The sequence below is a fragment of the Actinomadura vinacea genome (assembly GCF_039532545.1).
GTDB classification, from domain to species: Bacteria; Actinomycetota; Actinomycetes; order Streptosporangiales; family Streptosporangiaceae; genus Spirillospora; species Spirillospora vinacea.
In genome coordinates, this window is sequence record NZ_BAAARW010000031.1 from 1 (window position 1) to 55,313 (window position 55,313).

58 protein-coding genes, 2 pseudogenes and 1 riboswitch are annotated in these 55,313 nt (G+C 70.3%); of the genes and pseudogenes, 31 read left to right on the forward strand and 29 right to left on the reverse strand.

Features of this window, described 5'->3' with window-relative positions; all coding sequences use genetic code 11:
- Positions 1-233 precede the first annotated feature (233 nt).
- The gene (locus ABD340_RS37245) at positions 234-440 is read right to left on the reverse strand and encodes a heavy-metal-associated domain-containing protein (RefSeq protein ID WP_344595577.1); all 207 of its coding nucleotides are present in this window, start codon (positions 438-440) and stop codon (positions 234-236) included.
- Positions 441-751: 311 nt separating this feature from the next.
- Between ABD340_RS37245 and ABD340_RS37250 the strand changes: the two genes are divergently transcribed.
- On the forward strand, positions 752-1,615 hold the full coding sequence (locus ABD340_RS37250) for an Fpg/Nei family DNA glycosylase (RefSeq protein ID WP_344595579.1): 864 nt from the start codon (positions 752-754) through the stop codon (positions 1,613-1,615).
- Between the two features lie 75 nt (positions 1,616-1,690).
- On the opposite strand, the pseudogene ABD340_RS48195 reads toward ABD340_RS37250, so the two are convergent.
- From ABD340_RS48195 to ABD340_RS37265, 3 genes and pseudogenes are all read right to left on the reverse strand, one after another.
- Positions 1,691-1,750: pseudogene (locus tag ABD340_RS48195) on the reverse strand (hypothetical protein); the annotation flags it as partial.
- Positions 1,751-1,792: 42 nt separating this feature from the next.
- The gene (locus ABD340_RS37260; RefSeq protein ID WP_344595659.1) at positions 1,793-2,212 is read right to left on the reverse strand and encodes a hypothetical protein; all 420 of its coding nucleotides are present in this window, start codon (positions 2,210-2,212) and stop codon (positions 1,793-1,795) included.
- Positions 2,213-2,221: 9 nt separating this feature from the next.
- Positions 2,222-2,536: an SSI family serine proteinase inhibitor gene (locus ABD340_RS37265; protein ID WP_344595581.1), complete on the reverse strand. Its 315-nt coding sequence runs from the start codon at positions 2,534-2,536 to the stop codon at positions 2,222-2,224.
- 202 nt (positions 2,537-2,738) lie between these two features.
- On the opposite strand from ABD340_RS37265, the gene ABD340_RS37270 reads away from it, so the two are divergent.
- The 4 genes from ABD340_RS37270 to ABD340_RS37285 all read left to right on the forward strand — a co-directional run bounded on the left by ABD340_RS37270 (position 2,739) and on the right by ABD340_RS37285 (position 7,685).
- Complete coding sequence (locus ABD340_RS37270; RefSeq protein WP_344595661.1) at positions 2,739-3,071, forward strand: rhodanese-like domain-containing protein; 333 nt, start codon at positions 2,739-2,741, stop codon at positions 3,069-3,071.
- A gap of 80 nt (positions 3,072-3,151) precedes the next feature.
- A riboswitch (TPP riboswitch) is annotated at positions 3,152-3,265 on the forward strand.
- Complete coding sequence (locus ABD340_RS37275) at positions 3,261-4,631, forward strand: purine-cytosine permease family protein (RefSeq protein WP_344595583.1); 1,371 nt, start codon at positions 3,261-3,263, stop codon at positions 4,629-4,631. It overlaps the preceding riboswitch by 5 nt.
- A 136-nt stretch (positions 4,632-4,767) precedes the next feature.
- A complete protein-coding gene (locus ABD340_RS37280; protein WP_344595584.1) occupies positions 4,768-6,726 on the forward strand; it encodes a PAS domain-containing protein in 1,959 nt (652 codons plus the stop codon).
- 425 nt (positions 6,727-7,151) lie between these two features.
- On the forward strand, positions 7,152-7,685 hold the full coding sequence (locus tag ABD340_RS37285) for an ATP-binding protein (protein WP_344595585.1): 534 nt from the start codon (positions 7,152-7,154) through the stop codon (positions 7,683-7,685).
- 150 nt (positions 7,686-7,835) lie between these two features.
- Here ABD340_RS37285 and ABD340_RS37290 read toward each other — a convergent pair whose 3' ends face one another.
- A complete protein-coding gene (locus tag ABD340_RS37290; RefSeq protein ID WP_344595586.1) occupies positions 7,836-9,050 on the reverse strand; it encodes an arginine deiminase in 1,215 nt (404 codons plus the stop codon).
- A gap of 52 nt (positions 9,051-9,102) precedes the next feature.
- Between ABD340_RS37290 and ABD340_RS37295 the strand changes: the two genes are divergently transcribed.
- Complete coding sequence (locus ABD340_RS37295) at positions 9,103-10,284, forward strand: MFS transporter (protein WP_344595588.1); 1,182 nt, start codon at positions 9,103-9,105, stop codon at positions 10,282-10,284.
- Here the strand turns inward: ABD340_RS37295 and ABD340_RS37300 are convergent.
- The 3 genes from ABD340_RS37300 to ABD340_RS37310 all read right to left on the reverse strand — a co-directional run bounded on the left by ABD340_RS37300 (position 10,217) and on the right by ABD340_RS37310 (position 11,765).
- Entirely contained in the window at positions 10,217-11,029 is an 813-nt protein-coding gene (locus tag ABD340_RS37300; protein WP_344595589.1) for a methyltransferase domain-containing protein, read from the reverse strand. The genes ABD340_RS37295 and ABD340_RS37300 overlap by 68 nt on opposite strands.
- Complete coding sequence (locus tag ABD340_RS37305) at positions 11,026-11,157, reverse strand: hypothetical protein (protein ID WP_344595591.1); 132 nt, start codon at positions 11,155-11,157, stop codon at positions 11,026-11,028. The genes ABD340_RS37300 and ABD340_RS37305 overlap by 4 nt, the downstream gene beginning before the upstream one ends.
- A 191-nt stretch (positions 11,158-11,348) precedes the next feature.
- Positions 11,349-11,765 (reverse strand): ATP-binding protein, encoded by a 417-nt coding sequence (locus ABD340_RS37310; RefSeq protein WP_344595593.1) that lies wholly within the window; start codon positions 11,763-11,765, stop codon positions 11,349-11,351.
- A 112-nt stretch (positions 11,766-11,877) separates the two neighbouring features.
- Between ABD340_RS37310 and ABD340_RS37315 the strand changes: the two genes are divergently transcribed.
- The 4 genes and pseudogenes from ABD340_RS37315 (at position 11,878) to ABD340_RS37330 (ending at position 14,484) form a co-directional block, all read left to right on the forward strand.
- Positions 11,878-12,681, forward strand: a complete 804-nt coding sequence (locus tag ABD340_RS37315) for a helix-turn-helix domain-containing protein (RefSeq protein WP_344595594.1) — start codon at positions 11,878-11,880, stop codon at positions 12,679-12,681.
- Positions 12,678-12,872, forward strand: a complete 195-nt coding sequence (locus tag ABD340_RS37320) for a DUF397 domain-containing protein (RefSeq protein WP_344595596.1) — start codon at positions 12,678-12,680, stop codon at positions 12,870-12,872. The genes ABD340_RS37315 and ABD340_RS37320 overlap by 4 nt, the downstream gene beginning before the upstream one ends.
- Positions 12,873-13,112: 240 nt before the next feature.
- Positions 13,113-13,279: pseudogene (locus ABD340_RS37325) on the forward strand (transposase); the annotation flags it as partial.
- 803 nt (positions 13,280-14,082) lie between these two features.
- Positions 14,083-14,484 (forward strand): VOC family protein, encoded by a 402-nt coding sequence (locus tag ABD340_RS37330; RefSeq protein WP_344595598.1) that lies wholly within the window; start codon positions 14,083-14,085, stop codon positions 14,482-14,484.
- A gap of 185 nt (positions 14,485-14,669) precedes the next feature.
- Here ABD340_RS37330 and ABD340_RS37335 read toward each other — a convergent pair whose 3' ends face one another.
- The 4 genes from ABD340_RS37335 to ABD340_RS37350 all read right to left on the reverse strand — a co-directional run bounded on the left by ABD340_RS37335 (position 14,670) and on the right by ABD340_RS37350 (position 17,994).
- Entirely contained in the window at positions 14,670-15,380 is a 711-nt protein-coding gene (locus ABD340_RS37335) for a VWA domain-containing protein (RefSeq protein ID WP_344595599.1), read from the reverse strand.
- Between the two features lie 138 nt (positions 15,381-15,518).
- Complete coding sequence (locus ABD340_RS37340) at positions 15,519-15,758, reverse strand: protein kinase family protein (RefSeq protein ID WP_344595601.1); 240 nt, start codon at positions 15,756-15,758, stop codon at positions 15,519-15,521.
- A 228-nt stretch (positions 15,759-15,986) separates the two neighbouring features.
- Complete coding sequence (locus ABD340_RS37345) at positions 15,987-17,726, reverse strand: alpha/beta fold hydrolase (RefSeq protein ID WP_344595602.1); 1,740 nt, start codon at positions 17,724-17,726, stop codon at positions 15,987-15,989.
- Between the two features lie 13 nt (positions 17,727-17,739).
- Positions 17,740-17,994: a hypothetical protein gene (locus tag ABD340_RS37350; RefSeq protein WP_344595604.1), complete on the reverse strand. Its 255-nt coding sequence runs from the start codon at positions 17,992-17,994 to the stop codon at positions 17,740-17,742.
- 147 nt (positions 17,995-18,141) lie between these two features.
- Here ABD340_RS37350 and ABD340_RS37355 point away from each other — a divergent pair, with 147 nt between their 5' ends.
- The 3 genes from ABD340_RS37355 to ABD340_RS37365 are packed head-to-tail and all read left to right on the forward strand — an operon-like array spanning position 18,142 to position 19,982.
- A complete protein-coding gene (locus tag ABD340_RS37355) occupies positions 18,142-18,735 on the forward strand; it encodes a TetR/AcrR family transcriptional regulator (protein WP_344595606.1) in 594 nt (197 codons plus the stop codon).
- A complete protein-coding gene (locus tag ABD340_RS37360; protein ID WP_344595607.1) occupies positions 18,732-19,250 on the forward strand; it encodes an SMI1/KNR4 family protein in 519 nt (172 codons plus the stop codon). The genes ABD340_RS37355 and ABD340_RS37360 overlap by 4 nt, the downstream gene beginning before the upstream one ends.
- Before the next feature lie 27 nt (positions 19,251-19,277).
- On the forward strand, positions 19,278-19,982 hold the full coding sequence (locus ABD340_RS37365; RefSeq protein WP_344595608.1) for a CPBP family intramembrane glutamic endopeptidase: 705 nt from the start codon (positions 19,278-19,280) through the stop codon (positions 19,980-19,982).
- Between the two features lie 368 nt (positions 19,983-20,350).
- Here the strand turns inward: ABD340_RS37365 and ABD340_RS37370 are convergent, their stop codons facing one another.
- The 7 genes from ABD340_RS37370 to ABD340_RS37400 all read right to left on the reverse strand — a co-directional run bounded on the left by ABD340_RS37370 (position 20,351) and on the right by ABD340_RS37400 (position 27,173).
- The gene (locus ABD340_RS37370) at positions 20,351-21,670 is read right to left on the reverse strand and encodes a YcaO-like family protein (RefSeq protein ID WP_344595610.1); all 1,320 of its coding nucleotides are present in this window, start codon (positions 21,668-21,670) and stop codon (positions 20,351-20,353) included.
- A complete protein-coding gene (locus ABD340_RS37375; protein WP_344595612.1) occupies positions 21,657-22,685 on the reverse strand; it encodes a TOMM precursor leader peptide-binding protein in 1,029 nt (342 codons plus the stop codon). Before ABD340_RS37375 ends, ABD340_RS37370 begins: the two co-directional genes overlap by 14 nt.
- Positions 22,686-22,700: 15 nt before the next feature.
- Entirely contained in the window at positions 22,701-23,636 is a 936-nt protein-coding gene (locus ABD340_RS37380) for a SagB/ThcOx family dehydrogenase (protein WP_344595614.1), read from the reverse strand.
- A gap of 143 nt (positions 23,637-23,779) precedes the next feature.
- Positions 23,780-23,947, reverse strand: coding sequence for a hypothetical protein (locus tag ABD340_RS37385; RefSeq protein ID WP_344595615.1), 168 nt, complete (start codon positions 23,945-23,947; stop codon positions 23,780-23,782).
- Between the two features lie 75 nt (positions 23,948-24,022).
- Positions 24,023-25,252, reverse strand: a complete 1,230-nt coding sequence (locus ABD340_RS37390; RefSeq protein ID WP_344595617.1) for a cytochrome P450 — start codon at positions 25,250-25,252, stop codon at positions 24,023-24,025.
- Positions 25,249-26,082 (reverse strand): methyltransferase domain-containing protein, encoded by an 834-nt coding sequence (locus tag ABD340_RS37395; RefSeq protein WP_344595618.1) that lies wholly within the window; start codon positions 26,080-26,082, stop codon positions 25,249-25,251. The genes ABD340_RS37390 and ABD340_RS37395 overlap by 4 nt, the downstream gene beginning before the upstream one ends.
- A gap of 407 nt (positions 26,083-26,489) precedes the next feature.
- Positions 26,490-27,173, reverse strand: a complete 684-nt coding sequence (locus ABD340_RS37400; RefSeq protein WP_344595619.1) for a TetR/AcrR family transcriptional regulator — start codon at positions 27,171-27,173, stop codon at positions 26,490-26,492.
- Between the two features lie 117 nt (positions 27,174-27,290).
- Here ABD340_RS37400 and ABD340_RS37405 point away from each other — a divergent pair, with 117 nt between their 5' ends.
- The 5 genes from ABD340_RS37405 (at position 27,291) to ABD340_RS37425 (ending at position 30,755) form a co-directional block, all read left to right on the forward strand.
- Positions 27,291-27,500 (forward strand): hypothetical protein, encoded by a 210-nt coding sequence (locus ABD340_RS37405; RefSeq protein WP_344595621.1) that lies wholly within the window; start codon positions 27,291-27,293, stop codon positions 27,498-27,500.
- Between the two features lie 66 nt (positions 27,501-27,566).
- A complete protein-coding gene (locus ABD340_RS37410) occupies positions 27,567-27,956 on the forward strand; it encodes a VOC family protein (RefSeq protein WP_344595622.1) in 390 nt (129 codons plus the stop codon).
- Positions 27,957-28,086: 130 nt separating this feature from the next.
- Positions 28,087-28,209, forward strand: a complete 123-nt coding sequence (locus ABD340_RS37415) for a hypothetical protein (protein ID WP_344595623.1) — start codon at positions 28,087-28,089, stop codon at positions 28,207-28,209.
- A 113-nt stretch (positions 28,210-28,322) separates the two neighbouring features.
- A complete protein-coding gene (tuf, locus tag ABD340_RS37420; protein WP_344595624.1) occupies positions 28,323-29,507 on the forward strand; it encodes an elongation factor Tu in 1,185 nt (394 codons plus the stop codon).
- A 342-nt stretch (positions 29,508-29,849) separates the two neighbouring features.
- Positions 29,850-30,755 (forward strand): endonuclease/exonuclease/phosphatase family protein, encoded by a 906-nt coding sequence (locus tag ABD340_RS37425; RefSeq protein WP_344595625.1) that lies wholly within the window; start codon positions 29,850-29,852, stop codon positions 30,753-30,755.
- A 50-nt stretch (positions 30,756-30,805) separates the two neighbouring features.
- Here ABD340_RS37425 and ABD340_RS37430 read toward each other — a convergent pair whose 3' ends face one another.
- From ABD340_RS37430 to ABD340_RS37445, 4 genes are all read right to left on the reverse strand, one after another.
- Positions 30,806-32,374, reverse strand: coding sequence for a long-chain-fatty-acid--CoA ligase (locus tag ABD340_RS37430; RefSeq protein WP_344595626.1), 1,569 nt, complete (start codon positions 32,372-32,374; stop codon positions 30,806-30,808).
- Positions 32,375-32,459: 85 nt separating this feature from the next.
- Positions 32,460-32,639, reverse strand: a complete 180-nt coding sequence (locus tag ABD340_RS37435) for a hypothetical protein (RefSeq protein WP_344595628.1) — start codon at positions 32,637-32,639, stop codon at positions 32,460-32,462.
- A 35-nt stretch (positions 32,640-32,674) separates the two neighbouring features.
- Complete coding sequence (locus ABD340_RS37440; protein WP_344595630.1) at positions 32,675-33,517, reverse strand: SLC41A family transporter; 843 nt, start codon at positions 33,515-33,517, stop codon at positions 32,675-32,677.
- 194 nt (positions 33,518-33,711) lie between these two features.
- The gene (locus ABD340_RS37445) at positions 33,712-34,176 is read right to left on the reverse strand and encodes a MarR family winged helix-turn-helix transcriptional regulator (RefSeq protein ID WP_344595631.1); all 465 of its coding nucleotides are present in this window, start codon (positions 34,174-34,176) and stop codon (positions 33,712-33,714) included.
- A gap of 70 nt (positions 34,177-34,246) precedes the next feature.
- Here ABD340_RS37445 and ABD340_RS37450 point away from each other — a divergent pair, with 70 nt between their 5' ends.
- Positions 34,247-34,858, forward strand: coding sequence for a TIGR03086 family metal-binding protein (locus ABD340_RS37450; RefSeq protein WP_344595633.1), 612 nt, complete (start codon positions 34,247-34,249; stop codon positions 34,856-34,858).
- An 18-nt stretch (positions 34,859-34,876) separates the two neighbouring features.
- Here the strand turns inward: ABD340_RS37450 and ABD340_RS37455 are convergent, their stop codons facing one another.
- Positions 34,877-35,233, reverse strand: a complete 357-nt coding sequence (locus ABD340_RS37455) for a hypothetical protein (protein WP_344595635.1) — start codon at positions 35,231-35,233, stop codon at positions 34,877-34,879.
- Positions 35,234-35,623: 390 nt separating this feature from the next.
- Here ABD340_RS37455 and ABD340_RS37460 point away from each other — a divergent pair, with 390 nt between their 5' ends.
- From ABD340_RS37460 to mptB, 3 genes are all read left to right on the forward strand, one after another.
- On the forward strand, positions 35,624-35,959 hold the full coding sequence (locus ABD340_RS37460) for an STAS domain-containing protein (RefSeq protein WP_344595637.1): 336 nt from the start codon (positions 35,624-35,626) through the stop codon (positions 35,957-35,959).
- 127 nt (positions 35,960-36,086) lie between these two features.
- Positions 36,087-36,818 (forward strand): glycosyltransferase family 2 protein, encoded by a 732-nt coding sequence (locus ABD340_RS37465; protein WP_344595639.1) that lies wholly within the window; start codon positions 36,087-36,089, stop codon positions 36,816-36,818.
- Complete coding sequence (gene mptB, locus ABD340_RS37470; protein ID WP_344595640.1) at positions 36,815-38,350, forward strand: polyprenol phosphomannose-dependent alpha 1,6 mannosyltransferase MptB; 1,536 nt, start codon at positions 36,815-36,817, stop codon at positions 38,348-38,350. Before ABD340_RS37465 ends, mptB begins: the two co-directional genes overlap by 4 nt.
- On the opposite strand, the gene ABD340_RS37475 is transcribed toward mptB, so the two are convergent.
- Positions 38,232-40,487: a hypothetical protein gene (locus ABD340_RS37475; RefSeq protein ID WP_344595642.1), complete on the reverse strand. Its 2,256-nt coding sequence runs from the start codon at positions 40,485-40,487 to the stop codon at positions 38,232-38,234. The two genes, mptB and ABD340_RS37475, sit on opposite strands and share 119 nt — an antisense overlap.
- Positions 40,488-40,696: 209 nt before the next feature.
- Here ABD340_RS37475 and ABD340_RS37480 point away from each other — a divergent pair, with 209 nt between their 5' ends.
- The 6 genes from ABD340_RS37480 to ABD340_RS37505 all read left to right on the forward strand — a co-directional run bounded on the left by ABD340_RS37480 (position 40,697) and on the right by ABD340_RS37505 (position 46,846).
- The gene (locus tag ABD340_RS37480; protein WP_344595643.1) at positions 40,697-42,115 is read left to right on the forward strand and encodes a glycosyltransferase 87 family protein; all 1,419 of its coding nucleotides are present in this window, start codon (positions 40,697-40,699) and stop codon (positions 42,113-42,115) included.
- The gene (locus ABD340_RS37485; protein ID WP_344595662.1) at positions 42,115-42,570 is read left to right on the forward strand and encodes a DUF4446 family protein; all 456 of its coding nucleotides are present in this window, start codon (positions 42,115-42,117) and stop codon (positions 42,568-42,570) included. Before ABD340_RS37480 ends, ABD340_RS37485 begins: the two co-directional genes overlap by 1 nt.
- A 116-nt stretch (positions 42,571-42,686) precedes the next feature.
- Positions 42,687-43,616 (forward strand): prephenate dehydratase, encoded by a 930-nt coding sequence (pheA, locus tag ABD340_RS37490; protein WP_344595644.1) that lies wholly within the window; start codon positions 42,687-42,689, stop codon positions 43,614-43,616.
- 28 nt (positions 43,617-43,644) lie between these two features.
- A complete protein-coding gene (locus ABD340_RS37495; RefSeq protein WP_344595646.1) occupies positions 43,645-44,448 on the forward strand; it encodes a class I SAM-dependent methyltransferase in 804 nt (267 codons plus the stop codon).
- Between the two features lie 70 nt (positions 44,449-44,518).
- Positions 44,519-45,778 (forward strand): serine--tRNA ligase, encoded by a 1,260-nt coding sequence (gene serS / locus ABD340_RS37500; RefSeq protein ID WP_344595647.1) that lies wholly within the window; start codon positions 44,519-44,521, stop codon positions 45,776-45,778.
- 180 nt (positions 45,779-45,958) lie between these two features.
- Positions 45,959-46,846, forward strand: a complete 888-nt coding sequence (locus ABD340_RS37505; protein WP_344595649.1) for an HAD family hydrolase — start codon at positions 45,959-45,961, stop codon at positions 46,844-46,846.
- Positions 46,847-46,849: 3 nt separating this feature from the next.
- Here the strand turns inward: ABD340_RS37505 and ABD340_RS37510 are convergent, their stop codons facing one another.
- On the reverse strand, positions 46,850-47,383 hold the full coding sequence (locus ABD340_RS37510) for a bacterial proteasome activator family protein (protein ID WP_425547509.1): 534 nt from the start codon (positions 47,381-47,383) through the stop codon (positions 46,850-46,852).
- Between the two features lie 13 nt (positions 47,384-47,396).
- Entirely contained in the window at positions 47,397-48,353 is a 957-nt protein-coding gene (locus ABD340_RS37515) for an NAD(P)H-quinone oxidoreductase (RefSeq protein WP_344595652.1), read from the reverse strand.
- A gap of 580 nt (positions 48,354-48,933) precedes the next feature.
- On the opposite strand from ABD340_RS37515, the gene ABD340_RS37520 reads away from it, so the two are divergent.
- Positions 48,934-50,544 (forward strand): nucleotide-binding protein, encoded by a 1,611-nt coding sequence (locus ABD340_RS37520; RefSeq protein ID WP_344595653.1) that lies wholly within the window; start codon positions 48,934-48,936, stop codon positions 50,542-50,544.
- Positions 50,545-50,596: 52 nt separating this feature from the next.
- Positions 50,597-50,809, forward strand: a complete 213-nt coding sequence (locus ABD340_RS37525; protein ID WP_344595654.1) for a hypothetical protein — start codon at positions 50,597-50,599, stop codon at positions 50,807-50,809.
- 490 nt (positions 50,810-51,299) lie between these two features.
- On the opposite strand, the gene ABD340_RS37530 is transcribed toward ABD340_RS37525, so the two are convergent.
- Positions 51,300-52,439, reverse strand: coding sequence for a cytochrome P450 (locus ABD340_RS37530; RefSeq protein ID WP_344595655.1), 1,140 nt, complete (start codon positions 52,437-52,439; stop codon positions 51,300-51,302).
- Between the two features lie 446 nt (positions 52,440-52,885).
- On the reverse strand, positions 52,886-53,854 hold the full coding sequence (locus tag ABD340_RS37535; RefSeq protein WP_344595657.1) for a LysR family transcriptional regulator: 969 nt from the start codon (positions 53,852-53,854) through the stop codon (positions 52,886-52,888).
- 122 nt (positions 53,855-53,976) lie between these two features.
- On the opposite strand from ABD340_RS37535, the gene ABD340_RS37540 reads away from it, so the two are divergent.
- Positions 53,977-55,203, forward strand: coding sequence for an MFS transporter (locus ABD340_RS37540; RefSeq protein ID WP_344595658.1), 1,227 nt, complete (start codon positions 53,977-53,979; stop codon positions 55,201-55,203).
- Positions 55,204-55,313 lie beyond the last annotated feature (110 nt).

Here is a 55,313-nt window from a genome sequence, read left to right on the forward strand (position 1 = left end):
ACCGCTTCTCGACACGAGCGGCGCACGAGGCACACGTCATCCCGCCGATCGCCAACTCGACCCGTTCGGATGTGTCGCCCGTGCTCATCTCATTCCTCGCTCGTCATCGTGGTGGGGAAGTACTGGCTGGGGGTCAGCCCCCACACCCCTGCGGCCACTGCTCGGGGAAGCGCCGATGCGAGACCGCGGCCAAGCCCAGGACGTGTGCGTCGAGCTTGGCCGCGGTGCTCATCTCATGCCTTCAGTTCGTATCCGGCCTCCTCGACGGCGGCCCGGACCTGGGCCTCGTCGAGGGGGGTCTCGCTGGTCACGGTCACCTGGCCGGTCGCGAGGTCGACGGCCACATCGCTCACACCCGCGACCTGACCCACCTCCTCCTTGACCGAGTTCACACAGTGGCCGCAGGTCATCCCAGAGACGGTGTAGGTGGCGGTGCTCATCGTCGCTACTCCCTCGCTTCTTTTACCCCTGGGGGGTATCTTTCTCTCCTCATGCTGACATAACGCTCAGGACATGACAACCCCTACCCCCTAGGGGTTATTCCGATCGCAGCCACAACCTGGGAGCGGGGAAAGTTATCCACACCCACACGGGGGCGGAGTGGACGATCTTGGTGGAATTTTGTTCTAGTTTGTAGGGCTCTATCCCATGAAAGTGTCGAACACCCGGGCTCGCGCCCGCCTGTCCACAGAGTTGTCCACAGGTTTCCACAGGGATGTGGACACCTCCCTCCGTCACGGATACTTGAGCCATGCCTGAGCTACCCGAGGTCGAGGCGCTCGCCGGCTTCCTGCGCGAACGCGCGGCCGGTCACGCCATCGCCCGTGTCGATGTTCTCGCCATCTCCGCGCTGAAGACCTACGACCCGCCGGTCACGGCGCTCGGCGGGCTGACCGTCACCGGGGTCGCCCGGCACGGCAAATTCCTCGACCTCGACGTGGACGGGCTGCACCTGGTCGTCCACCTGGCGCGGGCGGGGTGGCTGCGGTGGCGCGAGGAGATGCCCGCCAAGCCCGCGCGGCCGGGTGGCAAGAATCCGCTCGCCCTGCGGGTCCATCTGGATGACGGGTCCGGCTTCGACCTGACCGAGGCCGGCACCAAGAAGGGCCTGGCCGTGTACGTCGTTCGGGACGCGCAGGAGATCCCCGGTGTCGCCTCGCTCGGGCCCGACCCGCTGGGCGAGGGGTTCACGCCGGAGGCGCTGGCCGCGATCGTCAACGGCAAGCGCGCCCAGATCAAGGGGTTGCTGCGCGATCAACGGATCGTCGCGGGCATCGGGAACGCCTACTCCGACGAGGTGCTGCACGCCGCCCGGATGTCACCGTTCAAGATCGCCTCTTCGCTGACCGAGGACGACGTCCGCACCCTCCACGAGGCGATCGTCGGCACGCTCCGCGACGCGGTCGAGCGGTCCCGCGGCCTGGCGGCCCAGGATCTCAAGGGCGAGAAGAAGACCGGGCTGCGAGTGCATGCCCGTACCGGTGAGAAGTGCCCGGTCTGCGGCGACGTCATCCGCGAGGTGTCGTTCGCCGACTCCTCGTTGCAGTACTGCCCCACCTGCCAGACCGGCGGCAAGCCGCTGGCCGATCGCCGGATGTCGCGGCTGCTCAAGTGAGCGCGAACGGGCACCGGTAACGGTGTCGGTGGACTCCAGCAGATCCATCCGCACATGCGGCTCCGGCAGGTAGTGGCGCACCGGCAGGCCCGTTCCGAAGAGCAGCCGCGGACTGCCCGTCTCCGCCACCGTCACCCCCTCGTCCCACCCCGCGCTGCGCCTGTTGAGGCCCGCGGGTCAACCTGGTGAGCCCCAGCCGCCGCAGGGCGTTCGCCGCAAGCTCCGCAAGGTGCTAAGGGCAGTCCCAGCCCGCAACGTAGGGCGCGGGTTGTCCTCGCCGTCCTCCTTGAACCAGGCGTTCCCGATGCCCGCGACGATTCTTTGATCGCGCAGCAACCCCTTGATCTGGGCGCGCTTGCCGTTGACGATCGCGGCCAGCGCCTCCGGCGTGAACTCCTCGTCCAGCGGGTCGGGCCCGACCCACGGGTGGGCCGGGTGGTGGGGTCGCAGCGCGGCTGCGGAGTGGGAAGTTCCCCTCCGGCGACGTGTTGTCCTTGGACGAGCCGTGCGGGCCGGAAGGGGCGGTCGCGGTCGGAGCGGCCGCGGAGTAGGCCGCCGAACCCGGGTCGGCGGGCTCGGCGGTGCGGGGTTTGAGATGTTCTTGGCTCAGCGGACCTTCGGCACGTCGCCCAAGAGCGGGGCGACCTGGGTCCAGCGGTGCAGTTCGCAGCCGTCGGCGCGGGTGAACTTGGCGTCGACCGGCTTGTCATGCCAGGTGCCCTTGACCGTGGCGATCTCCGGACCACCATAGATCTTGGTGCACATCTGGTCGGTGGGTGTGGGCTTGAAGGGATCCTTGGCCTTGGCCAGCGTGGCGCACGCCTGCTGCGCCTTCGGGTGATCGCCGCCCGCGGGGTCGCAGGACAGCGTCCAGGTCTTGGCCGGCGCCTGGGCGGAGGCCTTGACTTGGACGGTCAGCATGTTCTTCGCCTCCGGGGATCCGGAGGGCTGGACGGACGTCGTGGCCGAGGGCTGGTCAGCGGGTTTGCTCGTGGCCTGTTCTGAGCCGCAGGCAGCCAGTGACAGGATCATGGCTAGCCCGGGCGTCGTGAAAAGGAGCGTCCGATACCGCATGCGTGATTCGACGCAGGTGGGGTCCGCGCGGTTCCATGGAGGTGTGATGATTTTCGGGGACGATGTCCCGGCGGTTGACGCGAAGGACGTTCCGCAGGACGCGTACCTGCTGGATGTGCGCGAGCAGGAGGAGTGGGACGCCGGTCACGCGCCCGGGGCGGTGCACATTTCGATGGGACGGTTGAGCGACCGCGCCGGCGAGGTGCCTCGCGACCAGGAGGTCTACGTGGTCTGCCGGTCCGGGCAGCGTTCGGCGCAGGTGACCGTCGCGCTGAACCAGGCGGGCTGGCTGGCCAAGAACGTCGACGGCGGCATGAAGCGCTGGGTGGAGGCCGGACGGCCGATCGAGACCGACTCCGGCGCACCGCCGTACATCGCCTGACCTGGTCTTACCGCCGGATGCCACCGGCCGCACCGGACCGGTGGTGGTTTCGCGTGGTTCGCCTCGGTACGATCTGTTCGACCGATATCCGCGGGAGCTCGGGCCGACCGGGCTGAGAGGGCGACTCATCGGCGTCGCCGACCGCATGAACCTGTCCGGGTAATGCCGGCGTAGGGAGAGTGCTCTCCGGTGCGCGAATCCAGCGTTGCGTCCAAGGCCGAGCGGCGTCCGCACGCCGAGGTCCCCTTCACCCTCGACGAACCGGCGCCCCGGGCGCTCGGCTTCTGGGACCAGGGTGCGTTCTGGGCCAATCTCGGCGTCAGCCTCTTCGCGTTCTCCGGCGCGTACACCGTGCTGGCCCCCGACGAGAACGGCCGTCCGACGCTGTCGATCGCGGCCGGGATCGTCGCGATGACCGTCGGGACGATCTTGGGCGGGCTGATGCTGGGCCTGGCGGCGGCGCCGGGCGCGCGTACGGGGCAGCCCGCGATGGTGCTGCTGCGCGGGCTGTTCGGCGCCCGGCTGTCGTATGTGCCGACCGTGCTGAACATCGCGCAGCTGGTCGGGTGGGGCACGTTCGAGCTGATCGTGATCGCGGACGCGGCGCGCCGGCTGTGGGACGGCCCGCCGCGCTGGGGGTACGTGATCGCGGCGGGGATCCTGACCACCGCGCTGACGATCTGGCCGCTGGGGTCGGTGCGGCTGCTGCGCCGCTACGTCACGGCCGCCGTGATGGTCGCGCTGGTGTACTTCTACGTCCAGCTGCTGCGCGAGCCGCTGCCCGACCTGACCGAGGGGTCCTGGGGCGGGTTCTGGATCGGGGCGGACGCGGCGCTGGCCGTGTCGATCTCCTGGGTGCCGGTGGCCGCCGACTACACCCGGCACGCGCGTTCCGCCCGCGGGGCCTTCGGCGCGGCCGCCGTCGGCTACTCCGCGACGCAGATCTTCGCCTACGTCCTGGGGCTGCTGGCGCTGGCGCTGGTGGCGGGGGACTCGGCGAAGGTGTTCGACCCGTTCCTGGGCGTGACGATGGGCGCGCTGTTCTTCGCGGTGTTCGTGCTGCGGGAGGCCGACCAGTCGTTCGCGAACGTCTACTCCACCGCCGTCTCCATCCAGAACCTGATCCCGCGCGCCGACCGCCGGGTGCTGACCGTGGCGCTGGGCGCCGGGATCACCGGGCTGGCGCTGCTGCTGGACATCGGGGACTACGCGGCGTTCCTCTCCCTGATCGGGTCGGTGTTCGTGCCGATGCTGGGCGTCCTGGCCGCCGACTTCTTCCTGGGCCGCGGGCGCCGCGGCTGGGACACCGCGCGGGACGCCCCGTCCCGCTGGGGCATGATCGCCGCCTGGGCGATCGGGTTCGTCGGCTACCAGCTGATCTACCCGGGCGGGGTGAGCTGGTGGGCGGCGTTCTGGCAGGACGTGCAGGGCGCGCTGGGCTTCACGCCGCAGACCTGGATGAGCGCGTCGCTGCTCTCCTTCCTCGCGGCCGGGCTCGCCGCCGTCCTGATCGGGCGGCCGGCCCGGCCGTCCCAGTCAACCCGGGTGGACGCCGGCTGAGCCCGCATGCCCGCCGCACCCGGCCGAATCCGCCTCTACCCAGGCTCTGACGTGGCGTTCTACCAGCAGTCCGGACGGCGAGGTGAGAACTTTTCACCGCCGGTTGCCCGGCGCCGCGCCGAAGGGCGATGGCACGATGACAGGCGTGCAGACCGTTCATGACCCGATCGCCCGCGCCGTCATCGAGTGCGCGGCGGACGCGATCGTCGCCGTGGACGACGGAGTCCACGTCACCGTGTGGAATCCGGCGGCCGAGCGGATGTTCGGCTGGAGCGCCGCGGAGGTGCTCGGGCGGCCGCTGCCGATCGTCCCGGACGAGCTCATGGCCGAGCACAACGCGGTGCAGGAGCGGCTCCTCACCCGGCGCGGCGGGGAGGGCGGGCAGATCTCCATCGCCACCCGCAGGTTCCGCCGGGACGGGCGGCTGATCGACGTCCGGATCGACACCAGCCTGCTGCTGGACGGCGACGGCGCCCCGCTCGGCCTGGTCGGGGTCTACCACCCGGTCGAGGAGGACGAGGTCGCCCAGTACCACACGGCCGAACGGGCCCGGCTGGTGCGCCGTCTCAACGACATCGTCGCCGACCTCAACGCCGAGCTGGACCTGGACGTCGTGCTCGACCGGATCACCGCCGCGCTGATCGAGCTGACCGGCGCGGACGCGGGCGGCTTCGTGCGGATCGAGGGCGAGCGGCTGCGGCTGGTCAGCCTGTCCGGGCTGCCCGACCACATGCGCGGCACCACCGCCGACCTGCGCACCAGCCTGGTCGGCGAGCTGCTGCGCTCGGGCCGGGCGGTGCGGCTGGCGACCGGGGAGCAGCGGCTGGGCGATCTCATCTGGTCCGAGCTGCCGGGCCTGCACACGGTCGCGCTGGGGTTGTCGTTCCTGCAGAACAGGCCGTACGGGGCGTTGTACGCGCTGTTCTCCGGCCGCAAGGTCGGCCACCGCGAGCTGGAGCTGCTGGAGCTGCTGGCCGGGCACGCCGGGGTGGCGGTGGGGAACGCGGTCGCCTACGCGGAGGTCGTCCGGCAGCGGGCGCACGAGCGCGCGGTGATCGATTCCAGTGCCGACGGCATCGCGGTGCTCGACCGCGACGGCCTGGTCCGGCAGTGGAACCCGGCGGCGCACGCCCTCACCGGCATCGCGCCGGAGCAGGCGCTGGGCCGGGAGCTGCCGTTCGAGATGCCGGCGCTCGGCGAGATGATCACGATCCCGCTGCCGGAGTCGGGCGTCTGGCTGAACGTGCTGGCCGCGGAGATCGAGGAGACCGACGAGCTGGTCGTGGACTTCCGCGACGTGACCGAGGCCAAGGCGCTGGAGGAGGCCAAGGACCTCTTCCTCGCCACCACCAGCCACGAGCTGCGCACGCCGGTCACCGTCGTGCAGGGGTTCGCCAGCACGCTGAGCAACCGGTGGGACGAGATGTCCGACGCCGACCGCCGGTCCGCGGTCGCCATCATCGCCGAGCGCGCCCAGTCCCTCGGCCGGCTGGTGGAGCACCTGCTGCGCGGCGCCCGGGCCGGGGCGGACGAGCTGGGCGTGACGATCGAGTCGTTCGACCTGGTGCGGGTGCTGGAGGGCGTGGTCGCGGGCTTCCGCTCGCTGTCGGACCTGCACCGGGTCGGGCTGGAGATCGCCGCCGACCTGCCGCAGGCCCGCGGCGACGCGCTGGCCACCGACATCGTGCTGGGCCAGCTGCTGGAGAACGCGTTCAAGTACTCCCCGGACGGCGGCAGGATCATGGTCCGCGCGCGGTGCGAGGGCGACGAGGTGGTGGTCACCGTCGACGACGAGGGCATCGGCATCGCCCCCGGCGACCATGACCGGATCTTCGAGCGGTTCGTCCAGGGCGAGGCGGGCGACCGGCGCCGGTTCGGCGGTATCGGCCTGGGGCTCTACATCGTCAAACGGCTGACGGAGGCGCAGGGCGGCGAGATCTCGGCGCATCAGGTGCCGCCGTCCGAGCCGGGCCGCACCGGGACCCGCATGTGCCTGAAGCTCAAGATCGCCGAAACGGTCCACCCCTTGGGGGTGACCGAAATCACCCAGGATCTGGAGGTTGCTGGGGGATCGTCCGTGGCGAGGGAGAGTTGATCTCCGCCGCGCGCGGAACGCGCGGCCCGCACGGCGTTCGCCGGTGCGGCCCGGTGCAGGCCGGAACGATCCAGAGGCGGCGCGGCCGCGGCGCGGGGCGGGGCATGCGGGTCTTCACCTGCGCCGATGGCGATGCCACCGGCACGAGGGGTGCCATACTTTGGGAACGTTCCCGGCAACGGCAGTGTGACGGACGAAACGCGCGCGTGAGGAGTAATCCGCCGTTGGGTGGATAGATCCATAGATGTTTTCCGCTGGGGAGGGACTCCCTTTCCGCACCGTAAACGGGGGTGATGGGCCGTGACTGATCGGTCACTCGCTCGTTGTGCGGTTGAGCAGGGTGTTTCCGTCAGGTTTCCGGCCCCAGACATCCGGGCATTTCGGACGTACCGGAACGAGCCGTCGGGCTCACAGGGTCACAGGAGGTGAGTGCGTCGAGCGTCGTACTGCTGCCATACGCGCCGTCCAGCGTCGCGGTCGCCCGTAAGCGCCTCCGCTCCGAACTGACCGCCTCCGGCGTCTTCGAGTCCGTGCTGGACGATGTCAGCGTCATCGTCAGCGAACTCCTCAGCAACGCCCTCCGCCACGCCCGCCCGCTGCCGTCCGGGCAGATCCGCCTCGCCTGGGCGCACGACGGCGAAACCCTGGAACTGTCGGTCACCGACGGCGGCGCGATGACCGAGCCGAGACGCGGCCCCGGGACGCTGTCGTCCCTGGGCGGCCGGGGCCTCGGCATCGTCGAGGCCCTTTCCGAAGGCTGGGGCGTACGGCACGAGAACGGCTCCACCATCGTCTGGGCCGTCCTGCACACCCCCAAGATCGCCGACAGTGACCTGTCCCGGCCATCGACCGGCCTCCCGGAGTTCGGCGCGTTCGAGGACATCACCAATGGGCCCCCCGGCGGCCGCCACAACGGCGACGCCAGAGAGACCGCTCCCACCAGGGCTTTTCCGCGCTGACGGCCGGAGTCGGACCCCGACTGGTTTTACCCCCGCTTGACCTTGTATGGTCCTCTTCAAGCTCGGGCGCTGTCGTGCCCCCGTCGACACCGCCCGAGCTATCCACGTCCAGGCCCCCGGGTGCCCGAAACGGCCCGGGGGCTCTGCGTTTCAGGCGGACGGGGGCGGGTCGCGCAGGATCGGGCACGACATGCAGCGCGGACCGCCCCGCCCCGTGCCCAGCTCGCTGCCGGTGATCCGGATCACCTCGATGCCCGCCGCCTCCAGCTGGGCGTTCGTCTCGATGTTGCGCTCGTACGCGACCGCGAGCCGGGGACTGATCGCCAGCGTGTTGTTGCCGTCGTCCCACTGCTCCCGCTCCGCGGTCACCGGATCCAGACCGGTGTCGATCACCTTGAGCCGGTCCAGGCCCATCGCCGCGGCCGCCGCCTCCAGGAACGGGCGCGGCTCGTCCACCCGCAGATCGCCGTCGTCGCCGGTGACGGCGTACGCGGTCAGGGAATGGGCCACCGGCGGGTACATCACCACCGTGTCGACGTCGACCATGGTGCACACCGTGTCGAGATGCATCGTCGCCCGCTCCTGCGCGATCGGCACCGCCAGCACCGTGTGCGCCAGCCCCGCCCGCAGGACCTGCCTGGCCAGCCGCTCCACCCCCGCCGGCGTCGTCCGCTCACCGGTGCCCACCGCCAGCACGCCCGGCGACAGCAGCATGACGTCGCCGCCCTCGACATGCTCCAGCGCCGGGTCGTACACCGGCTCCACCCCCGCGAACCGCGGATGGTGCGCGTAGATCAGGCCGATCATCAGCGACTCCGTGCGGCGGGCCCGCATCGCCAGGCTGGTCACCGCCACCCGGTCGCCGATCCACGCGCTGCTGTCACGGGTGAACAGCAGCCCCGGCAGCGGATCGATGATGAAGTCGAGCCGGTCCATCAACCGGTAGACCAGCCCGTGCGCGATCTTCAACTCCTCGTGCGCCAGGCCCGCGATCAGCACGTGGGCCAGCACCTCCGGGTCCAGATCGCGCAGGTAGTCCGCCACCACGCTGCGCAACTGGTCACCGAGACGGGGATCGTCGACCACGCTCGCGACCGCCGCCGTCCGGGCGTCCTCGTACTCCAGCGCGTCCTGGAGCAACTCGGTCACGTACAGAACCTCGACACCGCGGTCGCGCAGCGTCTGCGCGAACGCGTCGTGCTCCTCCTGCGCCCGCCCCACCCACGGGATCGCGTCGAAGAGCAACTTGTCGCTGTTGCGCGGGGTGAGCCGCTTGAGCTCCGCGCCCGGACGGTGCAGCAGCACCGTCCGCAGCCGCCCCACCTCGCTGGTAACCCGATGCTCGTACGCTCTCGTGTGCGTCACACTGCGAGTCTAGATCCCCGGTGATCAACGCCGGTATGACACCATTTCTGGGGTGCCCGGACGGCTCGTGCCCCATCTCACCGCCGCCACGCTGCTCCGGGTGTCCGCCGAGGGTGCCGCGACCGCGCTGGTCCTCACCGTACAGGCCCGCACCGGACGGGCGGCCGACGCCGGGTTCCTGCAGACCGCGCTGACCCTGCCGTACGTGCTCAGCGGGCCGGTGATCGGGCACGTCCTCGACCGGACGCCCCGTCCCCGCACGGTGGCCATGGCGCTGGCCGCCGGCTACGCGGCCGCGACGGCGCTGCTCCTGCTGACGGCCGGACGGTCCCCGCTGGTCCTGGCGCTGCTGGTGGCCGCCGTGGTCGGCTGCACCGAACCGATCGTGGTGGCGCTCACCAGCATGCTGCCGCGTTTCGTCCCGGCCGGACGGCTGCCTCGCGCGTACGGACTGGAAGCGTCGAGCTACAGCGTCGCCGCGATCGCCGGACCGGGCCTGGCCGCGGCGGTCGCCACGTTCGCGGACGGCTCCAGTTCCGGCCTGCCGATCGTGGTCGCCGCCGCCGTCGGCGCGGTGGCCCTGGCCTTCCTCCCCCTTCCCGGCCCTCGAGACGCACCGGAACGAGCCAGCCGCGTGGTGACCGGCGGCCTGCTCGTCCTGATCTCCAACCCGAAGCTGCGGTCGCTGACGGTCGCGACGACGTTCGCGTGGCTGGGATTCGGCGGAGTCGCCGTCACCGCCGTCCTGTTCGCCCAGCACATCGGCGAGGACGCCAGCGCGGGCGGCCAGTTCCTCGTGGCCTTCGCCGCCGGCTCCCTGCTCGGCTCCCTCGCGTCCGCACGCTGGTTAAAGGCCCGCCATGCCGGCAGGGTGGTCCTGGGCGGGCTCACGGCCTTCGGCGTCGCGCTCGCCTCGGTGACCCTGGCGCCGTCCCTCTCCTGGGCACTGCTGTGCTTCCTCATCGTGGGCCTCGTCGAGGGCCCCGTCTTCACCGCGACCCTGATGCTGCGCCAGCGCGAGTCACCACCGGACCGGCTCGGACAGGTCAACACGACGGGCGGCAGCCTCAAGATCGGAGCATCCGCCGTGGGCGCCGCCCTGACCGGCGCCTTCGCCGACACGATCGGCCCGGTCGGCCTCCTCCTGGCCATCGCAGCCTGCCAACTCATAGGCGCCACGGCCGGCTTGCTGCTCCTGCGAGCCAGATGGACTGCCCCTGAGCGGTCACCGTGATGCCGAAGCGGGCGATCTCGGGCTCACCGGCTTCGGTCCATCGTTCCCTGTAGGCGTTCCGGTCCGGCTGGGAGATCCGCTGGCCGCGCAGCGGCATGAACCAGGACGGTGCCACGAACCGGCCGGACGCCCGGCCATCACCCTCCACGGTGAGAAGGGCGAGCGGCCCGTGCGGATGGAAGGTCGGAGCCCACGGGACCAGAAGCCGACCGCCCGGCCTCGTCTGCTCCACCCACGCGAACGGCAACTCCGCCACCGCCGCCGTGACGATCACCCGGTCATACGGGCCGGAGCCCGGATACCCGGCCTCGCCGTCCCCGGTGACGACCCGGACCGGGCAGCCGACCCCGGCGAGGTTCCGCCGTGCCTGCTCGGCTATCCCCGGGTCGATCTCGATCGTGGTCACGTGCTCCGCACCGACGATCTCCGCCATCAGCGCGGCGTTCCAGCCGGTGCCCGTTCCGATCTCCAGCACCCGGTGCCCGCGCTCAAGATCCAGCAACTCGAGCATCTCCCGGACAACCTGCGGGGCCGAGCACGAACTCGTGGGCCAGATACCTTTCTCGGCCGCCCCGTCGTCGATCTGGGTGGTCACCGCGTCCTCGGACCGCACCAGCGCCCACCAGCGATCCGGGTCGTCCTGACGGCGCAGCGGAACGGCCCACCCGTCATCCCGCCTGATCCAGACCAGGTCAGGGACGAACGCCTCACGCGGCACGGCATCGAACGCCGCCTGAACACTCATGCCTTGCCAGAACCATTGCAGCTTGGACAGGTGACTTCCTGCTCCTTGTTGTCGTTGTTGACCACGACCTTCCCCTTGCCGCCACATATGCCGCAGTTTTCCGGATTTTTATGCTTTCCCACGATCACCTGCTCCTCTCTGGATGGACTCCCAGGTCACGGTGGTGGGTGCCCAGTGCCACCGACACCCACAGGCCCGATGCCAGCCCCGCCAGGAAAGTACCAGCGACACCGGCGATCAAATTGAACACTGTTGATTTCCTTTCGCTCACGGCAGTGATCCCGGCCGTACGGCTGACCTTCTGCCACTCGACGAGAATTCAGATGTTGAGCGAGGCGCACACCCACTTGCCCGGGTCGGCCGGCTCCGTCCAGGCCTCCCGCGCCAGCGCCTCCACCAGGCCCAAGCCCCATCCGCCGGGCTCGTCCGGAAGGCGGTCGACGGCCTCCGGCGTTAGCGGTGCGATGTCCCTGCGCACGGGCAGCGTCGTATTGCCGTCCCAGACCGCGAACACCAATCCCCTGGAATGCCATCCGAGGGATAGCCGAATGCTGGATTCCGGCGGACTCGCGTTCACCGCGTTGGTCACCAACTCAGTGGCGACCAGGATCGCGTCCTCGATAGCGGACGCCAGCCCCAGCCGGCAAAGCTCCGCCCGCACGTAGCTCCGAGCGAATCCCGCCGCGGCATTACTCGAACAAATTTCCAGACCGGCATCGAACACGGCCGCCCGCATATCGCCTCCCCGCCACATTTCGCTGAAGTGACTCCCAGCGTGACCCCAGCGGGGCTACTTTGACTACTGCTACAAGCAAATTGGTGACAAGATCGCAAAATGGAGGCCCTCGATGCTACTCAGAGAGCAGCTCGACGCGAAGGACAACCTGTGGCATCTTCTGGCCGTCTACCTGCACTTTCTCCGCACGAAGCACGACCTCTCGTGCGCCGCCGTAGGGGAGCTGACCAGCTGTGCCCGACAGACTGTCTCCCACTGGGAATCGGGCGTTCGCAAGCCCTCTGAAGCGCATCTCGAGATCTTGGACGAAAGGTACGGAACAGGAAATCTCCTGAGATGGATCTACTATCACGCAAAACGGAACCATGACCCAAACTGGTTCATGAGCCACGTGCAGTTCGAGCGGCTGGCCACCGAACTCCGCATCTGGGACCTGGCCTGGATTCCCGGCCTCTTCCAGACCGAAAATTACGCCCGTGCCGTTTTCGAAGCGTTCGGCGTGGACGACATCGAGGCCGCACTGGCCACCCGGATGAAGCGGCGGAAAGTCCTGGACGGCAAGCCACTCGTGTGGCTCTTCCTCGACCAGGGAGCCATAGAACAACCCGTCGGCACACCCGAGATCATGCGCGACCAACTCGCGTACCTGATCGAAGTGGCGCAACTCCCGCACATCACGGTCCGGATCGCCCCCCGGAGCGCGGGTCCGCACCCTGGCCGAGAAGGCTCATTCAAGATCATGTCCGTCGTGCGCGATGACCGCGTCTACGTCGAAGCCTGCGGGGGCGGGCGCTTGGTCCAGGACAATACGGAGGTACGCTCGTTCGGAGTCCGATTTGACCGCATCGGAGATTGGGCACTCCCCATGGACGCCTCAACGGCTCTGATCAAGGACGTCATGGAGGGATTCGCATGACTCGCTGGCGCAAGAGCAGCCACAGCGGCGGAAGCAACGGCGGGATGAGCGACTGCGTCGAAGTCGCCGCCTTCCCGGAAGGCATCGGCGTGCGCGACAGCAAAGCCCCCGACACCGGACACCTCATCCTCACCCCCGAAACCTTCGCCGCCCTCCTCACCTGTGTGAAGCACGACGACCTGCCCATCTGATCGCAACCGCCCACCTGCGCGCGTTTCGCAGGTGGGCGGTCGAGCGGACTTTGGTGTGGCTCGCGGCGGACCGCGCCCACCCCCGTCCAGACACACGCCGCCTCGGATACCTAGATCCCTCTCAAACTCGTGCTGAGGATCACTTCCGTGGAGGGCAGTCTTAGGTCAGAGCCGATGACACAGTTCTCGACATCAACAGGTGCTCTGACGTTCGTCCGCGGCATGCCGGCCGACTAGCCCCGCAAGAACTGTTGGACGATTGCTGAGTGGGCTGGTGAGGCCACCCCGACGGTATGCAGCACCTGCTGGAGCGGGCCAAGTGGGACGCGGACGCGGTCCGCGACGATCTGCGTGGGTACGTCGTGGACCATCTCGGCACCGACCAAGCGGTGCTGGTCGTGGACGAGCGCAGGAGGCGGGCCTCGGGGCCACGTCGCGGCTCTCCCGCCACCGCCATCGAGGCGTTCCGCCGCCAGGACCCCGATCCTCCCCAATGTTCCACGACCACGTCATGAACCACGCCCCCACAGAGCCCACTGACTCAGTGGCTCCGCCCGTGAATTCTTCGGGGGGTTCACGCTGCGACGGGTACGCAGCATGGTCGGCGGCCGCGCCGGTCGGGGGTGAGGTTGTTTTCAGCCTGGAGACCGGCTTGATGGACGATGCTCCGCCGGCCGCGTGAGTCGCGGCTGTGCGCGGCCGGGCGGTGCGTCCTGATGAGTCACGGATGAACACCGACGTCACGGGGTGCCCACGATCACCGGTTCTCGCCGTGGCGAACCTGCCTTTCGCCCGCGACCGCATCGCGGCCGATGGATGCGCGGTGAGACTGCGTGTGGTGCGAGCGTGGGGAGGCCCTGTCTGCCCGCTGAGCCCTCTGTTCGTATCGACGCCCTGCCCTCTCCTGAGGCGTGTGGCTGCACGGAGCCCTACATGCGGTGCTGACCGTGGGCATCCGGACGACGTTCACGAAGGGTTTCTCGGTGGATGGGACAGGGCCACGTAACGGAGGAAACAGGGAACGGCCGGCGGGGGCCGATCTGGATCGAAGGTGGACGCGCGGTGCGCGACGGTAGGGGTGCCACCTGGGCGGCGATACAGGCACCAAACCGATCACGAATCAAGAAGCGCCGGGCACGGAGCCGTTCGTAGTGTGCCTCTCATGTGCTTCATCCCCCAAGCAGAAACGAGACAAGGCATGAAAGCGCACGTGAGTTCAATCCTTCTTGGCACCCGGGACCTGGACCGGGCCAAGCAGTTCTACACGGAGGGGCTCGGCTGGAAGATCAAGGCCGACTACGGCGTCTCGGTGTTCTTCGAATCGGACGGAGCCTCGCCCGTCGGCTTCTACGGCCGCGAAGGCCTGGCCGACCAGGTGGGCACGAGCCCGGAAGGCAGCGGCTTCAGCGGGCTGGTCCTCACCTACGTCGTCCGGAGTGAGGCGCGAGTCGACGAGATCATCGCGGAGGCCGAGAAGGCCGGCGCCACGATACTCAAGCCCGGTGGCGCCCTGCCGTGGGGCGGGTACGGTGGCTCCTTCGCGGACCCGGACGGCTACATCTGGAGTCTCGGCTACAGCGCCCAGGGGACAGACCAACCGTACGCGGAGTAGCCACCGAGGAAAGCCGCTGGCAAGTGCGGGTGACACGGCCATCGCCGGGCACGCTGACCGGGCCTCTCTGGACGGATGGTGTCGACGCCAACCATCCGCGCGTGCCGGACGAGGCCTTGGCCATCTAAGTCATCCGCTCCAGGCGGGACGACGCCTGGGGCGTCCCCTGTCGTCGTGCTCGGCCGTCAGGGCCGGACGATCCCCGCGGCGCGGGCCTCGCCGAGCCAGCCGGGAAACTCCTCCGTCAGTTTCTGGAACAGGGCGTCGTCTCCGAGGGCCATCGGCTCGGAGCCGGCCTCGAAGAAACCGGCGTTGTCGATGGCGCGCTTCTGTGGAACGGGGAGTTCGTCGAGCTTGCGCAGGAACTTGAACTCATCGTCGCCGAACCCGATGAACTGCCAGAAGATGGGCAGTGTGGAGGACTCGCACAGGACGCTCTCCGCGGCCCTGCGGGAGTCTGGCGAACCGTCGGTCTGGAAGATGACGAGGGCCGGGTCAGCCGGGGACGTGCGGGAATAGTGGTCGACGACCGCCTGCATCGCCGCGGCGTAATTGGTCGTCCCCATATGACCGAGCCGCTCGTGCTCGGCGTCGATCCGCCCCCGATACTCCGTAAGGCCGACCTCGATCACGGGATGCGCGACCTTGTCGAAGAAGACGACGGGAACCACCCCGTCGTCGTCCAGGTTCGCGGACAGGGCCAGGACCTGCTCTCCCAGGTGCTGGACGGTGCCGTCCTTGTAATAGCGGCGCATCGATCCGGACCGGTCGAGCACCAGGTAGACCGCTGCCCGTTCACCGCCGAGCCCGCGTTTGTCGAGACTCACCCTGGCCGTCTTGTAAAGGTCGACCAGACCAGGGGCGACGGTTCGGACCTTGTCCAGGCTGACGGGCATCGTGCCTCTTTCGCGTGTCACGGGATATGGCACCCCACATTGCCGGTGTGCCCTTTCCGATGTCCGTGGCCCCAAACAACAGGCCATTTCCGGCCGTTCACGCCGGGACCCGGGCGTACGGGCCGTCGCAGGGGCTGATCAGAACAGCTCGTCCAGCAGCCGGTAGTACCGCTCCTCGGCGACCTGATCGATGAGCCCGTAAGCCGCGAGAAACGCCTCCCACGCCTCCGGGCCATGGTCCTCGGACAGGTCCCGGTGGGCGATGGCGAGATCGCGGTAGCGGTCGGCCGCGCCGAGCGCCGGAACATGCACGGCGCCGGACCGGCCGTGGGCCGCCGACGGATGGTCGGCGGGCGTTCTGAGCCCGGGCCTAGGCACCCGGGGCGGGCGAGGTGCTGCTCGTCGTCGCCCAAGGAGATCGCGCAGGCTGGACGAGGCGGTGGTTCTCGGACGGGCGCGATCTGCTGGAGGCCGATGCAGGCTGGCAAGATCTCGTGGAGGTCGAACCGGCACCGGCATCCGCCCGGTTTGATCACGCGGTCTTCGGGCGATGGGGCCGGCCTCGGCGGCGCAGGCGTGTCACCGAACCCGGCAGACGTTCGCGGCTCATTGGTCGGCGTCACCTGCCAGCAGCTGCCAGTCGACTGTCAGGTGGTCGCGACGGCCGAATCGTTCGAGGTCGCGGCTGATGAGTCGCTGGATCTGACGCAGGCTCTGCTCGCTGGCGGCTACGGCCTGCACGGCGAGTACGCCGGCTTCGTCGTCCGCACGCAGGGTGCATCGCCCCACGTTCAAGATCAGAGTGGCAGCGGTGTCCGTCCATTCCACGTGCTTCACGTGAGGACGGTCCTGCTCATCACGTCCGCGGTGCAGATCCGGCAGCTTGTGCTGGATTCCGTCGGCGTGCCGACCGAGTTGCGTGAGGTAGCGGCTGGGCTTGCCTGTGTGAATGTGCGCCCGTGCGATCCAGTCCCCGCCTTGCCTGGTGAGGGCGACCAGCCATCCTTTCCGGCCCTCGGGGGCGTCGGCGATGTCGAGCATCGTGGCGTCGATGGAGTCGATCTGCCAGCCATCGGCGAACGCGGCGGTGATCTCGTCCCGGGTGGACCGCCGCGGTCCGTGGTCGCCGGACTCCTGGTCCCCGAACCAGAGCACGAAGTAGCGCCCGCCTGGAGCCAGGACTGTGCGGACGCCGGCGATGTAGGCGGCACGGTCCTGGTCGCCGAAGGTGTGGAGCAGGCCGCAGTCGAGGACGGTGTCGAAGGTCTCCCCGAGTTCGCTCAAGGTGCGGGCGTCGTGCAGGAGGAACCGTGCGCTGAGGCTCCGTTCGGATGCTTTGGCTTCGGCGGTCTTGAGAGCCGTGGGGGCGACGTCGACGCCGGTCGCCTCCAGGCCGAGGGCCGCGCACATGAGGACGTGCTCCCCGGTTCCGCAGCCGGCATCAAGGACCCGGCCCTGGATGAGGCCCTCGTCGGCGAGCGTGCGGAACGCCGGTTGGGGGCGGCCCAGGTCCCGGTCGGGCATGGCTGCCAAGGGCGGCATTGTCTCGGATGTGGATGCTCGCTGGAGGCCGTGCATGAGGTCGCGCGCGGACTCGGCCGGGTGGGCCACGTAGCCGACATGGCCGCCGGGCAACTCGATGAGCTTCGTACCGAGCCGGACGGCCAGTTCGACTGTGGCGTCGTACGCCGGATAGCCGCGCCCCTCCCGGCCGACTGCGAAAACAATCCGGTCGGCGTGGGTGGTCAGCGTCTGGAGGTCGAGTTCGACGGCGGGATATTGGCGCAGCTCATGTTCGAACCAGTAGGCGGCGTTGGCGTCGTTGCGCGGCGCGCGGGCCATCACCTGCATGTCTGAGGCTGGAAAAGTCCGTTCGCGGAATCTGGTGATGGCCGGTTCGATGCCGGAGTCGCGGTACAGGCCGTACATATGGGTGAAGAAGTCCACCCATTCCTGCCCGCCGGGCAGATACCTCATGGCCGGGGGCTCGAAGGGAACGAGCGTGCCGACCACGGACGGGTGGCGGGCCAGTACCTCCAGGGCGACGATCGCACCGGAGCTGCCGCCGAAGACCACCGCGGGCTCCCTGCTCAGGTGCTCGATCAGGTGGCGCACGTCATCGGAGTCAGTGGCCGGCCGCTGGTCGTAGTCCTGTGGCCCGTCCAGCTCGCTGCGGGAGAAACCGCGCCGGTCGTACAGGACCACGGTGTAACGCGTCGCGAGGTGCTGGGCGACCCTCCGGAACACGTCCGCCGCCCCGCCGGCCCCTGGAATCATGATCAGGAGCGGTCCGGCGCCGTGCGTCTCGTAGTAGAGCCGGGCGCCGGGAACGTTGAGAAAGCTCATCTTTCGCTCCCACTCAGTGTTCGTGCGGTGGCCGGCGTGCCGGACCTTGTCGCCTGCTCAGGAACAGTGCCGCGATTCCTCCGCCGACGAGCAGGACGACGACCGCGTGGGCGGCCCCGACCGAGATCGCCGGCTGTGCGGGCAGAGCCAGGACAAGGGCGATCAGTGCCGCCTTGACCAGGATGATCAACGTCCAACGCCGGTGGAAACGTCGCGGCGATCCGTGGCGGTGCTGCGCCTCTGGCGTTCGGGGGTGCGGTTCCGGCATGGACGCGTCCTTCCTCGATGGCGCTGCCCGAGACCAACCGAGCGATGCGCACTTCGTGTGCTCATGCCGATGATGGCATTTTGCGATACAGGCTGTCTATATCAAGAATGGAGTGTATTGATAGAAGTCACGGTGTATGCTCGGCGGGTGCCGAAGCTGTGGAATCAGACCATCGAGGCGCACCGCCGCGAAGTACGCGAAGCGATTCTCGACACCACGGCCGCGCTGGTCGGCGAGCATGGGCTGCGCCAGGTGACGATGTCCCAGATCGCCGAGCGCACCGGGATCGGCCGCGCGACGCTGTACAAGTACTTCACCGACGTCGAGGCGATCCTGGTCGCCTGGCACACCCGTCACGTCACCGCGCACCTCGAGCATCTCGCCGAGGCCCGCGACCAGGCCAAGACCCCGGCAGAACGCCTCGAAGCCGTACTCACGGCCTGCGCGCACATCGCCTACGAGGTCGCCCACCAGCATCACGCCACAGAACTCACCGCGCTCCTGCATCGCGACGAGCACGTCGCCCACGCCCGGCAGCAGCTCCACGAACTGATCCGCGACGTGCTCGCCGACGCGGCCGAGGACGGCCAAATCCGCAACGACTACCCACCGGACGAACTAGCCACCTATTGCCGCAACGCCCTCAACGCAGCTGGAACCCTGGCCTCCGAAGCCGCGATCGGCCGACTCGTCACACTCACCCTGACCGCACTGCGACCAGGACAGATGGACCCGCGGTGACCGATGCCGACTTCACGATGCCCACCGCACTGATCGAGGCGCATCGGATGGGATTCGATTACAGGGACGGCGCCGGTGTGGACTTCGAGCCGTACCCGCGATTCCTGACCCCGGCCGAAACCGGCGACTGGTTGCGGGCCTGGACGGGGAACCCCTCCCTCGATGGAGCCGAGTTCCGGGTTTTCGGGCAGGACGGCGCCGGCGGTGTGGCGGCGTTCTGGCTCGTCCGCGATGGTCAACCGCTCGCGCGGCAGCCGGTGGTGTACCTCGGGTCCGAGGGCGAGACCGCGGTCGTGGCTCGCGACCTGGCCGACTATCTGTGGCTGCTCGCAGCGGGTTTCGGCCCGCTCGAAGCGAGAATGTACCCGCGACACGAGCACGAGCCCCGCGCCGATGCCCGGCTGACGCGGATCGCGGAAGGCCGGGCGGCCCGTCGGTCCGCGGACGAGGTGATCAGTGCCGCGCGGGAGGAGTTCCCGGACTTCGACGAGATTGTGGAGTCGCTATGCCGTTGAAGCGTGACTTCTAGGTCGAGGGCACTCATGTCTCCGACCCCGCAGACCGCGGTGGTGGCGGTCGTCGCCGTGCTGGCGCTGGCCAATGTGCTGAACAACCGGCTGGCGCCGTCCGCGTACGTAATGACGTCGCTGGTCACGGCTGGTGTGCTGCTGGTCCTGCTCAGGGCGGGCGGGGTCGGCTGGGGTGAGGCCGGGCTCGGTCGTGAGGCGGTACCGCGCGGGGTGGCTTGGGGGCTTGTCCTCGTTCTCGCGGTGGCGGCCTGCTACCTCGCGCTCGCGCTGCTCCCGGCGACGCGGGATCTCTTCCTCGACCGCCGGGTCGGTGAAGCGGGGACGGGCCGGATGGCATTCGAGGTGTTCGTGCGCATCCCGCTCGGCACCGTGCTGCTGGAGGAACTGGCCTTCCGTGGAGTGCTGTACGCGCTGGTCAAAGTGGAGCACGGGGTGGTCTGGGCGACCTTCGTGTCGTCGGTTCTCTTCGGGCTCTGGCACGTCCTGCCCTCCGCCGGCATCAGCACCGTTAACCCTTCCTTCACCCGGCTCTTTGGGACGGGGTCGCTCGGCGCGCTGGTTGCCGTGGCGGTGACCGTCCTGGTCATGACTCTCGCCGGGGCCTTCCTGTGCGAGTTGCAGCGTCGCAGCGGGAGCCTGATCGCACCCGCCGCGCTGCATTGGGCAACGAACGGCCTCGGCTTCGTCGCCGCCTATTGCGTCATCAACGCACGCTAACGTCACCGAGCCTGCTGGCACGGCCCCGGCGGATTGGTCTTTGCAGCGGTTCCGCACACCACCGCTTGGCCCTCCGTCCTGCTTTCAGAGAACCAAACACGTCCAGGGGCACGTGCCAAGGTGAGCCGGTCAGGATCAGAGCCTTGTGGGCAGTGCCCCCGCCGCACGGCTGACCTTCTGCCACTGGGCAAGTGGTCAGACGTTGAGCGAGGCGCTCCGTCTTCCGCGCCAGCGCCCCCACACAAAACACCCGACACCGCGTCCCCACACATACCGAACCACGCGGCACTGCCGCGTAGCGGCGCACACTGCGTTTCTGTGCACGCCACACGGCCTCCCGCATAAGTGGGCGTGGTGTGTGGGTGGGCTCAGGGGTAGGGGTGGGGGTGGTTGTAGGTGAGGTCGCCGTAGGCGGTGAAGCGTGGGTGGGCTGCGGGTGGTGCCGAGGGTAGGCACAGGCTGAGCGTGTCCGGTGACCATACGCGGGCGACGGTGAATCCCAGTTGGCGAGCGTCGCGGGTGCTGAGGTCCGCGTAGAGCAGTTGCTTGCCGGTGCCGGTGAACGCGTCGACGAGGCGCCGGGCCAAGACGCGTGGGCTTCCGGTGGTGTCGGGGGCCAGGTCGCTTGCGGCGACGGGGCGGGAGCGGGCGAAGCGTTCCCAGACGATGGGGGCGTGCTGGGGCAGGGCGTAGTGCAGGGCGTTGTTCTCGATGTCGTAGATCTGGTCGCCGGGAGGCGGCGGTGTGTTCCCGTTCGCTCGCTCGATCAGTTTCCAGCGGCAGAGGGTGGTCAGGGTGACGGCCTCCATGAGCGCCTTGTACATGGCGCGGGCAAGGGTGAAGTCGGCGCCCAGCCCGGTGCTCAGCACCGGGGCTTCCGTACCGGACAGCAGGCATACGACCGAGAAGCCGGGCAGGTCGGGATTGGCGAGCAGATGGAACTGCGGTCGTGGAGTGTGCGGTCCCCAGCGCGCTTCGATGGTGTCGTACAGGGCGCGGGTGCGGGCGTCGGGAAGGATCTTGAAGGCGGGGGCGTCGGTGTACCAGTGGCCCATCACGGCGTCGAGCTGCACCAGTTCCTGGAGCGCGCCAAGCAGCGCGCGACCCGGATCGGTGTGCGCCGCGGTGCCGGTGCTGACGGCCGGGCCCAGCAGCGGTTCGTCGGCGGCGCGGTTGAGGGCGTAGCCGGCGAGCGTGAACTGAGCCGGCACCCACCAGTCGGTGCCGTCGGTCAGCGAGCGCATGGGCGTCCAGCCGAGCCGGTCGTCGGGATCGTACGGCGTGAAGGGGAAACCGGGCCGCGCGTACTGGGGGGTGGTGAACAGCGCGGACGGCGACAGCGTCCGCATGTCCTGGTGGCGGGCGTGCAGGACGGTGCGGGTACGTGCGGCGGCCATGGTGCAGTACCGTTCGACGCCCTCGGCGAGCGTGCGCAGCACCACGTCCTCCAGTGAGGTTCCGCAGGCGCCGACGCTGTGGGTGCCGGGCATCTCGACGTTCAGCAGCCGGTGTGCCCTGGTGAGGTCACCGCTGGCCAGGAGGAAACGCGGGCCATGACGACGCTGGGCGGTGATGCCCATGGTGGTGACCAGCCCGCACAGCGGCGCGACCATCCGCCGCGCCAGGGCCTGGACGTGCGTGTCGGCCGGCGTCGTGTGCGTGGTCAGCACCGTGTCAGTCTTGGGCATCCAGCCACGCTCCCGCGTCGAAGTACAGCTCCTCTTCTTCGGCACTGCCGCAGGCAGTGCAGCCGGGCACGGCGAGGACCTCCTGCGCGGTGTGCTCCCAGGTGGGCAGGTAGATCGCGAACGCCTTGCCGGTGGTGTAGGCGGCGTCGGTGCTGTGCAGGTTGACGGCCTCCAGGGCAAGGTAGGCGGCCAGCAGGTGGCGCAACGGTGTCAGCACCGGCGGATCGCCGCCGGAGGCGGCCGCCCGCGCCAACGCGGTCTTGTAGTCCTGGTAAGAGGCCGAGTTCTTGAGATTCATCAGTACCCGGGTCTCCAGGCACTGGTAGCAGGCCGTGGCACCGGGCCGGAAGGACGGGCCGACGATCATGAACGGGCCGTCGATGGTGCCGTGCACCCAGCGAATGCCGCGGCGCAGCGCGATCCGGTTGAACACCTCGATGCGCAGCGGGTCGGGCCGGTACTGGGCCCAGACCACGATGGCGTCCTGGTAGTCGTCGAACTGCGCGGCGGTCTGGCTCAGCCACAACTCGTCGCGGGCCCAGCCGGGCTCGGGATCCAGCACTTTGAGCGCGAGGCCGGCGGTGTCCGGGGCGACATCGACACCCGGCAGCGCCTGGCGGACCATTCCGGCCACCGAATCTGCCAGGTCGGCATCGCCCAGAACCCGGACCGGGCGCGGCGGTGGCGGCTGCGGTGCTCGCAGCAGAGCGGCGTGCGTGTCCAGATAGTGGTCCAGCGCCGAGGACGGGTTGTCCTCGAGCACGCCGAGGTTCCGCAGGTGAGAGATCAGGACGTCGACCTCGTCCTGCTCGATGCGGTGCAGGGCGGCCAGTTCGGCCGGGGACGAGGTTCCGTCCAGAGCGGAGATGAGCGTGAGCAGCCGGCCGTTCCGGGAGTCGTCGCGCACGGTGTGCGCGACGGTGTTCCAGGTCCCGTGTCGCAACTCCACGACGTCGGGGCTGTGCCCGATGACGGCGAAGGACCGTTTGATGCGTGGTGCCGGCTCCACAGGCATGGGTACCTCCATGAGTCAGACAGTGGGGGGTGTGGCGGGGTGTCCCAGCAGGACCATGTGAAGCACGGCACGCCGCACGCCGTCGAAGCCGAGTGCCTGGTTGACCTCGCCGTCGTAGAAACTCGTCCAGTCGAGGCTGCCCAGGCCCAGCGCGACCGCGGCCAGATGCGACTGCTGGCCGATCGCCCCGACCTCGTGCATGGTCATTCGCATACCGCGGGGACCGTACTTGCGCATGGATCTCCACGGCCGTCCGACCAGGACGAGCAGGGCGGCGGCCCGGCTGATGCCGGGCAGGCTCTCCACCTCCATCAATCCGGCCCGGAAGGCGGCGACCGCTTCGGCGCCTCCGGTGCGCTCCAGAACGTCCGCCCTGGGCGCGTACCGGTACATGCCTTCGGCCAGGCCGTGTACCTTCACCGCCGCCGCATACAACTCCACGGGGTAGAGCCCGCCACCGCTGGAGACGCTGCGCTGGGCCAGATCGACCACGCCGCCCGAACGCAGCGGTGCCCGTTGCCCGTGCGTGATCCCGCCGACGGCACGCAGCACGGTTCCCAGCGCCGCCACGTCCATCGGCTCGCCGCTGAAGTCGCGTTCGCTGCGGCGGCCGGCGATCGCCGCGGCCAGGGGCATGGTCAGCGGCAGCGGCTCGGGCAGTTCCACCTGACGAGCGGCAGGCACGATCTCCTCGTCGGTGCGGGCCACGAACCGCACTCCGTCATCGGAGAGATAGCGGCGGGTGGACAGCGTCGACTCGCGGTCATGGCGGTGTATCCGGCTGGCTATCAGGAAGTCCAGTGCGGCGTTCGGGCCACCGGCGAACTCGGCATGCCGCCCCAGGGCGCTGCGCAGCACGGTCGAGACGCTTTGCGGGGTGAGGGAGCGAATGGCGTTGTCGCCGATCGGGCCCCCAGGAGCCGGGACGGAGTCGAGGTTATCGCCGGGCATGCGGGCTCTCTCATCGGAACTAGGGACGGACCAACTCGGCAACCGTGCCGTGATGGCCGGGAGCCGCCAGTCGTGGCAGCTCCCGGCCACCGACCGCTCCCGGTGGCCACCAGGCCACCGGGAGCAGCCTTCTTGCACCACTACTACTTGGCCGCGAAGCAGAACGCGGCCGCCGCGGTCTCGTGCTGGACCGCGAAGCAGAACGCGGCCGCCGCGGTCTCGTGCTGGGCCACGAAGCAGAACGCGGAAGCCGCGGTCTCGTGCTGGACCTGGCCCCGGTTCTCGACCGACGAGTTCACCGAAAGGGACATCGAGCTCACCTCCTTTCCTTGCTGAGGGGGCGGATGGACTGTGGCACCTGAGCGCGGGCACTCAGGTACCACGCTTCAGGGGAGGGTGGCGGTCAGGCCGACGACGCCATGCGCCGTTCCTCCAGTGATCCAGTCGGCATGGTCGGCGGGGGCACCCGCGTGACATGCCGCCAGTGGTTCCAGAACCTGCTCCAGCGCGATGGTCATCATCAGCTGCATCAGGTGCGTTCCCAGGCAGAAATGGGCGCCGTGCCCGAAGGTGAGCGGACGCTCGCCTTTCCGCCGCAGGTCGAGTCGGTGCGGGGTATCGAAGACGGCGGGGTCGTGATTGGCGGCGAACACGGCGGGGAACAGCGCTTCGCCGGCCTTGACCACGGTGCCGCCGAACTCGAGGTCACGCGCGGGGAAGCGGGGAAGCAGGTGGGCCGGCACCGGTGCGTACCGCAGCATTTCCTGCAGCGCCGTCGGGATCAGGCTCGGTTCGCGGCGCAGCCGTTCCAGATCGTTGGGGCGGTTCAGCAGGATGAGCAGCATGGCCGCCAGCTGCATCGCGCCCTTGACATGGCCGCTCACGGGCAGGGAGGCCACCATTGCCCGCAGTTCCGCCTCGGTGATGAGTCCATCGCGATCGCAGAAGCCGATCAGATCGGTCAGCACGTCCGAGCCCGGCGAACGGCGTTTGGCGGCGATGATGGCTTCGACCAGGTCGACCTGTTCGCGAGCCAGCCGCGCGAATTCGGGCGTGGAGAAGTCGCTCTGCACGAGCACCTTGTGAGCCCAGGCCGACGTGGCGGCATGGAACTCCGCGGGAAACCCGGTGATCGCGAACGTGGTCTCCGAGGCCAGCGGAAGGCAGAACCGCCGGTACAGGTCCACCGTCGTCCCGGACTCCAGGTCGACCGCCGCCAGATGGCGGGCCACCCGCCGCTCCAGCACCGGCCGCATGGTCTCCACCTTGCGTGCCGCGAACGCGCGCGCCACCAGCCCGCGCAGGCGGGTGTGCCGCGGCGGGTCGATCCCCGACAGCAACTCCCCGATCGGGCTCGCCGGCCCGGAGGTCTCCTGATGTTCGGACGGGCAACGGCGGAATACCGGGTCCGACAGCAGGGACACGCACTCCCGGTAGCCGGTGACCAGCCAAGCCGAGGTGTAGTTCGGCAAGGTCGCACGGACCAGCGGCCTGCACTCGGCCTCGGGACGCGCGTCGCCCTCGTCCAGGACCCGCATGGCGTGATCAGGCTCCTCGAACCCTGCCCACATCCCGCTGAAGTAGTGCCACAGTTGCTCGTCGGTCAGCAGTTTCATCGCCCGGCCTCCACCAGCACGTAGCCGAGACAGTCGCCGAAGGCGGCGTCCAGCCGGGGCAGAGCGGCGGCCATCTGCGCCAGCCTCTCCCGCACGGGCCCGGTCTCGACGTCGCCACCGGACCGCTCAGTCGGCAAGGGTGCGCTGAACCGCTGGAACGACTCGGCCAGAGCCTGCCAACTGTGGCGCGTCCGAGCGGTCAGGTCCTCGGTGCCGACCACTTCGAAACCGGCGGCCTCCAGCATGTCGGTGAAGGCGTGGGCGTCATGCGGCTCCGATACCAGCAACCGCCGCCACAGTTGGCGGAGCTCGTCGGGCATCGTCCGGTACTGCACCACATCGGCGATCACCAGCCGTCCGCCCGGGACGAGCACCCGGTGGATACCGGCGAGCACCGCCCCCAGGTCCGGCATGTGCAGAAGCGATTCGATCGCCCAGGCGGCATCGAAGCAGGCGTCGGGGTAGGGCAGCCGCGCGGCGTCACCGAAATCGAACCGCGACCGCGCGGCGACGTCGCTCGGCTGCTGCCGGGCGATCCGCTCGGCGATCTCCTGCTGCGCCGCACTGTTGGTGATCCCAGTGGCATGGATCCCGTGCTCGCGTGCCGCACGCAGGGCCGGCTGCCCGTATCCGCAGCCCACGTCGAGGAGCCGCTCGCCGGCCCGCAGCCCGGTGCGGGCCAAGACCAGGTCGGTGTGGCGATCCATCGCCTGCTCCAGCGTGCCCTGCCCGTCCTCGTCCCAGCAGCCCATGTGGATGGCACGGCCCGCGGCCGCCTGGTCGAGCTCGGCCAGCCGGTCGTAGTGCTGCCCGACGCTGTCGACGGTCAAGGAACTTTCTGTAGACACCCAACCCCTCCTCACTTGAGGTAGTCAATGAATAACAGTGGGTCATGAAGGGTGTCTAGGGCGAGTCCCTGGAAAGACGGTCAGCTTCACCTTTCCGCGACGCTACGCAATCAACCCCTGCCCCTCTGGCCCCAGGTGGCACTTACGCCTTGACCTGCAGTTCTTCCGATCGCCGAGCCGGCAAGGGCGCAGCAGGTTCCACGACGCGACCAACGGGCGCCTTCGGCCAAGGGGGCGCGCTTCGGCGTGGTCGTACCTAGACGATCACTTCGCCGAGTTCGGCGATCACCGATCCGAGCGCCGCGCGGTCCGGGGTGCGCGAGCGGTGCGGGCGAGTGGCGGGAGCGGGTCGCGCCTTGCGGACGACTTTTCCTGGGCTGAACACGCGCTCAGGCGGCGTAGTCACCGAGGGCGGGTTGGAGCAGGTCGAATGCCTGGGTGGCCTCGGCGGCGATGGTGTGGGCGATCTGGTCGTTGGAGCGTCCGGCCAGAGTGAGGTCCTGGATGCGCTGGAACAGCAGGCGGTGGACGGTGCCCAGCAGCCCGGCGGCGGTCTGGACGGTGATGCCGTCGGCGACGGTGCCGGTGGCGTCGGCGAGGGCTTGGGCAAGGCGGTGTTCCCGCTGGTCGTGCAGGCCACGCAGGCAGATGGTCAGGGTAGGACTGTCGGCGATCATGCGGGCGAAGGGCAGGCCGGAGAAGCCGGCCACCGGGTCCTGGGCGGCGGCGGCGTCCTGGAAGGCGCGGCGCAGTGCGGTGAGGGCGGATTCCCCGGGCTGCCGGGCGGCGACGGTGTGGGCCAGGGTGGCGGTGAACTCCTCCTGGTGGTCCAGAGCCATGTCTTCTTTGCGGGCGAAGTAGTTGGTGACGGTCTTCTTCGCGACGCGGGCGGCGGCGGCGATCTCGGTGATGGTGGTCTGTTCGAAGCCCTGGGCGATGAACAGCCGGGTGGCGTGGTCGGAGATGAGCTGCCGGGTCTCCTGCTTCTTGACCTCTCGCAGGCCGGTGGGCGACGCCGACGAGGCCGTCGGGGCGGTGCGGCCGGTGGTCTGGGCCGGATTCTGGGTAGCCATGGGGCAATCTTAGCCCCGTAGCATTTTTATGTTGACACCCTCGATCGTTCGGGGTAAGTTTACGTCCGTCGCAAATTTGCGACGATAGAACGTCGCCTCGAACGAAGGGGAGTGCCCATGCGCAACCTCGACTCCGCCCCCGAGCCCGCCATCCCCGCGATCGACCTCACCGACGTGCTGACCGGACACCTGAGCCACCGGCCGGAGCAGCCTTCGCGGCCGCCGCGGCGCGGCAGCGACCTTCGCCACCTGCCCTCGAACCGCGCCGTCCGCGGGCGGCGGGAGCCGCGCGTCGCCCGCAACATCCCCCGCCGCCGGGGCTACTGACCCGCGACCGCCCGGCCGCCCCGGTCGCGTCCCCACCGTCCCCGCCCCCACGACAGGGAGACCTTCTTGCAGATCACCGCGTCCACCGTCTCGCTCACCGTCGACGACGTCGCCGCCTCGCGGGCGTTCCTCACCACCCACCTGGGCTACACCGTCCAGGCCGCCGCCGACGGCTTCGCCTCCCTCACCCGCACCGACGCGGTGGACATCGTGCTGCTCGCCCGCGGCACCGAGGTGCTGCCACCCGAGCAGCGCGACCAGCACGCCACCGGGCTGATCCTGGCCTTCACCCTCGACGGCGGCCTGCAGGACCAGGAGAAGCGGCTGCGCGATGCCGGAGTCGAGATCACCATGCCGCTGCGCGAGGAGCCCTGGGGCGAACGCCTGTTCCAGATCACCGACCCCAACGGCGTGATCATCCAGTTCGTCGAATGGGTCACGCCCGACGACGTCTGAAGGCGCGGCCAGCCTCCCCGCGACGGATCAGGCCGCACGCGCCTGCGGACCGGCGGCGGCCGGTTCACGCCGCTGATCCGCAGGTGAAAAACCGGTCGACGGCGCTCGCGGCGGTTCGTACCCTCAAGGCATGTTCTTCGCAGCCGGCACCCGCACGCTCGCAGAGTCCGCTCTGCTGAGCGCGGTGCCGGCTGCCTTCCTCTCGGCAGCAGAGGCAGCGGAAGCAACCGTCGTCGACGGCCTGCGAAGCTGACCCCTCTCCGTCCCGCCTCCGGAGAACCAGCGGAGGGGGGTTGGCCCAGACACCCGCGGAATACCCGCGGGGGGTTCTCACGTTCCGCCGGAACCAAGTGAGGACACCGAATCATGGCCAAGCAGCTTTACGAACGCGGCAAGCCGCACCTCAACATCGGCACGATGGGGCACGTCGACCACGGCAAGACCACCCTGACCGCGGCGATCACCAGAGTGCTCGCCCAACGCGGGCTGGCCTCCGCCGTCCCGTTCGAGGGCATCGACCGAGCCCCCGAGGAGCGCGACCGCGGCATCACCATCAACATCGCACACGTCCACTACGAGACCGCGACCAGGCACTACGCCCACGTCGACATGCCCGGCCACGCCGACTACGTGAAAAACATGATCACGGGTGCGGCCCAGGTCGACGGGGCGGTGCTGGTGGTCTCCGCGCAGGACGGCGCGATGCCGCAGACCCGGGAGCACATCGTGCTCGCCCAGCAGGTGGGCGTCCGGCACATCGTCGTGGCGCTCAACAAGGCGGACATGGTGGAGGACACCGAACTGCTCGACCTGGTCGAGCTGGAGGTGCGCGAACTGCTCTCCGAGTACGGCTTCCCGGGGGACGACATCCCGGTCGTCCGGGTGTCCGGCCTCAAGGCGCTGGAGGGCGACCCGTACTGGACCGCCCGCATCGGCGACCTGCTCGACGCGATCGACGCGTACGTGCCGCTCCCGCCGCGGCTGCTCGACCGGCCGTTCCTGATGCCGGTGGAGAACGTGCTCACCATCACCGGCCGCGGCACCGTCGTCACCGGCGTGGTCGCGCAGGGCTCGGTACGGGTCGGTGACGCCGTCGAGGTCGTCGGGCTCGGCGACACCTTCGGCTCGGTCGCGACCGGGCTGGAGACCTTCGGGCAGACGATGGACCACGCCGAGGCCGGGGACAACACCGCGATGCTGCTGCGCGGCGTCAAGCGGGACCAGATCCGGCGCGGCCAGGTGATCAGCGCGCCCGGCACGATCCGGCCGCACTCGCGGTTCCGGGCGCGGGTGCGGGTGCTGACCGCGGAGGAGGGCGGCCGCAGCAGGCCGTTCTTCCACGGGTACCGGCCGCAGTTCCACTTCCGCACCACCGACGTGGTCGGCGGGGTTGACCTCGGCGGCGAGAACGCCATGGCGATGCCCGGCGACTCGGTCGAGATGACCGTCGAGCTGGGCAAGCCGGTCGCGATGGCCGAGGGCCTCGGCTTCGCCATCCGCGAGGGCGGCCGCACCGTCGGCGCCGGCACGGTCACGGGCCTGCTCGACTAGAGTTCGGCCTCAGGTGACGCGCGAGCGCGTCGGCTGGCCGGTGGGGGATGCCGGAGGCGAGCCCCACCGGCCAGATCGCGAAGCGATGCCGCGCTCGCCCCACGCACGGTCAGGGCACGAGCCGCCAGGCGAGTGCCCTGGGCCGGGCTTGCAAAAACACAGCCCGCCAGGCGAGCGCCCTGGGCCGGGGTTGCGAAAACACGGCCCGGCGGAGGAATCCGCCGGGCCGCTTCGCGTTTCCGGTGTGGAGTTCCGTGTTTCCCGAGCGCGAATGGATCTTGTTGTGGTGGGATTTCGCCATACCCCCGCTGTTTCCCCCGCTCACCCCCGCATGGAGAACGAGTGCGAACGCCGCGCGCCCTGATCCCCCTGCTCGCCGTCGCCGGAGCCGCCGCGGTCGTCGTGACCGCCGGCGCGGGCGCCGCCATCGAGCAGGTCTCGGTCCCTTCCGGCCCCGCCCTGGCCGACGCCGTCCAGGACGTCGCCCCGGCCACGGTCAACGCCATGACCTGGAACGTGTGCGGCGACACCGGCTGTCCCATGGGAACCCGCCCGGCCGAGCTCGCCGGAGAGGTCGCGCGGCAGATGAACGGCAGCGAGGTCGGCGGACGCCAGGTGCGGATGAACGCCGTCCTCCTCCAGGAGGTCTGCTCCGGACACGTCGACACGCTCAAGGCCAAACTGCGGTCCTGGAGCTGGGCGTTCGCCCCGGCCCGGACGACCGGCGGCGCCGAGCGCCAGTGCGCGAACGGCCAGGGCAGGCACGGTGTCGCGGTCGGCGCCGACTCGGGCTTGTCGGACGTCAAGGAGATGCGTCTACCGGCACCCGACCGGTACGGCCGGTCCGCGATCTGCGGCACCGTCTCAACGTCGCGCACACGGCTGTGCAGCGTGCAGCTCAGCTCGGCCCAGCCGGACGACGACCCGCGCGGCCAGTGGCGCGCCAAGCAGATCGGCAAGCTCACCGAGCTGGCCGGCGAGGACCGCGTCATCGTCGGCGGAGACTTCACCGAGCGTCCCGAGGCTCCGGCGCTCGGGACGCTCTACCGCGACTTCGCCGAATGCGACCAGGGGCCCGGCGAGTCCCGTACCGGCGCGATGACGCAGCAGGACTGGCGCGGCAACGCCGTCGCGAAGACCGACTACCTGTTCATCAGCAAGACCGCGGGCGCCTCCTGCGGCGTCTCGCCCGCCCCGGTGCGTACCTCGGACCACCGGCCGCTGGCCGCCACCGTCCGCTTCCACTGACCCGCCGTGGCGTGCCGCCCCGGAGGGAGCGGCACGCCACGGCGCACCGGTCAGTGGACGGCGCGGTCGTAGCCCTCCCAGTACGGTTCGCGCAGCACCCGCTTGAGGATCTTGCCGGTCGGGTTGCGCGGGATGGCGGGCCGCCGCTCGACCGTCTTGGGGCACTTGAAGTGCGCCAGCCGCTCCCGGCAGAAGTCGATCAGCTCCTTCTCCGGTACATCGGCGTCCAGGACCACGAGGCCCTTGGGCGCCTCGCCCCACTTGTCGTCCGGCACGCCGATCACGGCGCAGTCGGTGACATGCGGATGGCTCATCAGGACGTTCTCCACCTCGGCCGGGTAGATGTTCTCCCCACCCGAAATGATCATGTCCTTGACCCGGTCGTGGATGAAGAGGTAGCCGTCCCCGTCCAGGTAGCCGGCGTCGCCGGTACGGAAGAAGCCGTCGGGCAGCAGCGCCGCCGCGGTCGCCTCCGACATCTCCCAGTAGCCCTTCATGTTCTGCGGCGTCCGGCACAGGATCTCCCCGACCTGCCCGCGCGGCACCTCCTCCAGCGTCGCCGGATCGACGATCTTCAGCTCGCAGGACGGGTTGGGCACCCCCGCGCTGCGGATCCGGTCCGCGTGCGGGCCGTCCGGATCGTGGTCCTCGGCGGGCAGCGCGGTGATCGCCCCGGTCGTCTCCGTCAGCCCGTACACCTGCATGAACCGGGTGCCGGGCAGCATCCCCATCGCACCGCGCAGCACGTCCTCGCTGATCGGGGACGCCCCGTACAGCAGCAGCTCCAGGCTGGACAGGTCGGTCTCCGCCACCTCCGGCATCAGCTGCATGAACTGCAGCAGCACCGGGACGAGGAAGACGTGCGAGACGCGGTGCCGCTCGATCTGCCGGGCGATCGCCACCGGGTCCGGCTCGCGCGCGATGACCCCGGTGATCCCGTCGTGGACCACGCAGACGGTGAGGGCGCTGCCCGCCACGTGGTACATCGGCATCGCCACCATCATCACGGTGGCGTCGTCGATGTTCCACAGCTCCCTGGTCAGCGACAGCCCCGCGTTGAAGTTGTCGTGCGTGAGCATCACGCCCTTGGGCAGGCCCGTGGTGCCCGAGGAGTACAGCTGGACGAACACCTCGGCGGTGTCGGCGGCGTCGACGGGCTCCCCGGGGTCATGGGCGTCCATCCAGGTCGCGTAGTCCAGGTGGCCGTGCCCGCGCGCCTCGTCGCCGCCCCCGATCACGATCACGTGGTCGGTGTGCCGCAGCCGGTCGGCGATCGCGGCCAGCACCGGGACGAACTCCGCCCCGACGATGAACACCTTGGCCTTGGCGTTGTCGACGATGTAGGCGACCTCGTCGGGCGCCAGCCGGTAATTGATCGGAACCTGCACCGCTCCGATCCGGGCGGCGCCGAACAACTGCTCGGCGTACTCGAGCGAGTTCTTGTCCAGGACCGCGACCCGGTCGCCTTGACCGACCCCGGCCGCGGCGAGCGCCGCGGCCGCCCGGTCGGTACGCCGGTCGAAATCGCGGTAGGTGATCGAAGAGTCGCCCGCGTGGAACGCGATGCGATCCGGATGCCGCTGCGCGCGCTCGCGCAGCACTTCGGTCAAGCTCGGCACGGAGGCCCCTTTCGCCGTGACCGCCCTGTTGCGGGAATCATGCGGTCATCGGCGTGCCGTAGGCAAGGGGCCTGACGCAGGCTTTCTAACGGCCCTTGAAACTCTTGGACGACTTGGACACGAGCATCACCGCCAGGTACACGAGAACGGCGACGAAGCCCACGAAGAAGAAGAACTTCAGCATCGACATGAGTGCGCCGATGACGGTGAGCACCAGCCAGATGGCCAGTACCACCCCGGCGATCGTCAGAATTGTCCGACCCATGCGTCCACCGTATGCCGCGTCCAAGGACGACGTCATCACTCTGGGGGAGGACCCTGCGGGGGCAGCGCCCCGCCCGGAGGCGGAGCCTCACCCTGAGACGACCCCGGAGCCCCACCCTGACCGGACTGCTGCGGGGTCCCACCGGGGGCGCCATGGTCGTACGGCGGCGCGAACGGCTGCCCACCAGGCTGGTAGGGCTGCGCAGGCTGTCCGGGCTGTCCCGGCTGGCCGTAGGGCTGGTTCGGCTGGCCGTAGGGCTGGTTCGGCTGGCCGTAGGGCTGGCCGTACGGCTGGTTCGGCTGGTTCGGCTGGTTCGGCTGGTTCGGCTGGTTCGGCTGGTTCGGCTGGCCACCGTACGGCGCCGACGGCTGGGGCTGCGGGCCGCCCCAAGGACCCGCGGCCGGCTGCGGCTGCCCGCCGCCCGCCTTCACGAGCCGGAGCACGCCGAACCCGGCCGCGACCGCGGGCGCGATCACCCAGATGATCAAGCCGATCGCGTCGATGTGCGCGAACGACCTGAGGTAGAACTCGACCCGCTCGATCGGCAGGTTCTGGTCCCTCACCGCGAAGTACACGGCGACGGCGAAGATGTCGCCGAAGAAGGTCGCGACCAGCGCCGAGACGGCGGCGAGGATCGGCGCCAGCGGGCCCGACGGCCGGGTGAACAGCAGCACCCCGCCCGCGACCGCGCCGACCACCAGCGACATCAGCACCGATGTCACGCGACCGAAGGCGAGGCTCCCCCCGATGCCCAGATTGAGGACCATGAAGTAGGTCAGGATCGTGAGCACCGTGTTGACGATCGTTGCCGCGATCAGGCCGAAGAAGACGGCGGTGAGGGCCGCACCGCCGGATGACTGGGAGCGCGTTTGGGACATTCGCCCATTAAACCGTCCACAGCTCCCCTGTGAAGAGTCGCGGAGGACTTGGCGGCCCCGCCGTTTCGCCTGCTGGCCGCGCCGGTCCGGGTTCGGGGGTTCGGCTTCCCTCCGATGGGCCACGGACCGGCCCGCAGGATTCGGACGGCGATCACACGCGGGCGAGGTCGGTGCGCTGAACGCCGTGCCCGGGGTCAGCCGTCCGCGGCCGGGTCCCCGGCGATCTCGTCCAACGGCAGTTCGGACAGTGTCCGCAGGGCGCGCAGGAACGCGCGGCGGTCGGCGGCGGGCAGCCGCGCCAGCAGCCGCTCCTCGCGCAGGCGGATCGCCGCCCGCGCCGCGTCCCGCAGCCGCCGTCCCTCCGGGGTGAGGGACAGCAGCCGGGCCCGGCGGTCGGCGGGGTCGGGCGTCCGGCGGATCAGGCCGCGTTCCTGGAGGTCGTCGAGGTCGCCGATGATGCGCGTCTTGTCGGCTCCGATGGCCTTGGCGAGCGCGCTCTGGGTGCGCACCGGCTCCTCCTTGAGCCCGAGCAGCACCGCGTACGCCCACATGGAAAGGCCGTGCTCGCGCAGGATCGGCAGCTCGGCCGCCACCAGCGCGCGCCCCACCGGGACCATCATCGCCGCGAGATCGGGCCGCGCCTCCTGCTCGTCCGCCATGGCGTCCAAGATAGGCCGCCACAGAAAATAAGCATGGACATATGATAGGCATCTGCCTATCATCTAGTGCATGACGATCGATGAGATGCGCGAGCTGGACCGCCGGGCGGTCCTGGCCACGGTCGACGTCGTGGCCCTTGCGGGCCCGGCCGACCTCGACCGTCCGACGCCCTGCTCGGACTGGACGCTCGGCGACCTGCTCGCCCACATGACCGCCCAGCACCACGGCTTCGCCGCAGCGGCACGGGGCGAGGGCGCCGACCTCGACGCGTGGAAGACGCACCCGCTGGGGGACGATCCCGCGAAGACCTACACGAAGGCCGCCGAAGCCGTGCTCGCCGCCTTCGCCGACGAGGGGGCCGCGGAACGGGGGTTCGCGCTGCCCGAATTGGCAGGAGACCTCGCCTTCCCGGCGGAGCAGGCGATGAGCTTCCACTTCATCGACTACGTGGTGCACGGATGGGACGTGGCCCGGGCCCTCGGCCTCCCGTACGGGATCGCCCCCGACCTGGTGGACGCGGCCCGTCCCATCGCGCTCGCCGTCCCGGACAACGACTATCGCCTGCGACCGGGGGCGGCCTTCGCCCCGGCCCTCCCGCCGTCCGGCGAAGCCACCGCACTGGACGAGATCCTCCGCGCCCTGGGCCGCTCACCCGCCTGGCCCGTCCGCCCGGCGACCTGACCCGGCGGCGTCGGGTCTTCAGTGGTCGAAGGACTCGTCGATGGCGCGGAAGGTGAGGCAGGGCCAGCGGCCCATGCAGGCCCGGCAGCGGCGGATCGGGTGCTCGGGGTCGCTGGTGATGCCGCCCGCGTCCTGCGGACGGTGCAGCTCGAGCAGGCGGAGCCCGAGATCGGCGAACGCGATCACCTCGTCCCGGGCCCCGGTCAGGAAGGTGAGGTCCTCGCGGGAGAGCCGGGCCTTGATCGGGACGAACCCGGACCGGTTCACCAGGCGGGACAGGTACCGGGTGGACGAGCGCCACGAGGTCGACTTCTCCGAGCGGGCCCTGATCGCCTGCAGGTGTTCCCGCAGCCGGGTCTCCCTGGGATCGGTCATCCGGTCGGTCTTCATATGCGGCCGCACCCCCAATGCATGACGGCATCGGATCCCCGGCGCCCGGCCGTCCACCGGGCCGGCCCGCGGCGCGCCGCGCGGGTCCGCCTGCCTCTGCCGCTGTCGCGCTCAGCCTCCCCTACTCGGCGCTCCGACGGGCCGCGATTACCAGATCCTCACCCTCCGGGGAGACCCCGTCCCACCTGGGTGCGGGCCCGACCGGAACGCGTCCGATCGGTCCGCCGAATCTGATTCGGTGCGGTGCGACACGACAAGAAAATATCGGACGTATGCGAAATAGAGTTATGACTCGCCCGGCTTGACAGCCCTTCGCGACACGGGACTTGACCTACTCTCTGGCCCGCGCGCCGTTCGCCCGATAGTGTGCCGGACGTGGAGCTAAATGTCTCGACCGCGTCTCAAGGAGGTCACGCCGTCGTCACGGCGACCGGCGAGCTGGACCTGTACACCGCGCCACGGTTGCAGACCGCGCTCGCAGGGTTGCTGCGCGAACAGGTCGACCGCGTGGTGGTCGACATGAGCGGCATCGACTTCTGCGACTCGACCGGCATGAACGTCCTGCTGTCGGCCATGAAGCGGCTCAAGGAGCGGGGCGGCACACTGGAGCTGGCCGCGCCGCGTCCCGCCGTCAAACGAATCCTGCAGGTCACCGGGCTCGACACGGTCTTCACCGTGACCGACGCCGTGCCCGCCCTGGACGCCGGCTGACGGCAGCGAACCGACCGGCACCGACCGACGACCAACGACCCGCGGGGAAACCTTTCCCGCGGGTCACCTCATCCGAGCGGTCGTGTTCCCATCGGGGCGTGGCCGGGTGGCCACTACGATCGCCCGTATGCAGGATGTAGCGGTGATCATCCCGGCGAAGGACGAGGGCGACCGGATCGCGGCGACCGTGAAGGCGGCGCTGGAGCTGCCCGGGGCCGACCTGGTCGTGGTGGTCGACGACGGGTCCGCCGACCGCACCGGACGGGTGGCCGCGGACGCCGGGGCCCGGGTCGTGCGGCACGGCCGCAACCGGGGCAAGGGCGCCGCGATGGAGAGCGGCGCGGAGGCCGTGCGGCTGCTCGACGAGGGCCGGGAGCGGCCCCGCCACCTGCTGTTCCTGGACGCCGACCTGGCCGAGACCGCGCGCGACGCCGCGCCGCTCGTCGAGCCGGTCCGGGCCGGCCAGGCGGACATGACGATCGCCGCGTTCGCCAGCACGGTGAAGCTCGGCGGGCACGGTTTCGTGGTACGGCTGTCCCGTGACGGCATCAGGCGCGCCACCGGCTGGGAGGCCACCCAGCCGTTGAACGGGCAGCGCTGCCTGACCCGGACGGCGTTCGACGCGGCGCTCCCGCTGGCGGCCGGGTTCGGCGTCGAGACCGCGCTGACCATCGACCTGCTGCGCAAGGGCTTCCGGGTCACCGAGGTCGAGGTGCCGCTGGCGCACCGGGCCACCGGCACCGACTGGCACGCCCAAGTCCACCGTGCCCGGCAGTTCCGGGACGTGGCGCGGGCGCTGGCACTGCGCGAGCCCGCCGTGGCGGCGCGGCTGGGCCGGTTCCGCGGCCGTCGGCTGTGAGGGGTCCGGCCCGTCTGTGGCGGGGCCTCGGCGGCGACCGGCTCGGAAAGGCGGGGCTCGGGGCGATCGGGTCGAGCCTCGGCTGCTTCCTGGTCACTTCGGCGCTGGGGCCGTCGGTGGTGGAGCCCGCGCTGCCAGGGGGGCCGCGCCACCCGCCTTACGCGTTCGATACCGACCCCTCTCCGTACCTGGTGATCGGCCTGGTCGTGCTGGGCGTGCTGGCGGGCGCGGGGGGACTGGCGCTGTGCTTCACCGCGGTGGGACGCGGGTGGCGGTGCCGTCCGATGCCGCTCGTGGCGGCCGGGGTGCTGGTGGCGGCCGCGTTCGCGTTCCTGCCGCCGATCGGCTCCGGCGACCACCTCAACTACGCCGCGTACGGCCGGATGGTCGTCACCGGGCACGACCCGTACGCCACCCGCGCGGTGGACCTGCCGGGCGATCCGGTGATCGGCGCCGTCGAGGAGTGGCGGCGGGCGCCCTCGGTTTACGGGCCGCTGGCGACGGCGCAGGAGGCGTTCGCGTCGTGGATCGGCGGGGAGTCGATGCGGCTCACCGTCTTCGTGATGTCGTTGATCAACTCGCTGGCGTTCGCGCTGACCGCCGCCGTGCTCTACTGGACGTCCGGTACGCCCGAGCGCCGCCTGCGCACCGCGCTGCTGTGGACGTTCAATCCGCTGCTGCTGTTCCACCTGGTCGCGGGCTCGCACAACGACACGCTGGCGATCGCGCCGATGGTCGCGGCGCTGGCCGTGTTCGCCGGCCGCCGGGCCTCGGCACCGCGGGCGCTGGCCGCGGGGATGCTGGTCGGGGCGGCGATGGCGATCAAGCTGCCCGCGGCGCTGGTCGGCGGCGGACCGGCCTGGGTGCTGCTGCGGCACTGGCGCGCGACCCGCGACCGCGCCGCGCCATGGCGGCTCGCCGCGCTGTTCGCGGGCGCCGGCGCGGTCGTGTTCGGCACCTTCGCGCTGGCCGGGCCGCACGCGTTCGACCAGGTCGGCAAGGCCGCGAACTCGGTCTCGCTGGCGACGCCCTGGCATCTGTTCGACATGCTGACCGGCCGCGGCGGGAACCGCACCGTCATCAAGATCGGCTTCGTGCTGCTGCTGCTGTGGCTGCTGTGGCTGCTGGCCCGCGCCCTGCCCCGTCAGGACGACGGCCCCGGCGAGGGCGCCGAGAGTCACCGGATCGCGGCCGCGCTGGTGCTGGCCTGGCTGCTCGCGGCCCCCTACGAACTGCCCTGGTACGACGGATTCGCCTGGGCGGCGCTGGCGCTGGTGGCGTGGTCGCGGTTCGACTGGCTGCTGCTGGCCCACACCACCGCGCTCAGCCTCGCCTACCTGCCCGCGCGCGATCCCAAGCTGATCGGGTTGCCGGACGGGCTGAACTGGCTGGTCACGATCGTCCGCCCAGTGATCATTCCGGTACTGACGACGGCGATTCTGATCGCGGTGATCCGGACCTGTCTGCGCGCACGTGATCGCGTTCCAGCGCCCGCACGCTCGCCGCGAGCATCAGCGGAGTCGCGAGGCTGAACGCCACCGACAGGATGACCACGCCGGAGTCGTTCGCCAGCATGCCCGCGACGCCCATCGTCAGCGTGGCCAGCAGCGCGGGACGCATCGTGGCGCTGTGCTCGTAGGCCCGTTCCAGCAGCGGCGTGCGCGCCTTGATCGGCCGTACCAGCGCGAAGAACAGGAACCCGACCGCCCCGGCCAGCGGGATGATGAACGGCCAGTAGCCCAGGCTGCGCAGCATCGCCTGGAACTTGCGGGCCACGGTGTCCCAGGCGCCGCCGCTCTCCAGGTCCTGCCAGAACCGGCCGAGATGCGTGGGGTTGGCGCTGCGCGCGTTCAGGTACGAGATGAACAGCACGAGCACCGCGCCGGCCAGGCAGAACAGCGCCAGCCGCGGCGCCGACACCCGCTTGTCCGCGATCATCAGCCCGAGCACGGCGAACGCCGGGACCATCGCCAGCACGCCGCCGAAGTCGCTGCCCCAGGCGGGCAGGCCGTCCACCAGCACCGCCGCGGCGCCGACGGCGGCGACGATCCCGGCCGCGAGCCATTTGCGTCCGGCCCGCAGCGGGTACTCGGCCAGCCAGGCCGCGGAGAGGATGGTCGCCACCGCGAACAGCGAGAACGCCTGGTTGCCGAAGCCGTAGAACCGGCCCGCCACCAGCGCCGAGTACCCCATCAGCGCGTTGAGCTGCAGGCTCGAACCGGTCATGACGTCCACCGCCAGGACCAGCGCGGTCACCCCGGTGATCACGAGTCCGGGCGTGGTCACCGACCGGCGCCACGGCCCGGCCACCGCCACGCCCGCGACCAGCCCGGCGAACCCGACGACCGCGCAGACCAGTGCCGGGGCCGGATGGGAGGACTGCCACCAGGGGAGCAGCCCGGCCAGGATCGACGCGACCGGCGCCGCGGCGCCGACCAGCGCGACGATCCGCGTGCCGGCCAGGATCCTGGCCCGGGACTCGGGGGTGTCCCGGCGGCGCCGCCGCAGCGCCAGCGCCGCCAGCCCGTACAGCAGCAGCTGCGCCCCGCCGAGCACCAAGAAGAACGCGCCCTGGACGTTGCCGATCGCCTGGGCCGCGACGTCGGCGTCCTCCAGCGCCTCGGCCCGTTCACCGGTGGTCATCCGGCTGGGCTGGGCACGCCAGGGCGAGCCGACGGCCTGCTTCGGCTGCTGCAACCCGAGCGACATGAGCGCGGTGGCGGTGACGTCGGTCAGCGTGACCATCCCCGGCTGGCGGGTGGCGCTGGAGGTCAGCAGTCCGGGACGGTCGAACCGGCCGTTCCGCGCCCCGAGGGTGTGCGCGGCCGCCAGCCGCAGGTGCGGGGTGACCCCGATGTCGGACAGCCCGGCCACCAGGACGGTCGTCCCGGCCGGTTGGGCGGCGACGACCTGCGCGATCCGCCGGTCGGCCGCGGCGGCCGCGGCCCTGCGGTCGGCGGGGGTGACCGGCACCTGGTCGCCGTCGGCGTCGACACCGGCGTCGAGGTAGACGCGGAACAGGTCGTCGACGTCGACGGCGGTCAGCGCGCAGCGCGCCCAGTCCGGCGCGGTCGCCCGGTCCGCGGACGGGACGTAGCGGTCCACCCGCCCGTCGCCGTCGGCCAGGGCGAACACCGCGCCGGGGCCGACCGCCGTCGTGCAGCCGCCGGCGCGCCGTACCGCGTCGCCGAGCAGCCCGGTCTGGGCGTGGTACGTGCCGCGCCCGTTGTCCTTCTTGATCTCCGCCCAGCCGGGGGCGGTCGCGCCCTCCGCCGCGGGCGGCGCCGTGCCGGGCGCGGTGGCCTGGCCCGATCCGGGCAGGACGGGGGAGGCGGGGAGCACGCAGTCGCCCTGCGGCAGCCGGGCCCGCTGCCCCGCCGACACGGTCAGCCAGCCGTCGGTGGGACAGGTGTTGACCTTCGTGGTGCGCACGCTGAGCGCGCCGCCCGCGCCGCGGCCGGTCAGCCGCCACAGCGCCGGGGTGGTCCGCTCGCCCACGTCCCGCCACATCAGCCCCGGCACCCCGATGATCACCGTGCGGCCGGTCGGAGCGGCGCCCGCGGGGGCGGCCCCAGCAGGAGCGGCACCCGCGACTGTGGCGGCGATCAGTCCTGCGAACAGGGAGAACACGGCGGCAAAGGTCGTTCCGATCTTCAGCCCCCGCGCCATGGCGTCCAGGCTACAGGCAGCCCGCCGGGCCCTGTCCCGCGTTCCCGCCCGTTCCGGATCAAGCCCGGCGACGCCGGGCGGCCCGTGCGCGGCATGCCCGGACGGCTCCGCCCGCTTCACCCCGAACCGGCCGTCGAAAGGACCTGGTGGGACGTACTCGACCATCCGCCGCGGCATGCCCGCCCGGGACTTGCGCCAGGATGTAGCCCATGGGTGCAGGCAACGAGGTCCGCGGGGACACCGGGCAGACCGGCCCCTCGCGTACCGGTTCCGACCGCGCGGCCCCCGAGCGGCCCGCCGCGCCGGGCGGGCGGCGGTGGGGTTCGCGCGGGGATCTGGTGATCCTGGCGGCCGGGGTCGCCATCGTCGTGGTCACCATCGCTCCGATCCTCGTGTGGTGGCTGACCAACCCGCCCGACCAGCGCATGGTCGACCTGGAGGTCTACCGCGACGGCGGGCGCGCAGTGCTGCGCGGGGCGCCGCTGTACGAGGTGCTCACCCAGCCCCCGCAGCTGCTGCCGTTCACCTATCCGCCGTTCGCGTCGCTGCTCGCGGTGCCGTTCACGGTGATCTCCTGGAAGGCGGCGCAGTGGCTGTGGATGGCGCTGCTGTACGCCGCCCTGGCGGTCGTGGTCTGGTACGCCTTCCGCGGTCTCCTCAAGCGCGCCGGGCGCTGGACCCCCGTCGCGGCGGCCGCGCTGCTCGGCGGCACGGCCTGGCTGATGCCGGTGTTCGACCAGGCCAGGTTCGGGCAGGTCGGGGTGCTGCTGATGGCGCTGTGCATGGCCGACTGCCTGACCGAGCGGCCGCGCTGGCCGCGCGGCATGCTGGTCGGGCTGGCGGTCGCGATCAAGCTGGTGCCCGGGGTCTTCCTCATCTACTTCCTCATCACCGGACGGCGCCAGGCGCTCGGCAACGCCGTGCTGACCGCCGCGGCCGCCTCGCTGGGCGCCTTCGCGGTGCTGCCGAGCGACTCGGCGGACTTCTGGTTCGGGGCGCTGCTGGAGGGCGGCGGCCGTACCGGCGCCGTCAACGGCACCACCAACCAGGCCGTCAACGGCATGGTCGCCCGCCTCTACCTGCCCGGCCCGATCGGCTCGCTGCTGTGGGTGACGCTGGCCGCGATCATGGCGTACGCCGGGTTCCGGATGGCGCGGCGGACGACGCTGCTCGCCGACGGCCTGCTCCCCCAGGGCGCGTCCGCCGCGGCGGCCGGACCTGGCCGCGCGGTCGCCGCCTACAACCTGCGGCTCGCCGCGGTCGCGATCGTGGGCCTGCTCTCGGTGCTGCTGTCCCCGGTGGGCTGGATCCATCACCTGGTGTGGATGGTCCCGGTTCTGGGCGCGCTGCTGGGGGACGGCCGGGACGTCCGAAGACGCCTGATCTGCGGTGGCTTCTGGGTCTGGTTCCTGTTCCCCTTCCCGTGGTGGGGGGCGAAACTGCTCAGTCTCCAGCAGGGCCTGATCACCAAGATTCCGGGCAAGATTTTGCAGGACGCGTTCGGTCTGGCGGCCGTGGCACTGGTCCTGCTGCTCGGGCGGTGGCTGGTCAACCGGCTGGTCACCGGCGTGCCGGATCGTGAAGATGCCCCGCGCAGGCCCCCCGAGGTGGATAATCTCGCCCTGTGATGCTTATCGCGGTGGCCGTCGCCGGTTTGGTCGCCGGGGTGGCCGGTCTTTCCATCGCGGTCGTGGCCCACAACCGGGTGAACCAGGTCGTCGAGGAGTGCTCGGAGATCCTCAGGCGCCAGTTGCAGGTGGCGGGGAACGGCGCCGACAACCAGGCGCTGCGCGACCTCGCCGTCGTGCACTACGACGCCCTCAAGGAGATGTCGGGCCACCGGTCGTTCTCGCTCGCGGTACTGAACGCCAACGGCGACGGCGTCGTGGTCAGCTCGATCATCGGCCGTACCGAGACCCGCACCTATGCCAAGGCGGTCCGGGAGGGGCACCCGATCGAGACGCTGTCACCCGAGGAGAACCAGGCGCTGCGCGCGGCCCGGCTGGGTAAGGGGCCGGTGGTGTCCATGGACGACCCGCTCCCCGACTTCGGCCACCGCACCACGTCCTCCACCGCCTCCTGACCTCCGCCGGAGTGCGCGGGCCCGCGGCACCGTAAACTCGTATCACTCACACCATTCCTGATTCCTGCCTCACACCCGCCCGCGCCCGTGCGCGCCGGCGGAGGAGTAGACCTCATATGCCACAGCGATACGCGTATCTCGGGCCGCAGGGCACGTTCACGGAGGCCGCGCTGCGGTCCGTCCCCGACGCCTACGACGCCGAGCACCTGCCGTTCTCCACCGTGCCCGCGGCGCTGGACGCGCTGCGCCGGGCCGAGGTCGACGCGGCCGTGGTGGCGCTGGAGAACTCCGTGGAGGGCTCGGTCCCGACCACCCTGGACGAGCTGGCCACGGGCGAGCCGCTGCAGATCGTCGGCGAGGTGCACCTGCCGGTGTCGTTCGCCCTGCTGGTACGGCCGGGCACCTCCTTCGCCGACATCAAGACCGTCGCCTCGCACCCGCACGCGCAGCCGCAGTGCCGCCGCTGGCTGGGCGAGCATCTGCCGGACGCGGAGTGGCGGGCCGCCACGTCCAACGCCGAGGCCGCGCAGCACGTCGCCGACGGCCACTACGACGCCGCGCTGGCCGGGTCGTTCGCGGCCGCCCGCTACGGCCTGTCGATCCTGGCCGAGGACATCCACGACGTGGCCGACGCGGTCACCCGGTTCATCACGCTGCGCCGTCCGTGCCCGCCGCCGCATCCGACGGGCATGGACCGCACGACCGTGGTCGCGTTCATCGCCGAGGACCACCCGGGCGCCCTGCTGGAGATCCTCAACGAGTTCGCGATGCGGGGCATCAACCTGACCCTGATCCAGTCCCGGCCGACCGGCGCCGGGCTCGGCTCCTACCTGTTCTGGATGGACTTCGAGGGGCACGTCACCGACGCCCGGGTCGGCGAGGCGATGATGGGCCTGCGCCGCGTCTGCGCCGATATCCGTTTCCTGGGCTCCTACCCGCGGGCCGACCGGACCCGTCCCGAGATCAGGCGCGGCACGCACGACGCCGACTTCACCGAGGCGGCCGCATGGCTGGAGTCCGTCCGATCAGGCCAGCCGCACCCCTGACCCCAATGCGCACGCGTAATCTGCGTGGGTGACGACGTTCGATGAGTACGAGCGCGAACTCTGGGCCGGGCGGGCTTCGGCGTACGACCGCGGCTTCGCCCGTCTGACCGCCTACACCGTAGGGCCCTTGCTGGACGCGGCGGAGGTCGGCTCCGGCACCAAGCTCCTGGACGTGGGCACCGGTCCTGGCGTCGTCCCGGCGGAGGCGATGCGGCGCGGTGCCGAGGTGGCGGCCGTCGACGCCGACCCGGAGATGGCCGAGACCGCGGCCGGCAACGTCCCGGGCCTGGACGTCCGGGTCGCCGTGCTGCCGGAGCTGCCGTTCGACGGGGAGACCTTCGACGCCGTCGTCGGCAACTTCGTGATCAACCATGTGGGCGATCCCGGTGCCGCGCTGGCGGAACTGCGGCGCGTGCTGCGGCCGGGCGGGCGGCTGGCGCTGACCTGCTGGGAGATGCCCGGCAGCGGTGCGCTCGGCATCGTCCGCGACGCGATCGACGAGGCCGGCGTGCCATGGCCGGACGACATCCCGGTGACACCGTTCATGGAGTACGGGGAGCGCGCCGCGTTCGAGCGCCTCGTCCGCGGCGCCGGTTTCCCCGACGCCCGCGCCACGGCGCTGGGCTGGCATCACGAGACCGATCCGGAGCAGTGGTGGGAGACCGGGGCGCGGTCGCGGGTCGGCAGCAACGGCGTGATCGTCTCCCGCCAGGACGCGGCCACCGTCGCCAGGATCAAGACCGCCTACGACGAGATCATGTCCGGGTACGCGGTGGCGGACGGCAAGGTCTCCCTGCCCGCCCACGCCCTCCTGGTCCACGCGACCCGCTGACCGCGAGCGTGCCCATTTGTCCGGGATACTCGGGCGCGGTGGAGGGGTTCGCAGCGGTAGCCTCGGGTCTGTGATTGACCTGCGAGCTCTTCGAGAGGATCCCGAGCGGCTCCGCGCGTCCCAGCGCGCCCGCGGCGAGGATGAGACCGTCGTCGACACCCTGCTCGACCTGGACGGGCGGCGCCGCTCCGCGCTGTCGTCGTTCGAGCGGCTGCGCGCGGAGCAGAAGAGTTTCGGCAAGTCGGTGTCCAAGGCGCAGGGCGACGAGCGGCAGGCGCTGCTGGGCCGCGCCAAGGAGCTGGCGCAGCAGGTCAAGGACGCCGAGGCGGACGCCGACCGGCTCGGCGCCGAACTGGACGCGCTGCTCAAGGGCGTCCCGAACCTCATCGAAGAGGGCGCACCGCCCGGCGGCGAGCAGGACTACGTCGTCCTGGAGCACATCGGCGAGCCGCCCGCGTTCGACTTCGAGCCCAAGGACCACCTGGCGCTGGGCGAGAGCCTCGGCGCGATCGACATGGAACGCGGCGCGAAGGTGTCCGGCGCCCGCTTCTTCTACCTGACCGGGGTCGGCGCGCGGCTCCAGCTCGCCCTCCTCAACCTGGCCATGGAGCAGGCGGTGGCGAGCGGCTTCACGCCGATGTACGCGCCCGTCCTGGTCAAGCCGGAGGCGATGGAGGGCACCGGGTTCCTCGGCGCGCACTCCGCCGAGATCTACCAGCTCCCGGGCGACGACCTCTACCTGGTCGGCACCTCGGAGGTGCCGCTGGCCGCCTACCACATGAACGAGATCGTCTCCGACCTGCCGCGCCGGTACGTGGCCTGGTCGTCCTGCTTCCGGCGGGAGGCCGGCTCGTACGGCAAGGACACCCGCGGCATCATCCGGGTCCACCAGTTCGACAAGGTCGAGATGTTCTCCTACTGCGACCCGGCCGACTCCCACACCGAGCACCTGCGGCTGCTGGAGTGGGAGAAGGAGATGTTGGCCAAGGTCGAGCTGCCGTACCGGATCATCGACGTGGCGGCGGGCGACCTGGGCGCGAGCGCGGCCCGCAAGTTCGACTGCGAGGCGTGGGTGCCGACGCAGAACACCTACCGCGAGGTGACCTCGACCTCCAACTGCACCGAGTTCCAGGCCCGCCGGCTGGCCGTACGCTACCGGGACGGCAACGGCAAGAACCAGCCGGTCGCCACGCTCAACGGCACCCTGGCCACCACCCGCTGGATCGTCGCCATCCTGGAGAACCACCAGCAGGCCGACGGCTCGGTGCGGGTGCCGAAGGCGCTCCAGAAGTACCTGGGCCAGGAGGTTCTGGAGCCCGTCAAGCGCTGACCCGACCCGCGCCCGCCTAGACCGCCGCGCGTGGCCATCCGCGTCCAGAGCCCCGGAAGCCGTCCGAACGGCTACCGGGGCTCTCGCCTGCCCCAGGGTCGGAGGGATCTCTGGTGAGAGATCGCTTATGGTGTGTTCCAGCCGCCGTCGTGCACCGGTGCGGCCGGACTGGAAGGTGACATGTCGGACTTCACGCCGCGCCCGGCGAACCCGTCCCCGGACACGCGTAAGGCCGCGCGCACCGGTCCGGCCGGCGTCCCCGGCTTCACCCCGCGCCTGATCGCCACCGACCTCGACGGCACCATCGTCCGCTCCGACGGCACCGTCTCCCCCCGCACCGTCGCGGCCCTGGCCCGGGTGGAACGGGCCGGCGCCACCGTGATCATGGTCACCGGACGGCCGCCGCGCTGGATGCGCGAGATCGCCACCGCGGTCGGCCACCGGGGCATCGCCATCTGCGCCAACGGCGCCGTGCTCTTCGATCTGCACACCGAGCGGGTGCTGCGCTCTTACATGATCGAACCAGAGGTGATCGCGCAGGTCGTGGAACGGCTGCGCGCCGCCCTGCCCGAAGTGCGCTTCGCCGTCGAGTACCCCAACGGGTTCGTGTTCGAGGCCCGCTACAACCTCGGCCGATGGGACGCCGAGGCGCTCGGCGGCCGCCCCGTCGACGACGAGACGCTGGTCAGCAAGGGCGGCACCAAGCTGCTGGCCTTCCACGACGGCGCCGACCCCGACTCGCTCGCCGAGCAGGCCGTCAAGGCCGTCGGCGACCTCGTCACCGTCACGCACTCCACCGGGCGCGGGCTGGTGGAGATGAGCGCCCAGGGCATCACCAAGGCCAGTGCCCTGGCCGAGTACTGCCTGGAGCAGGGCATCACCTCCGCCGAAGTCGTCGCGTTCGGCGACATGCCCAACGATCTGCCGATGCTCACCTGGGCGGGCACGTCGTACGGCGTCGCCAACGCGCACCCGAACGTCCTGGCCACGGTCACGTACACGACCGAGAGCAACAACGACGACGGCGTCGCCCAGGTACTCGAAGCCTTCTTCCCCCAGCCCGCCTGAAACCTACAGGTAGGGGCCGGAGGACTGGCGGCTCGGCGGCTCGTCCTCGGCCCCGGGCGGGACCATGCCGGCCGGCAGCGCGCGGCGCATCTGCTCCAGCTGGGCCCGCGCCGCCATCTGCTGGGCGAACAGGGTCGTCTGTATGCCGTGGAACAGCCCCTCCAGCCAGCCCACCAGCTGCGCCTGGGCGATCCGGAGCTCCGCCTCGCTGGGCACCTCGTCCTCGACGAACGGCAGCGACAGCCGCTCCAGCTCCCCGATCAGCTCCGGCGCAAGCCCGTCCTCCAGCTCCTTGATCGACGACTGGTGGATCTCCCGCAGCCGGGCCCGGCTCGCCTCGTCCAGCGGGGCCGCCTTCACCTCGTCCAGCAGCTGCCGGATCATGCTGCCGATCCGCATCACCTTGGCGGGCTGCTCGACCATGTCGGCCACCGACTTCTCGCCGCCCTCGGCACCGCCCTCGACCGCGATCCCGTTCGGGCCGACCACCAGGACCTGCGGCTCCTGCTCGGACTGGTCCTTCGAAGGCTCGTTCATCATGTCTCCCGTCTCACACGCTCAGCAGAATCTTGCCGATGTGACCGCTGTCCTCCAACACCCGGTGCGCCTGTGCCGCCTCGGCCATCGGCAGCGCGCGGTCGACGACCGGCCGCACCTTCCCGGCCTCCAGCAGCGGCCAGACATGGTCGCGCACCGCCGCCACGATCGCAGCCTTCTCCTCCGCCGGACGGGCCCGCAGTGACGTCGCGTGCACGGCGGCACGCTTGCGCAGCAGCGCGTTCAGGTCCAGCTCGGCGCGGGTGCCGCCCTGGAGACCGATCACCACCAGCCGGCCCCCGGTCGCCAGCGAGCGCACGTTCCGCTCCAGGTACTTGGCTCCCATGTTGTCCAGGACGACGTCGTACGGGCCGTGCTCGACGAAGTCGTCCTCGCGGTAGTTGATCGCCTCGTCCGCGCCCAGCTCCAGGCAGCGGGCGGCCTTCTCCGCGCTGCCGACCGTGCACAGCACCCGCGCGCCGTGCGCCTTGGCCAGCTGGATCGCCATCGTCCCGATGCCGCTGCCGCCGCCGTGCACGAGGAACCGCTCCCCGGCGTCCAGGCGGGCGAGCATGAAGACGTTCGACCACACCGTGCACGCGACCTCGGGCAGCCCGGCCGCCTCCACCAGATCGACCCCGGCGGGCACCGGCAGCAACTGGCCCGCGGGCACCGCCACCCGCTCGGCGTACCCGCCACCGCCCAGCAGCGCGCACACCTCGTCGCCGACCCGCCACCCCGTCACGCCCTCGCCGAGCGCCGCGACACGGCCCGAGGCCTCCAGCCCGGGGTACGGAGAAGTGCCCGGCGGCGGATCGTATCGCCCCATCCGCTGCATGACATCGGCCCGGTTGACCGCGCTCGCGGCGACGTCCACGAGGACCTCGCCCGGCGCGGGCTCCGGATCCGGCACCTCGGTCCATTCCAGGACGTCAGGGCCGCCCGGCTCACCAATGACGATCGCGTGCATACCGATCACGCTACCGGGCGTCGCGCGGGCACAAGCCCCGCATGCCAAGGGTCGGCGAGGGGGGCATGGATCCCGCCGCGGGATGCGTGGTATTGGCACACAGGTATCCTGCCCAGGGGCCTATGCCGACCCGCTCCTGAACTGAACTTTAGAAGCGTGGCCGAGGGGAGACACGGTGGCAAGGAACGATCAGGACGGACGTTCCCTTGAGGAGCGTCTGGCGTCTCTGGACGCGATGAACAGCGAGGCCACCGGGCCGTCCGCTGTCCCGCCCGCGCCAGCGCCAGCGCCAGCGCCAGCGCCCACGCCCGCCGCACCCGCCTCCGAACCGCCGGCACCGTCCTCGGACTCCGAACGCGACGAGGACTCGGCAGGCCGGCCCGCCGAGTCGTCCGAGCCGCAGGACGAGGAACCTGGCGCCGCACCGCCGTTCCAGGGTCCGTCGTCCTCCGACGAACACGACTCGAACCCCTGGCTCGCCGCGCCGCCGGCGCAGAGCACCGCTCCGCCGCCGTTCCAGGAGCCGCTCCCGCCACCACCGGAAGGCTTCGCACCACCGCCGACCCCGGCTCAAGGCGCGATGCCCCAGACCTTCTCGCCCACCTACAACGACTTCAACGCGCCGCACAGCGGCCCGCCGCCGTTCGAGGGCGCCTCCCAGCAACCGTACGACGGCAGCCCCATGCCCCAGCCGTTCGACGGCGGCATGCTTCCCCCGCCGTACGCCCAGGGCTTCCAGCAGCCCGACCCCGCGCAGGGCCCGCCACAGCCGCCCTACCAGCCCCAACCGCCGTTCGAAGGCCCGCCGCAGAGCGGCCCGGACGCACCGCCCTTCGACCAGCTGCCCCCGTTCGGCCAGGTGGAGGGCCCGCCCCCGCAGGGCCACCAGCTGCCGCCGCAGCCCACCGAAGGCTCCCCGATGGGCTACCCGCCCGCGTACGGTCCGCCGCAGGAGCAGCCAATGCCCCCGGCCGAGGGCGGCTACCCCCCGGGCCCTCCTCAGCACATGCCACACGCCGAGGGATACGCCCCCGGGCCACCCCAGCCCATGCCACCGGCCGAAGGATACGGCCCGCCTCAGCCCATGCCCCCTAGCGAGGGATACGGCCCACCCCAGGCCCTGCCACCCGCCGAGGGGTACGCCCCTGGCCCGCCCCAGCCCATGCCCCCGTCCGCCTACCCCCAAGGTCCCGTCCCACAGGGGCCCATGCACCCTGGGCCGCCTCCGCATGACCAGGGTTACCCGCCGCCACCGCAGACCGCCGAGAGCCTCAGCTCCGAGAACCTGCTGGGCGAACGCCGCATCGCCCCCTCGTCCGGCTGGCGCCGCGCCGTCTACAAGGCCACCGGCGGCAACGTCCACCCGGGCGAATCCCAGACGGAGACGCGCCGCAAGGACCTCATCACTCGCGCCCGCCAGCAGGTCGCCGGCGGCCACCACCGCGTCGCCGTCATGTCGCTGAAGGGCGGCGTCGGCAAGACCACCACCACGACGGGCCTCGGCTCGATGCTGGCGTCCATGCGCGGCGACCGGGTCATCGCCGTCGACGCCAACCCCGACCGCGGCACCCTGTCCGACAAGGTGAAGCTGGAGACGGCCGCGACCGTACGGGACCTCCTCAACAACCGCGACAAGATCCACCGGTACGCCGACGTGCGTTCCTTCACCTCCCAGAACGGCGCCCGCCTGGAGGTCCTCGCCTCCGACCGCGACCCCGCCGTCAGCGAGGCCTTCAGCGCCGACGACTACTCCGCCGTAGCCGTCATCCTGGAGCAGTACTACTCGATCTGCATCACCGACTGCGGCACCGGCCTGCTGCACTCGGCGATGGCCGGCGTACTCAGCCTGGCCGACCAGCTCGTCCTGGTCAGCTCCCCGTCCGTCGACGGCGCCCGGTCCGCCAGCGCCACCCTCGACTGGCTGGAGGCCCACGACCACGGCCACCTGGTACGCAACGGCGTCGTCGTCCTGTCGATGGTCCGCAACCGCACCCGCAGCCAGGTCGACCTGGACAAGCTCCAGGCCCACTTCGAAAGCCGCTGCCGCGCCGTCGTCCGCATCCCGTACGACGACCACCTGGAAGAAGGCGCCGAGGTGGAACTGGAAGCCCTGGCCCCGCCCACCCGCGAGGCGTACCTCAACCTCGCCGCGGTCGTGGGCGACGGCCTGGTCCAGCACCGCGCGGAGTGAGACATCGATGCGGCCACCGCACTGTTACGTCTGCGGCCTGAGCCTGCGCGACGTGGACGAAGACCAAGACCTCTGGTCCGTTTTCGCCCTGGTCACCTTCGAACTCTCCGCAGAGGAGAAGGCCGTCCAGGAGGCGAGGAACCGCGACGGCTGGGTCGGCCATCCCACCGGCACCGAATGGTTCTGCGTCCAGCACGCCCCACTGGCCAAGGAACGATCCCACCTCCACTGGCGAACCGCCCTATCCGAACTCAAGCCGCCCTGAACGAAGCGCTCCGCTGACCGCGAAACGACCACCGTCGCCGATCATGGACGTCAGAGGCAAAGTCCCTGAGGCAACCCCCACCAGAAACTCGCCGGATCGGCCACCGGTGCCTCTCCGAGGCGCAGGCCCGGAGAAGGCGTCTCCAGACCGCGCCTGGAGTGTTCACAGACCCCCTGACGCCGGCCCGGATGCTGGGCCTCCCGCTCGACGCGCACTGGTCCCCGAGCTGATCCCCTACACCAGAACGCGATCACATGGTCACCAAGGCGCACGTCCTGGCTCGGCTGGGGCGGGTTCAACGACTTTCGTGCTCAGCTCAGGCCCTGGACCACCGTACGGCCGAGAGCCTGAACCACTGTCCGCCAAGGTCGAGCAGCGCTTGGGCGAATCCGACCTATCCTTCCGGCGGCGGCGCTGGTCGTCGGACGACCGCCGTTACAACGAGCCCTCTACCCAGCGGGCCCCTACCGACCGACGGCGGTCCAGTTGATCACCATGTGACAGGGACGGCCTTGGGTCCGGCATCGGTCTCACCACGGACCCAGACCAGGTCCTCGACCGGAACCTGAAGCCGGAGTCCAGGCAACCGCAGGGCAAGGGCGCGGATGGCCGCGGCGAGCTCGATCCGGGCCAGGGACGCGCCAAGGCAGTGATGCGGCCCTCGCCCGAACGAAACGTGCGCCTTGCCAGAGTGCCGGGGGTCGTGGTTGGCCGCCTCCAAACGAACCAGGACCAGGTCGCCCGGCTTGATCGACGCGCCTTCCAGCTCCATGTCCTCATGGGCCCAGCGCGGGAACGGCTCGGCGATCACTCCGGCCAGGTCGCGCAGCAGCTCCTCCACGACCTCGTCCAGCCGTTCCGGCGCGTCGGCGAGACGGTTCTCGGCGACGAGCTGAATCGTCCCGGCCGAGATGGCGTTGCGGGTCGTCTGATGACCCGCCGCGACGAGCGTGGTGGCCATGCCGATCAGCTCGTCGTCGCTGAGCCGCCCGTCCTGGGCGTCCCGCACGTTGATCAGTGCACTGAGCAGGTCGTCACCGAGATCACCACGCTTGGTCGCGACCAGCCCGGCCGCGTAGCCGGTCAGGTCGTTCCACGCCTGCGCCATCGCGGCCGCCGCCTCCGCGTCCGCTGTGAAGAATTCCGCGGAGCTGACGGCCTCGACCAACGCGTGGAATCGCTCGCGCTCGTCGATCGCCACTCCGAGCAGGTCACCGATCACCTGCGTCGACAGCGGGGCGGCCAGGCCGGCGACCACATCGGCGGGCGGTCCTGCGGCGGCGAAGGCGGCGACCTGCTCGGTCGCGAGCCGTTCGATATGCGGACGCAGCGCCGTGATGGCCCTGGGTGTGAACGCCTTGGAGACCAGCCGGCGCAGCCGGGTGTGGGCGTCGCCGTCCTGGAACAGCGTGTCGTTGCCCGAGGACTCGAGACCTGGCGGCGCCAACCTGAATCGCGGATCGGTCAGCACCGCCACGACGGCTTCATAGGAGGTGACCAGCCATGCCCGTCGCCCGTCCGGAATGTGCACCTGAGCAACGGGCGTGCTTGCACGCAGTTCGGCGTAGGCCTCAGGCGGCTCCAGAGGGCTGGGCCGGTCGAAAGGCAGGGTGAGCGCGGTGGCGGACATGACGACTGACTCCTCATAACGGCGTCACTTGGACATGTCCCAGTAGAAACGTTGACGTCGCGACAAGGTCAAATTTTCCGCCGCCTCGACCCGCACCCGTACCGCACGCCTCGCCGCTGATGCCCTTGTGCTCATTCTCCTGAATCGCCTTCTTAGGAGATGGCACTCGTCCGTGATCGACCAACCGGGAGATCGCCCGAATCAGGCCAACGAGGCCCGGCCGCTTGTTCAAAGCCCATCTTCCTCTCGCTCTGCACCTTGGGCATCCATACGTACCAGGATCAGTGCTCAGGTCAGGCTTCGAGTCCGGTCAGCAGGCGTGCGACACCGAGTCCGGTGTTCAGGTAGTCGACGAAGAGGGGGTTGTTCAGCGCCCACTTCGATCGACGGTAGCGGACGAGGAAGATCGCGTCATCGGCGTTGTAGCGTGCCGATGGAATCGACCGTTAGCGTCGGGTGTGTTCGATGTCTCCGCCGCTGCGGCGTGGTTTCGTTGCCCAGGATGGGAGCCAGGCTGTCTCGGGGAGCGGTGTCAGGCTTCCGAAGTGGTTGATGATTGCCCGGAGTCCTGGGTGTGGATTCGTTCTGGGGAAGATGAGCGAGAGCGGGTATGCGAGCGTCGGATTCACGATCGGGATCCGGCGTAGGTCGTAGTTCGTCGGCCAGATGTACCGGTCGCGCGCGCCTATGAGGGTGGCCACGTCCGCGGAGTCCGCGAGGGTTTCTTGAAGTACCTCGTCGCCGAAGTTCGGGCCCGCTGCGTCGATGCGGAGGTCGAAGTCGGTGGCGAGTTGATCGTAGAACTCTGCCCATTCGCTGCGCGGCGCGATACCCGGCACCCAGATCCGGTGCCGGCGCAGCTGGGGTGGCGTCAGTGTCCGTGCGGAGGCGAGCGGATGTCTCGGACCGACGAGGAGTACCAGCGGGGAGTCGAACGCGTGGATCATTTGCACGTCGCGCGGCAGCGTGGCCCGGTCGGTGACGGTGCGGAACGAGGCGTCTATATCGCCTGCTTCGACGGCGGCGACCGCCACGCGCGGGTCGTTGACCCTGAGGGTCACCACGTCGAGGTCGATTTCGGGATGCGACCGCCAATAGTCGTGCAGGACGACGGCCTGCGCGGATCGCAGGCCGAGAACGTCGATCCGAAGGGCTCGCGAGCCCGGCCTGATCGCGGTGATGGCGCGATCGACACCTGTGATGATGTTCCGGGCGTGCGGGAGGAAGGCTTGGCCGTCGAGTGTCAGCTCGACCCCTCGGGCAGTCCGGGTGAACAACCGGACGTCGAGTTTGCGCTCGAGGGTCGCGATCCGCTTCGACACGGCCTGCTGCGTCACGCCGAGCTCGTCGGCCGCGTGTTGCAGCTGTCCGAGCTCGGCCGCGCGGACGAACGATCGCATCGCCTCGGTATCCATTGATCCAGGTTATGTGTGCCCAACCGATCGTTGTGGCTTGCCGGGAGCCGGTTGTTTGATCCCGCGACGGTGCGGCTGATGCGATTCAGAGACCCGAACATCGGTTGTCGCGAGGGAGTCGCATGCGCGTGCGGTTGGGGCGCAGTTTCGGTTGGTTATGGTCGGCCTACGCCGTAAGTACATACGGTACGTGGATCGCCTTCGGAGCGTTCCCTCTGATCGCGGTTCAAGTGCTGCACGCGCCGGCATTCGCCGTTTCGCTCCTGGAGGCGGCCGGGCTGGCCGTCGCGGCGATTGCCGCGTTCCCGCTCGGGCCGTGGGTCGAGCACCGGGCCAAGCGCCCGGTGATGATCGCGATGGACCTGATCCGGTTCGCCGCGATGGCGAGTGTTCCGATCGCGTACGTCCTCGACTTGCTGTCATATGGCCAACTGCTGGTCGTCTCGGTCATCTCCGGGACCGCGAGCATCGCCTTCACCGCCGCATCCGGCGCGTACCTGAAATATCTCGTCCGTAGCGATCACCTCCTTGTGGCGAACGGGAGATTCGAGGGCACCAACTGGGTGGCGACCGCGGCGGGCCCGCCCCTCGGTGGCGCGCTCGTCGGGTTGCTCGGCCCGGTCATCACCGTCATGGCCGATGCCCTCAGCTACCTGCTGTCCGCGCTCGGGGTCGTCCGCATCCGCGGAGGCGACGTCGCGGCACCCCGCGAGCAGTCCAGCAGGTTGCGCGGGGCCGACCTTCTCGGCGGCTGGCGGTTCATCCTCCGCGACCGCGTACTACGGCGCCTGTTCCTCAACTCGATCCTGGTCAGCGGCCTGATCATGGCCACCGTTCCGCTCCTGTCCGTCCTCCTGCTGGACCAGTACCACTTCCCGGCCTGGCAATACGGTCTCGCCTTCGGCATCCCGGCACTCGGCGGCTTCGTGGGCGCCCGCCTCTCCGCACGCCTCGTGACCCGCTACGGCCGGCGCCGGGTCATGATCGTCTCCGGGTGGCTGCGATCGCTCTTCCCACTCGGTCTCGCGTTCATCCATCCCGGTATCACCGGGCTCCTCACCGTGATCATCGTCGAGGGCCTGCTGATCACATGCATGGGCGTCTTCAATCCGATCTACGCAACAGAACGCCTGCAACGGACTCCCGCGGATCATGCCGCCCAAGTCCTCACGACATGGAGTGTCAGCAGCAAACTCCTACAGGCTGCCCTGATGGTGGTCTGGGGCATCCTCGCCACGCTCACCAGCCCGCTCACCGCGATCACCATGTCCGGCGTTCTCCTGCTCGCCACCCCGCTCTTGCTGCCCAAACGGACACCTGAGCCCGCCGCGTCGGCCCGGGCCGCATGACTCGCCGCAACGCCCCGCGCACCCCGGAAGATCAGGCTCATCGAGCGCTGTCACACCCGCCCGGTCGCGCATGTTGCCGCAAAGATGGCGAACTCGAACTGCTTGACCGG

Excerpts from the sequence above, each read along its gene's own strand:
- ABD340_RS37245 (WP_344595577.1), bottom strand. The coding sequence starts at position 440 with ATGAGCACCGCCACCTACACCGTCTCTGGGATGACCTGCGGCCACTGT.
- ABD340_RS37250 (WP_344595579.1), top strand. The coding sequence starts at position 752 with ATGCCTGAGCTACCCGAGGTCGAGGCGCTCGCCGGCTTCCTGCGCGAA.
- ABD340_RS37265 (WP_344595581.1), bottom strand. The coding sequence starts at position 2,536 with ATGCTGACCGTCCAAGTCAAGGCCTCCGCCCAGGCGCCGGCCAAGACC.
- ABD340_RS37280 (WP_344595584.1), top strand. The coding sequence starts at position 4,768 with ATGACAGGCGTGCAGACCGTTCATGACCCGATCGCCCGCGCCGTCATC.
- ABD340_RS37300 (WP_344595589.1), bottom strand. The coding sequence starts at position 11,029 with ATGAGTGTTCAGGCGGCGTTCGATGCCGTGCCGCGTGAGGCGTTCGTC.
- ABD340_RS37310 (WP_344595593.1), bottom strand. The coding sequence starts at position 11,765 with ATGCGGGCGGCCGTGTTCGATGCCGGTCTGGAAATTTGTTCGAGTAAT.
- ABD340_RS37315 (WP_344595594.1), top strand. The coding sequence starts at position 11,878 with ATGCTACTCAGAGAGCAGCTCGACGCGAAGGACAACCTGTGGCATCTT.
- ABD340_RS37320 (WP_344595596.1), top strand. The coding sequence starts at position 12,678 with ATGACTCGCTGGCGCAAGAGCAGCCACAGCGGCGGAAGCAACGGCGGG.
- ABD340_RS37335 (WP_344595599.1), bottom strand. The coding sequence starts at position 15,380 with ATGCCCGTCAGCCTGGACAAGGTCCGAACCGTCGCCCCTGGTCTGGTC.
- ABD340_RS37345 (WP_344595602.1), bottom strand. The coding sequence starts at position 17,726 with ATGAGCTTTCTCAACGTTCCCGGCGCCCGGCTCTACTACGAGACGCAC.
- ABD340_RS37350 (WP_344595604.1), bottom strand. The coding sequence starts at position 17,994 with ATGCCGGAACCGCACCCCCGAACGCCAGAGGCGCAGCACCGCCACGGA.
- ABD340_RS37365 (WP_344595608.1), top strand. The coding sequence starts at position 19,278 with ATGTCTCCGACCCCGCAGACCGCGGTGGTGGCGGTCGTCGCCGTGCTG.
- ABD340_RS37370 (WP_344595610.1), bottom strand. The coding sequence starts at position 21,670 with ATGCCCAAGACTGACACGGTGCTGACCACGCACACGACGCCGGCCGAC.
- ABD340_RS37375 (WP_344595612.1), bottom strand. The coding sequence starts at position 22,685 with ATGCCTGTGGAGCCGGCACCACGCATCAAACGGTCCTTCGCCGTCATC.
- ABD340_RS37380 (WP_344595614.1), bottom strand. The coding sequence starts at position 23,636 with ATGCCCGGCGATAACCTCGACTCCGTCCCGGCTCCTGGGGGCCCGATC.
- ABD340_RS37385 (WP_344595615.1), bottom strand. The coding sequence starts at position 23,947 with ATGTCCCTTTCGGTGAACTCGTCGGTCGAGAACCGGGGCCAGGTCCAG.
- ABD340_RS37390 (WP_344595617.1), bottom strand. The coding sequence starts at position 25,252 with ATGAAACTGCTGACCGACGAGCAACTGTGGCACTACTTCAGCGGGATG.
- ABD340_RS37400 (WP_344595619.1), bottom strand. The coding sequence starts at position 27,173 with ATGGCTACCCAGAATCCGGCCCAGACCACCGGCCGCACCGCCCCGACG.
- ABD340_RS37405 (WP_344595621.1), top strand. The coding sequence starts at position 27,291 with ATGCGCAACCTCGACTCCGCCCCCGAGCCCGCCATCCCCGCGATCGAC.
- ABD340_RS37415 (WP_344595623.1), top strand. The coding sequence starts at position 28,087 with ATGTTCTTCGCAGCCGGCACCCGCACGCTCGCAGAGTCCGCTCTGCTG.
- tuf (WP_344595624.1), top strand. The coding sequence starts at position 28,323 with ATGGCCAAGCAGCTTTACGAACGCGGCAAGCCGCACCTCAACATCGGC.
- ABD340_RS37435 (WP_344595628.1), bottom strand. The coding sequence starts at position 32,639 with ATGGGTCGGACAATTCTGACGATCGCCGGGGTGGTACTGGCCATCTGG.
- ABD340_RS37440 (WP_344595630.1), bottom strand. The coding sequence starts at position 33,517 with ATGTCCCAAACGCGCTCCCAGTCATCCGGCGGTGCGGCCCTCACCGCC.
- ABD340_RS37445 (WP_344595631.1), bottom strand. The coding sequence starts at position 34,176 with ATGGCGGACGAGCAGGAGGCGCGGCCCGATCTCGCGGCGATGATGGTC.
- ABD340_RS37450 (WP_344595633.1), top strand. The coding sequence starts at position 34,247 with ATGACGATCGATGAGATGCGCGAGCTGGACCGCCGGGCGGTCCTGGCC.
- ABD340_RS37455 (WP_344595635.1), bottom strand. The coding sequence starts at position 35,233 with ATGACCGATCCCAGGGAGACCCGGCTGCGGGAACACCTGCAGGCGATC.
- ABD340_RS37465 (WP_344595639.1), top strand. The coding sequence starts at position 36,087 with ATGCAGGATGTAGCGGTGATCATCCCGGCGAAGGACGAGGGCGACCGG.
- ABD340_RS37475 (WP_344595642.1), bottom strand. The coding sequence starts at position 40,487 with ATGGCGCGGGGGCTGAAGATCGGAACGACCTTTGCCGCCGTGTTCTCC.
- ABD340_RS37480 (WP_344595643.1), top strand. The coding sequence starts at position 40,697 with ATGGGTGCAGGCAACGAGGTCCGCGGGGACACCGGGCAGACCGGCCCC.
- ABD340_RS37485 (WP_344595662.1), top strand. The coding sequence starts at position 42,115 with ATGCTTATCGCGGTGGCCGTCGCCGGTTTGGTCGCCGGGGTGGCCGGT.
- pheA (WP_344595644.1), top strand. The coding sequence starts at position 42,687 with ATGCCACAGCGATACGCGTATCTCGGGCCGCAGGGCACGTTCACGGAG.
- ABD340_RS37505 (WP_344595649.1), top strand. The coding sequence starts at position 45,959 with ATGTCGGACTTCACGCCGCGCCCGGCGAACCCGTCCCCGGACACGCGT.
- ABD340_RS37510 (WP_425547509.1), bottom strand. The coding sequence starts at position 47,383 with ATGAACGAGCCTTCGAAGGACCAGTCCGAGCAGGAGCCGCAGGTCCTG.
- ABD340_RS37515 (WP_344595652.1), bottom strand. The coding sequence starts at position 48,353 with ATGCACGCGATCGTCATTGGTGAGCCGGGCGGCCCTGACGTCCTGGAA.
- ABD340_RS37520 (WP_344595653.1), top strand. The coding sequence starts at position 48,934 with ATGCCCCAGACCTTCTCGCCCACCTACAACGACTTCAACGCGCCGCAC.
- ABD340_RS37530 (WP_344595655.1), bottom strand. The coding sequence starts at position 52,439 with ATGTCCGCCACCGCGCTCACCCTGCCTTTCGACCGGCCCAGCCCTCTG.
- ABD340_RS37535 (WP_344595657.1), bottom strand. The coding sequence starts at position 53,854 with ATGGATACCGAGGCGATGCGATCGTTCGTCCGCGCGGCCGAGCTCGGA.
- ABD340_RS37540 (WP_344595658.1), top strand. The coding sequence starts at position 53,977 with ATGCGCGTGCGGTTGGGGCGCAGTTTCGGTTGGTTATGGTCGGCCTAC.